The sequence below is a fragment of the Kordia sp. E genome (genome assembly GCF_056033805.1).
In genome coordinates this window covers 1,384,115-1,441,785 of the sequence record NZ_JBRASR010000003.1, presented here as the reverse complement: position 1 = coordinate 1,441,785, position 57,671 = coordinate 1,384,115, and the positions used below count along the sequence as shown (strand labels likewise).

Here is a 57,671-nt window from a genome sequence, read left to right as displayed (position 1 = left end):
TTTTTATTTACTTTTTTGTAATTGCTCAAGCTTATGTTTAGTACGATTATTTTGAGGATTTAATTCAAGTGATTTGGAGTAATTTTTAATAGCCAAATCAATTTCCCCTGCTTTCTCACAGGCTTCAGCATACCCATCATATACTTTGTAACTATCTGGATAGAGCATGATATTTACTTTAAAAACATCTTGTGATAATTTCATTCTATCCGCATGGAAAAAATCATATCCTAAGTCATTTAAATAATCCTCAGTAATTGTTGGGTAATCAGGGTTTTGTTCTTTTTTGATTTTATATGCATTCAATGCTTTTTCATAATCACCTTCAAGAAGGAATTCTATTGGTTCTTTTGTATCAGCATGCGTTTTTATAAAAGTTGAAATTAGTGTTCTGGTGTTGCTATTTATATGAACTAAATGGAGTGCTTTATTTTCAAGATTTTGTTTGAATTGAATAGTTCTCGAGGAGTTTCTTCTAACAAAGTTACTATCTGAGATTTTGATGAGTTCTTCTGCTTCTTGGTCAAGGATATTTTTATAGAATAGTTGATTGTCCTTTTGAAAAACTTCTACAATGCTACCGTTTTCCATATATCTACCAGTAATTTCATTGGTTAAAGATTGTTCAATTTCTATTTTTTTATGTACTGGAACAAAATTGTCCCAATCATACGTCAGCGCTACAGAGCGAATCACTTCGGCATTAAAAGCAGGAAACGTAGAGTTGGTCATCACAACCACACCATAACCTTTGTCTCTATGAGCCATAATCTCAGCATAAAAACCTGTATTCCAACCGTGATGCCTTAAGTAGATTTCATCTTTTATATTAATAAGTTGAAACCCTAAACCCAATGTAAATGACCAATTAGAATTACTCACTCCATATGGTGTGCCCATTAATTCTGTCAGATCTTTTGATAATCCTTTAGTACGATTACCTTTTAAGGTTTGCTGTACGTTGGTTATAAATTTAGCGTAATCCTCTGCAGTTGTCCATAATCCACTTGAAGCCATTGATGGGTTGATATTTCTTCTACCTTTTACCATTGAACCATCTTTCAAATAACCTGTTGCTGCCTTCGTTAATTGGGCTGTAGTAAGTGATTGGTTAAACGTACTGTTGTTCATTTCTAAGGGTTGCAACACGAGTTCATGCATAATCTCAGGGAATGTTTTTCCATCAACATCCAACATCATTTGTTGAATGGGCACATAGCTAGTATATGCAAAACGTACACTTTCTCCAGGCTCTTTATTTGTAGTGACTGGCTCGTTTGTAGCTGGATAAGTTCCGCTTAGTATTTCTACAAGTGTTGGAATTTTTTCACCTATACTATATGATCCTGTTCCTCGAGGATGTATTCCAGCAGAATGATTTAACAAATTTCTTATGGTTACTTTCTTTTCTTCAGTAAATTCATTTTCTGGTATTTTCCAAGATTTTAGATAACTGTTTACATTTTCGTCTAAGTCTAATTTATTTTGTTCTACTAAACGTAATGCACCATAGGCCGTTACTGGCATACTAGTTGCCGCTGCTTGGAAAAGTGTTTGTGTCGTTACTGGAGTTTTACTTTCTTTATCCATTACGCCATAACCTTTTGCCCAGGCAATTTCACCATTATGTATAACAGCAATACTAACACCTGGAATGCCATAGTGTTTCATACGTTCTTCTATAGACCATGTTGAATCACCAGTTATGTGCACACGAGTTGTAAGACCTGTTTCTACTTTTTGAATTAAATCAACTTTAGTATCAGTTTTTGGTTTTTCTGTACATGATTGAAAAAGAAGTAAGATTAATAGAACTGAAATACTGTTTTTCATGTTGTTTATTATTTATAGATGTTTGAGAATGACTTGTTAATTATTATTTTTTAAAAGCTCTTTTTTTAACTGAATGAAATCCACCCAATACATGTTTCCTGTCCAATATGTACTTCCATCTTCCCTTGTTTTTTCATGACCTCTGGAAAAAAATAAATATTTCCCATCTGGTGAGACTGTTGCTGCTCCTTCACTAATTTTAGTGTTTATTTTGGGTCCCAAACTATAAGATTTAGTCCAAACACCATTTTTATTGAAGCTGATGTATAAATCACCATTTTCATATTCTGAAGTTCTTTCTGCATCGTAGATAATGTAGCTTTCGTCTGGTGCAATAAATGGATGAGCTATCCACTTACCAGAATAATTTATTTCATCGCCCATTCTTTTAATAGTATTATAATGACCATTCTCGTTGATAGCATAATAAATACCTTCATCCTCTGAACCAGGTCCTTTTCCAGAAGTGAAATATAGATTGCCATTCTTGGAAGGCGTCGTACACATTATATATCTATTTACAAATGGATTGCCCAACGGAATAGGCTGTCCCCATCCATTTTCATTTCTTTCAATATACCACTGATGTAAACCAGATGATTCGGTAGCATCATTAAGCGGTCTTCTGCTGCCAAAATATAGTCGATCTCCATTTGGGCTAAAGCGAGGGTGAAAATCTAGGTATTCCTTGTTGGTAGAAAAAAAGGCTACTTTCGGTTTTGACCATTTGCCATCTATTAATTTCATGGTATAGATGTTATGACTCTCTTCTGGCTTTCTGCGGTTGAAAAACAGTTCGCTCATATCAGGACTGAAAGTAATTGAACCTTCATTATGAAGCTCTGTTGAAATAATTCCTGGAGCAAATACTTCAGGTGTTAAACCAGGTGGCTTTTGTCCAAAATAGCGATTTTCTAAACGTGGGAAATCTGAATGAGCTTTCTTATTTTCTTGAGCAAATGCCATACTCAGAGATATAACGCATACGAATAACAGCAATTTTGAGAACCGCATTTCCTTTCTAATATTACTATGTTCGATGTACTTGACTAATTTTTGCATAACTGAAAGACATTTAAATAAGTTTTTGCGTTTTACAAACTTGGCTCTTGATTTTCATCTATCCAAGTTATATTATGTCAACTGCTCTATGTATGAATGAACGACTCCAAGAGGATGATTATAATGAGTATATTGCGCCAGTAATCTTCATTCAAATGAACTTGAGACCTTTACTATATTTTTTTTTAGCATGTACGATGTTACTTGTGACTTCTTGTTCTCAAAAACCTGTTTTTAAGAAACATGAAACCGTATTTCAGATTGGAGATCAACAAGAATGGGCAATGAAAGGTTTGAATGATCAGCACTGGAAAAAGCGCATAGCATTCGTGCCTGATGGTCAAGTTTTTTGGTCAAGGACTAAAATTGAGATTCTAAAAACCTCTGAAACATTACATCCATACGGTTTGATGCTACAGGTTTATGGAGAATATGAGGTTTTTTGGGATGGCGTTTTAATTGGGAAAAACGGAAATCCTGGACAAGAAGCAATACTAGAACCTAAAGGTAAAATGTGGGCCACTTTTAGTATTCCTAAACACTTAACAGAGATAGGAGAACATCAGTTGGCGCTACGATCAAGTCTTTATTATTTTCCTGATCATACAGGAATAGAAGATATGAAAATCGATGATTATAATGATCTACAAACAGATCGACTCGTTGAATCTTCATATATGCATCTCTTTGCAGGAGCTTTTCTTATTGCTTTCTTCTATTTTCTTTTTCTCTTTCTAACGAATAAAAAGGAGTATGCTACATTAATTTTTAGTATTTGTTGCTTTCTTTTTTTTGCTCTGATATTGGCAGAATTCAGTAAAGTCTATATATCCATTCATTACAGTTTGCATGTGATACGCTTAAAAATCATAGGTACACTAATGCTTAGTATTTCTTTTTTGATTCCGTTTTACTTTTCTATGCAGTTTCCTTTTCCAAAACGAAAAGTACTATTGACTATTTTTGCAGCCATTCTATTGTATTTTTTCCTATCGAGACATGTTTTTGAATTGAAACCTAATAACATGACTTTAAGTATGTGGCTAATTTCATTTGGAATCGTTTTATTTGGAGTTTACAAAAATATCAAAGGCGCTCGCCTTGTACTATTGTCACTCCTACTTTCTATATCTATTGGTTTTTTCACTCCTTTTGACAAAAGCTTATTTGTAGGTTTTAGCTTGATTCTTTTGGGTATGTTTTATTTGCTTTCTCTTAGAATCAAAGAACAACGATTGGCATATGAGACTTCTTTGGTTCAATCTACACGTTTGCGTTTGGAATTACTTAAAAAGAACATTCAACCTCATTTTATAATGAACACGTTAACTTCTTTAATAGATTGGATAGAAGAAAGCCCAAAAAAAGGTGTTTTGTTTATAGAAGCTTTAGCTAAAGAATTTGATCTTTTGAATCAGATCGAAAATAAAAAATTGATTCCCATTACTCAAGAAATAGCGCTTTGCCGTACACATCTTGAAATTATGGAATATAGACAAGAAATCAATTACTCTTTGCAAGAAGAAGGTATCGATGTTGAACAAAATATACCACCTGGGATTTTCCACACATTATTAGAAAACGGTATTACACACAGCTTGCCGTTAGAAGATAATAGCATAAAATTTAGACTCGTTTTTGAAACAAATCGTGATTATAAATGCTATACATTTTTAACCTTTGCAACGCTTGTAAGTCAAGCTACAACTAGTAAAGAAGATGGTACAGGAATAAAATACATAAAGGCCCGACTCACAGAAAGTTATCATGAACAGTGGGATTTTACGTCAGAACCCACAAATAACGGTTGGAAAAACACTATAAAAATATATTTGTAAGAAGATGAACATTTTAATTGTTGAAGATGAATCTAGAATTGCCAAAAGAATTGAACGAATGACTCGTGATTTTTTTGGAGAAAGATTACAATCGTTAAAGTATATTAATACACTACATGAAGCATTAAAATTCATTGAAAATAACTCATTAGACCTTGTGCTCTTAGATTTGAATCTTAATGGCAGTAATGGTTTTGACCTGTTAACTACAGCGGTTTCTAAGTCGTTTCATACAATTGTCATTTCTGCTTACAAAGATCAAGCAATTACTGCTTTTGAATATGGCGTTTTAGATTTTGTACCTAAACCGTTTAATAGAGAACGATTGGAACAAGCTTTACATCGTGCTATCACCAACGAAAAGGTAGAAACGAGTGCTATTAAGTTTTTAGCTATAAAAAAAAGACATCGAATACAATTAATTCCTATTGAAGAAATACTTTATATTAAAGGAGCTGGCACGTATTCTGAAATCTTTCTAGCTAATGATACTAAAGAATTACATGATAAATCACTTGAAAAGCTAGCACAATTATTAGCACCTACTTTTGAACGTTTTCATAAATCATACTTAGTAAAGATGTCTGAAGTCAAGGAAATTAGTGTGCAATCTGGAAGCAAATATATCGCCGATCTAAAAAATGGAACACGTATTCCTATCGGAAGAACCAAATACAAAGACATAAAAGCAAAGTGGTTTTAAGTAGCTTGCTTATGGATGAATTCTAATATAAGAAAAAGATAGTTCAATTACCTCTTTTTCTTCTTTTTTGGAGTGTCATCTTTTGTAGTAGCTGCGCCAGTTTCTGCTAAATAATTAGCAAATATTTTATCTACTAATTCTTCTTTTGTTAAATGATGAAATATCGTTTTTATTTTCGCTTTATAATCTTCAGAAACATCACGATTAGGTTTTGTTTTGAATATTTTTTTAGCCCATAACAAACCATTATTTTCTTCAATGCTTTGTGCATCAGCTTTTTTAAATTCCTTAAAAACAATGCCTAATTCATCTTCAAATTCAGGAATTTCTACTACTTCTTCTTTTTGTATGACAGATAAGGAAAGTCCTTTTGCTCCTGCTCTAGCCGTTCGTCCACTTCTGTGTACATACGTATCATACGTGTCTGGCAAATGATAATTGACAACATAAGAAACTTCTTTTACATCAATACCACGAGCCGCCAAATCGGTAGCGACTAAGATATCTATGAATCCTTCTCTGAATTGTCCCATGATACGATCACGAATTCCTTGTGTCAAACTTCCATGAATTGCGCCAGAAGAGAATTTATTGATCGCTAGTTTTTTTGCTAGTTTATTAACAGCAGCTTTGGTTTTACAGAAAATAATACCGCGTTCACCTTGCTTAGAACTTAAAAAATGAAGTAAAACTTCTAGTTTTTCTATCGGTTCTACTACTACATATTGATGCTCAATTCCTTGATGACCAACTGTTGACATGTCCGCTTCAATATGCACTACATGTTTGGACATGTAATTTTGAACCAATTGTTTGATGGTTCCAGGCATTGTCGCCGTAAATAGTAAAGTTCTTCTCGATTTAGGAATTTCTTTTATAATGCTATCCAATCCTTCTTTTAACGCACTTACCATCTCGTCCGCTTCATCTAAGATGAAATAAGCGATGTTTTTGATGTTGATAGCTTCACGTTTTACCAAATCTGCCAAACGTCCAGGCGTTGCTACTATGATGTGTGTCGCTTCTTTTAAACGTTCTATTTGAGGTTTTATAGGAACGCCTCCACAGATAGAAGCAATAGAAATTTCAGGACTGTGTTTTGCAAAAGATTCCAAATTGTTATAAATCTGTTGTCCCAATTCTCGTGTTGGTGTGAGTATGACAGCTTGAATTGCTGTATTTTCAGTATCAATAAGTTGAACTAATGGCAAACCAAAAGCAGCAGTTTTTCCAGTTCCCGTTTTTGCTAAAGCAACCACATCTTCTTTTTGATGTAGTACAACCGGAATCGTCTTTGCTTGAATATCTGTCGGAACAGTTATTTGCAAGTCCGCTAAACTCTGTTGTAATTGCTCATTAATTCCTAAATCTGAAAACTGCTTTGACATGAAAAATAATTTTCGGCAAAGATAGTTGCAGTTTTGAAAGATGTGGTGTTGATTGGATTATTTTTTAGCGAAATTTACGCATACTCTTTATAGAATGATTAAATACATGATTTGGAACTCTTATTACATTCTTACTTCACACCTACACTTTCACCTATTATACATTTTTATAAACCTTATTCACAAAACTTTAACAGAAAAGCTTTTAAAACAATGTAAGTAGTATTCTTTTTTGACGACATATAATTCTCATGAGAATTATACCGTATACCATTTTATATTACTTTTTTTATGTGATTTTGATTTTCACTTCATATAATTTATCTGCTCAAGTAATTAATAAAACAACTTCTTATAAAGCGATAGAGGAAATAATTCTTGAAAATAAGTATTCAAATTTAAGTTTCGCGAAAAGTTATGCCACTAACCTACTAGAAAAATGTCAAAAAGATTATAATGAACATTATCTTTATATATCTCTTTATCAATTAGGAGATATTTCCAATATAGAAGGATACTACAATGATGCTATTTCCTATAGTAATCGTTTGATTCAGGTTGCTGAAAAACGTAAAAATAAAACCTATTTATTTGAAGCCTTATTAATTAAAGGAAATGCTTATTACCATCTAGGAAATAATCAAAAGGCGCTTTCTATCTATATGGAAGCATCAGAAATTGCAGAAGAATATGATAATGTTGCTTTAAAAATTAGAGTTTCTGATAATATAGCAAAGATTAAGGAACGAATTGGTCAACATGAAGAAGCTTTAAGAACATATAGAAATAATTTAAAACTCACTAGAAAGGTTAGGAATAATACCGATTTGGTTATTAGTACACTTATGGGAATAGAAAGAGTTTATCTAACCTCCAATAAACCCGATTCTACCTTGCATTATAGCAAAATGGGGCTCAGTATCAGTGAAAATAGAAATAATCTTGAAGTAGTGAGTTACTTTTACAATGATATGGGAAAGGCCTATTTGAAAAAAGGTTTTTATAATGAAGCAATTAAGTATTTTGAGAAATCTGAAGAACTAATTATACAGCTCAATAATAAAGCACGACTTACGGAAACCTGCTATTTTATAGGATATTCTTATTACAAATTGACAAATTTAGAAAACGCAATTAAATATTTTAAAAGAGTAGAACAAACTGTAACTACTGAAAGAGAAACTTTTAGCAATAACTTTAATCCGCCAGAACTTCAATTTGCTTATAAACTGATGGTTAAGGCTTATGAATTGCAAAATAAAAATTTTGAAGCATCAATTTATACTCAAAAGTATATTACGTTATATGAACATAATGATCTTAATAAAGATGAAGTTCTTAAAGAATTATTTTTAATAAAAGAGAATGAATTACAGTCGTCATTAGACTTAGCATTGAATGAAAAAAATAAAGTACGCTATTTGTTATTATTTATAGCACTAATTATTTTAGTTTCATTTTTTACAATTTTAAAGTTTAGAAGAAATAAAAAACTGAATAACATTGCGTTTCAGAAACTTTTAAAAGAAACCGAAGATGTAAAGCCTAAAAGAAAAGATGAATTAATTATAAAAGATGAAAAGGCAGCAGTTATTTTACTTGGGTTAGATAAATTGGAACAAACACATTATTTCCTAAATACCAATTGCAGCTTGCGTAGTATGGCCAAAAAACTAAAGACCAACACAACGTATTTATCTAAAACTATTCATAAGTACAAACAGCAAAAGTTTTATCAATACATTAATGGATTACGAATTAATTATGCACTAAAACGATTAAAAGAAGATCGAGCATTTAGAAACTATTCTGTTGAATGTATATCAGAAGAATTAGGTTACAAGAGCGCCAATTCATTTACAAAGCACTTTAAAACGCATACCAAATTATATCCTTCCTATTATATTAAAAACTTAAATGAGTATGAAAAAAAATCAACCTCAAATTAAGTAAAATGCGTTTAAACTAAAATAGTGCTCAATTCTTTGTAATTCACTTAAAATCAACTACTCTGCTGAGATTTTATTCATAGTAAATCTTAAAATTTACATCTCTTTTTATTGCGTTAAAAATAGATATTTTTACACAGAAAACTCAACCTCAAATCATGCTAATTACGGGAGAATAGGTTGTTTCATATTGCTATAATTCAATAATTTTAATTCCAATACAGATCTAAACAATATTCTTTCGCGAAGAATACATAGACACAAACTGTGAGTGTCTTTAAATGTTTACAGGAATTATATATCAATAATTAATTTTTATATCCATGAAATATAATCTTTCAATATTTTTAATGATTTTAGCCGTTTTTATAACTTCATGTTCTGAAGATGAAATTGCTACAGAAACGAATCCTGAACAGCAAAAAGAAGTTGCTATTATTTATAAAGGTGTTTCATACCTTACAAAAACAAATGATGACAACGGACTTGACAAGACTAAATTAAATGATGAAATCATCAACGCTCTTAATTCGGCTCATATATTTGATTTTGGAGAAGAAAACAAAGTATATTTATTTGATACAGATGAAGAATTAGAAGCATTCTCTAAAAGTTTAAAAAATAACGAAATACAGGCTAAAATCCCAGTTGGAACTACAAGTACATCATTTTTTGGTGATGCATATTTTAGAAGTAATGCTCGTGAGGATATCGTTAATAATTTTGCTCGTGCCGAACTACGTCATTATAATAATTGGCATGATATAATTTCTTCTCTTCATATTACAAACTCTCTTAATACAACTTTTTATGTACGATTGTATGAGCATAAAAATTATGGAGGAAGAACACTTACTTTTTCTGTTCCGAGACATACTGTAAGGTTTGTTACAAATTTACAGCACTACAATTTTAATGATATTACCTCTGGTATACGCGGTTGGCATTAATTAAATAGCATATTTAATATTTTTTAATAAAGGAAATAACTTAAACCTTAACAATGGTCGCATTGTTAAGGTTTTTTGTTTTGTATAAGATTCAGTTTAACTATTTAATCTTCTTACTAATGCCTATTTTTACAAATTATAGTATTTACCAGCATATATGAGACATTTAAAAGAAACAGCAGAAGATAAAGACAAATCAAAGTCAAGGGCGACTTTAAAACAAGCGTTTAAAACGATTATTTGGCCTCGACGAAATTTAGTTTTTATCGGCTTACTATTGATAATCATTAGGAGTTTGTCAGGTTTTGTTTTACCACTACAAAGTAAAGTGTTGATGGATGAAGTTGTACCTAATAAAGATTACAATCAATTGTATACATTAATTTTTATTGTTCTTGGCGCTATTTTAGTTCAAGCAGTTACCTCTTTTTTGCTCACTAAGGTATTGAGTATACAAGCACAATATTTAATTAGTGAATTGCGTGCTCAAGTGCAAAAGAAAGTATTGTCCTTACCAATTAGTTTTTTCGATAACACAAAATCAGGTGCTTTAGTATCTAGAATTATGAGCGATGTTGAAGGTGTTCGTAATCTTATAGGAACAGGATTAGTGCAATTAGTTGGTGGAACGTTTACAGCTATTCTAACTTTAGTTATTTTACTAAAAATGAACGTTTGGATGACACTTTTTACATTTATTCCCTTGTCAATTTTTGGAATCATTGCTTTAAAGTCATTTAAATATATTAGACCAATTTTTAGAACCAGAGGAAAAATTAATGCTGAAGTAAAAGGACGATTAACCGAAACTTTAGCAGGTATTCGTGTGATTAAAGCCTTTAATGCCGAAGAGCAAGAAAGTAAAATTTTTGAAAAAGGTGTGGCTAATATTTTTAAGAATGTTAAAAAAAGTATGACAGCAACCGCTTTAATGACGAGTTCTTCAACCTTTTTAATAGGTGTTGCAACGACAGGAGTTATGGGTATTGGTGGTTATTATATGATTGAAGGCACGATGACTTTTGGTGATTTTCTTCAATTTACATTTCTATTAGCATTTATGGTTGCGCCAATTGTGCAAATGAGTAATATTGGGAGCCAGTTAACGGAAGCATTAGCAGGTTTAGATAGAACTGAAGAGCTTATGAATATGACTGCCGAAGATGATAATCAAGATAGAATTATTCAGTTAAAGACTATAAATGGTGATATTGAATTTAATGATGTTTCATTTTTTTATGATGAAGGAAAAGAAGTCTTGCATAATATTAATTTTAAAGCACCAGCTGGCTCTGTGACAGCTTTAGTTGGAAGTTCAGGTTCCGGGAAATCAACTATTGCTGGACTATCGGCTACATTTTTAACACCACAATCGGGTAAAGTCACTATTGATAATCAAGATTTATCGCAAGTCAAATTGAGCAGTTATCGCCAATATTTAGGTGTAGTTTTGCAAGATGAATTTTTATTTGAAGGTACGATTCGTGAAAACATTATGTTTCCAAGACCAAATGCTAATGAAACAGAAGTAACAAATGCCGTAAATGCAGCGTATGTAAACGAATTTACCGACAGATTTGAATTAGGTTTAGATACTTTAATTGGAGAAAGAGGTGTGAAACTTTCTGGAGGTCAGCGTCAACGTTTAGCAATTGCTCGTGCTATTTTAGCAAATCCTAAAGTTCTTATTTTAGATGAAGCAACGTCAAATTTAGATACCGAAAGTGAAGCGTTAATTCAGAAAAGTTTAACGGAATTAATTAAAGACAGAACTACTATTGTTATTGCGCATCGTTTAAGCACGATAAAAAAAGCAGATCAAATTTTAGTTATCGAAGCCGGACATATTGTTGAGCGCGGAACACATGATCAATTGATTGCTAAAGAAGGTAGATATTATGAGTTATATACCTATCAAGCAAAAATATAATTGAAGAAACCTTAAAGTTATTACCTTCTGATCGTAACGGTTTCTTTATTTAATGTAATTTCCAAAAATGCACCCAATTCAGCATCATTCATAAATGTAGCAGCTCTAGTTCCTATTTGAGCCTTTACCAATATGTAACCTTGCAAAAGATTCGTAGATGCATTGTAACAAACGGAATCAAATGTAACACCTAAATACTTATCAGCTTTTGAACTTTCAATAACAAGAATTGGAACTTGTCCATTTTTCTCAAGACCGTATCGTCTTCCTGGAAATACATCTTCAGATATGCTTGCATTTTTATATGTATTTGCATAGTGGCTTCTACCAACATCTAAAGTATACTGTTCTGTTTGTGAACCTACTTCAACTGAAAATGCTATTTTAAACTGTTTTACCATTGGACCAGCTGCCCAAGGTCTAAATCTACTTGGTTTATCTTTAAAGTTTTTAGCTTCATCAAATCGATCGGAAGCATCTTTTACAATGACCATTACTTTTGATCCATTAGCGTTTTCCCACCAAAGCAGTTCTGAAGGATGTATTTCTGGTCTATTACCATGTACTTCTTCTCTAACCCAAGGACCATAAACACAAATTTGTTCATTTTGTACAAATAAGGTACTATCTCGTTCTGTCATAAAATAATGATAATCATTTAGTGCTGTTGGAGGTGTAACTTCAGCTTCCATACATGGTTGGCCACGACATGTTTTCCATTCATCATCAGGTCGCTCTCTATATGGTCTTACTTCGTCTATTAGTCTTTCAAAGCTAGCATTAGGATTTATATTTATATTCCAATCATATTCGCTAGCTCCTCTAACATTATCAAATACACCTTTAGTAACACCATAGCTTTCAAATGTACCACATAATACTTCTCTAGTTCCTAGTATTGGATACCAGTTTCTTCCCCATAACACAGGTTTAAGAGCTGCTGCAGTACTAATGTAATCACCAGTTGGATCTCCACCATCAATACCAAGCATTTCACCCATTACTTTTGCAACTTCTTCTTCTTGAATACGAGTACATTCATCACAATCATCGACGTTAAAGTATCTATTTTTGTCTTCTTGGAAGTTAAAAATCCCCAGAGAAGAATTGTTATGAATGATAAAGTCACTAGGACCATCAACGTTAAAGTCTCCAACACCTTTATAATCATTCGATCCTGGAAAACTAATTTCTGAACCATTAAATGCAGTATTCTTTGCTAATATTATGCTACTAAAAAAATTCCCTGATTCATTGACACCAATAATCGCAATATGTGTATTACTTTGTATGATAAAATCACTAAGATTATCACCGTTAAAATCACCAATTGCCAAAATTTCATCTGTCGCTTTATATCGCCAAAATGAATCTCCTAAATACTCTCCTACTTGTCCAATGGTAACTCTGGTAAAGTCTCCTGAATCGTTCACACTAAGTATAGAGATATTGGTTGCACTTTTTATGATAAAGTCACTACGATCGTCTCGATTGAATTTTCCAATACCTAAAATTTCATCTGTCGCTTTATATTTCCAAAACGAATCACCTAAATATTTGCCTCTACTTCCTATGGCAACACGCGTAAATTTTTTATTTTCATCTAAACTTAGAATCGATAGATTGGTATTACTTTTTATAATAAAATCACTATGGTTATTTCCATCAAAATCTCCAACACCTAAAATTTGATCTGTCAGTTTGAATTTCCAAAATGAATTGCCTAGATAAGAGTTACTAATTCCACTGGTAATTGCTTTAAAACGTCCATTATCATCAACACTTATGATGCCTAAATGACTGTTGCTTTTAATTATAAAATCACTTCTATTATCATTATCAAAATCACCTATTCCTAAAATTTGATCCGTTCTTTTATAAAGCCATCCACCTTCAAACCTTTGATTGTTAGCAATAATACTTGTTGTTAAAAAATTGCTGTTATTGTCTAAACTTATAATTCCCAACCTGGAATTGTTTTGTATTAAGATATCGTGCTTATAGTTTGGGTGAAAATATCCAACACCTTGTATTTTATCATTTGTACTGACTCTCCAACCTTGTCTAGACGATGCTGTTATCGTTGAGCCATTTGCTGCCTGTTCAACTGTAGCAAATTTGTTATTTGCATCTAATGCAATAATCCCTAGACCTGACCGACCTTGAATAATAAGTTCGCTTCTATTCGCAAAATTGAATTTACCAACCTGAGAGATCTTATCTTCGGGTCTCAATATCCAACCATTAGTACCCAAGTGACTCGGAAAATAATTTATGCTATTATTTTTAACAGCTATTTGTTCAAAGCTTCCTTGAGCATATACGCCATTAGTAAAAAAAAGCACTGCTAAACTTACAGTTATGTATAGTGGGAAATTTAAGCCTTTATATTTCATTTTAAATGATTTTAAATTATGAAAATACTTCTATCCGAAAATATTTACTTCATCAGAAGATATGATATGGTTTCCCCTTGTTTTTAAAGGGTTTTTTTCCTGTATAATTTTTAAGATTTTTTCTATATAATTATAGAAATGATTTAATATAAGAAAAAAGAGGTTTTGTCCATATGATAAAAGCCAAAAATTGTGATTGTCAATACTTCTATTTGAATAGTTTTTTTAGACCTTTTTTTCGTTTGAAAATTGATTTAACATCTTTTAGATCTAGTGGTTTATCAAAAATAGCTAGTTCATCTATTAAGCCAATATAACCCAAACCTAGCATTATTTTGCCTTTTTCTGTTTCCCATGTAAATGGATCATTGATATCTTTTATAACGCCTTTAAATTCCCCATTTAGATATAGTTTGAATGTTGATTTTGGAGTATTTACTTTTGAATAAGTAATGACGATGTGTGTCCATTTTCTTTTCTGAAAAGGAGGCTTATTTACGGTAACAGTACGCTTTTCCCACTTAGTTTCATCGTTTTTGTTTTCTGGATTCCACACGTCTAAATCTCCCATAGCTCCAAATCTAAATTTTCTAGGATCATGATCTGTGAAATCTACCCATAAAGCCGCATCGTTATATTTATGATCCGTAATACATATTGGATCGCAATAGCCAGGAGCTAAGTCTTTGTTAGGATCTAATTGCAACCAAAACGAAACGGAACCACTCCATGATTTACTACTGTAACCAACATTTTTATAAGCTTTATAAAAAATAACAGACTTGTTTTGCTTTTTAAAGTGAAGTGCATCACCTGTAAGACCTTTGTTTTTAGCTAACACAACATCTTTACTATGTAAGCCCGATTTGGCATTAGCTATTTTTTTATAGTTTTCTGCTGTATACATCATTGCATCGCCAATAGAAAAGTCTGCGGATAGTTTTTCGTCAAATGAACTATAGAAAAGGATATGATTTTTTAATTGTTTGTTTTGTGAAAATGAAATATTCACAATGAAAAATAAGAATACGCTAGATATAGATAAAAGCTTAGTAGTTTTCATGGTTTTTTATTAAAAGTTAAACATTATTAAGACTCCATTCAATAGCTGTATGTGCATGAATTTTTCCAGTGTCAAATAGTGGAATTTCTACATCTGATTTTGATATTAGAATAGGTAATTCTGTACAACCCAAAATGATACCTTGTGCTCCTTGATTTTCCAGTTTTGTTATAATCTCAATTATCTTTTGCTTTGAAGCATTTGTAAACTGTCCTTTTACTAATTCAGTATAAATTATATCATGGACAACTTGTCTTTCTTTGGCATCAGGAATTAAAATTTCAAGGCCAAAATCATTCATTAATGTTTTGGTGTAAAAATCTTTTTCCATGGTAAATTTTGTTCCTAATAACGCTACTATTTGTAAGCCTTGTTTTTTGATAGATTCACCAGTAGTTGTAGCAATGTGTAGAAAAGGAATCGTTACATTTTCAGAAATGTAATGACTTACTAAATGTATTGTGTTTGTACATAATAAAATAATGTCTGCTCCAGCTCTTTCTAACTGCTCTGCTGCTTGTTTCATGAGTTCTCCAATAGCATTCCAATCGCCTTTAAAAGTCAATCGTTCTATGTCAGCAAAATCGACAGAAACTAGTATACACTTTGCAGAATGTGAACCTCCTAATAGCGTTTTTGCTTTGGTATTTAAAAACTCGTAATATAGTTTTGATGATTCCCAACTCATTCCTCCTATTAATCCTATTGTTTTCATTTAATTTTAGTTTCTACAAAGCTATAATCTATAGATATACTCGAATAGTTTTGAAATTGAGATAAATAAAACCATCACTGAAATTATTTCAACTACAACTTATAAGTAAGCAACTTATCTTTGTAAGTATGGAACTCAAATATTTTAGACTCATAAAAACAATTGCCGAAGAAGGCAGTATTGCTAATGCTACAGAACATCTCTTTTTAACACAGTCAGCTTTAAGTCATCAATTACGTGAGTTAGAAGAACGATTGGGTTTTAAAGTATTTCACAGAACAAGAAATAAATGGGAATTAACTCAAGAAGGTGCTGAATTATATAAATTGGCTAATAAATTATTTAGTACTATTGATGAAGGTTTTAGCGCGATAAAACATATTAATGAAGGTTCAAAAGGAACTATTAAATTAAGTGCTGAATGTCAATCATTTTTTCATTCCATTCCATCATTTATACAAAAAATGGGGATTCTTTATCCTGAAATAGAAATAGATGTAAGTCTTGGAGCAACGCATCAAACAATATCACAAGTATTATCAAATGAAATAGATATTGCCATTGTAACTTCAAAACCTGAATCTGAAGAACTCTTAAGTATTCCTGTTTTTAAAGATGAAATTTTTGCGATTATGCATGAAGAGCATCAATTAAATGATTTAGATTATTTAGACGCAAGTCATTTTGGAAATGTACATTTAATAATCAATTCTTTTCCATTAGATGGTGTAGCTGTTTATCAGCAATTTTTAAAGCCAAATAAAATACATCCAATAAAAATTTCTGCAATTCCGTTTACTGAAATTACATTAGCAATGATACATGCCAATATGGGAATTATGTGTGCTCCAAAATGGCAATTAACTCCTTTTAAGCTATCTAAAGAATTGGTTTTTAAACGTATTGGAAAAAATGGTTTAAAACGAAAACATTACTTAGTTGTAAAAATGAAGCATCGAAATAAGAAATATATTCATGATTTTATCTCTAGTTTTGAGGAAGATTTTTTGGAGGTATAATTCACTTAGCTTACAATTGTGTTACTTGTTATAAAAGTATCTTTTTGCTAAAAAAATAGTTGTCTTAAGGAAAAAATAGATTTGTTAGTATGTGTATATCCTTTTTATAAGGTATCTTATGTACTCAAAATCAACTACCTCCATTATGAAAACTTCCTTTTATATACTCACATTACTTTGTTTGTTAACGAGTTGTAAAGATACTGTTGAATCAGAATATGCTGTTATAACTGATAAAGTTCCAACAGATTTGCGCTCAGGAGCAACGCCAAATGAAGCTGCTACGTTTGCATGGGATACTTTTTTAGCAATTAATACACCAACAACTGACGGAACAGGAACTCAATGGGAAAACTACAAAGAAGCCTATGATATCTTTTTGGATAATGCTAAAACACCTTCGGATTGGGGAAAACCTACTCCAGGAAATCAAATAATATGTGATAGTATTAACACGAACCATAAAATTTTACGAACTACATCCAAAATAAGTCCGTTGATTACAGAAACAGCGCAAGCAGTTGGTGGAGTGCTTATTGATAAAAATTCTAATCTGGTGCATTATGAGGTTTATATGAATAAACCAATGTTTCAATATGTATTAGAGAATCAATTTTATAATGCTTTAAAACAAGCAGGAAATCAAATCAAATTTCCTACGGGAAGTATGGAACTTAAAGCCTCATGGCGAATTTTAGATTCTGAAAAAGATGATATAAGTCGTTATTATACTTCTAAAGCTATTGTGTACATTCCGGATACTGATACTATTAAAAATGATTCTATTCCTGATGCAGTACAAAATAATATTAAATACTGTTCAGAACAATTAGTTGGTTTAGTAGGACTTCATATTGTGTATAAAACACCTTCTAATCCTAATTTTGTGTGGATGACTTTTGAGCAAAATGATAATGTGGAAACAGAAGCCACAATAAAAGCTGGTATTACGCCTTCTTTTTATGATCCTTCAAAAGCTATCGATTATTGTGAAGATAATAGCCGACAACGTGATTGTCCTGATCAAATAATGACACAAGTAACAAGGCAAAATCCTATTCCAGACTGGGTAAAAAAATCAAATAAAGACTATCAAGAGAAGTTACATAAAAAAAAATCTGTTTGGGAACATTATCAACTTATTGGAGTGCAATGGCCTACAGATAAAACAAAAGTAGGAAATCCAATACTGCAAAATTTAGCGAATAGTAGCATGGAGACTTTTAATCAAACTGCTAGTAGTTGTATAGGTTGTCATGCTTTCGCACGATCTTCCAATCCTACTATTTTATCAGATTTTAGTTGGGTAATGGGAAGAGCACAAGATCCTGTTGCCAAATTACCTGAACCTAATGGACCCGATTTATTAAAGTATGTAATGCGTGTGAATCCATATAAAAAATGGGGAACTTGGCCAGATGATCAATGGAATGTTTTTAGTAAAGCGACTCCTGGTGAAAATCCACATGGAAAAATGATTAAAATTTATGTAAATGATATTGCTTTAAATGCTTATACTGACAATCCTACAACAATTACTACGTTGCCAATTGGAAGTATTGTTTTGAAAGAAAATTATAGAACGATTCCGCCTGGTGAACCACATTTTAGTGACTTAGTAGAGTTAACCATTATGTATAAGGCAATAGATAAAGATGGTAAAGTACGTTGGTTTTGGGAAAAAGCACGTCCATTTGGTCCTGTAGATTCTGCTAGTTTTGATCAGCAAGGATGTATCAGTTGCCATATGAACTGGAAAGGTAATGGTGATGGAATGTTAAGTTTTAATTTTGGAAAAAGACCTGTGATTACAGAGAAACCATATAGTCCTGATGATAAAGAAACAATAATTGCACCTAAACAATCACATGATTAATCGGCTATAATTCAAAGTTTTATATATAAAAAAAACCCATCAATAATTGATGGGCTTTTGTAAAGTTTGAAGTATATATTAAATAACTTTTACGTTTACTGCGTTTAAACCTTTTCTTCCTTCTTCAAGATCGAACTCAACTTCATCACCTTCGCGAATTTCATCGATTAAACCTGAAATGTGAACGAAATGTTCTTTGTTTGAACCTTCTTCAATTACGAAACCAAATCCTTTAGTGTCGTTGAAAAATTTTACTGTTCCTTTACTCATTGTACTATATTTAATTTTTAATAATACTAACCTATATTCAATTACTGTGCCAAGAATGATAAGATTCCTAAAGAATAATTAATGTATGTTTCTTAAGCATTCTCTAGCGTACGCTGCGTTCTTCTGTACATATATTTAGGATATATCATACGTTTGGCAAAACGATTTAGATTTCCAGCATTCATCATTTTTTGAAAAACCTTTTTAGTGATTCCAAAATATTCATAGGTAGAACCATCCGTAAAAGTCAATTCTAACAACAAACCTTTGTGTTGGTAATCTGCAATTGCTGAATTGGTGATCGTTTCTGTATATTCTGGTAAGTTTTTCTCTTTCGTTTCAGGCGCCATACTTACTAAGAAGTGATATCCGTCAATAATTCTTCGGCTATTAAGTTCTGCTTCTTCCTGTAAAGCATCTCCATTTTGAAATTTATCTGGATGCCATTCTTTCACCAAATTACGGTAACTCTTTTTCAACGTTTTTAATTCGATTTCGTTTTCGACTCCAAAGAGTTTCTTGTATTCGTTTATGCGTTTCATGTCAAAATTTATTTGAAAGCGCAAAAGTACATGTTAATATTAGATGAACTACAATAGTATTCAATAAAAGAATTATTTATTTCGGTAGACTAAAAAATGAAGCAACTCACTTGTTCCTTATGAAATAGAAAAAGAAACTTCTTCCATTTATTCGTTTGCAGGTAGTATATTTGCCATAATTATTATAAATACGACATCAAACAGTTATTTCTTTAATTCCTATGCCTTTTAAAAAACTACATTCTGATATACAAGAGAAATTAGCACATTTCGAAATAATAACACCTACGCCTTTTCAAAGCAGTAGTATTCCTGTAATAAAAAGTGGTTCCAATGTCTATTGCACTGCTTCAAAAGGTAGCGGAAAAACAACGACACTGATACTTACTACGTTACAAAAATTAAAATGTGAAGCAGTCGGAACTTCGCCAAGAGCTGTAGTTATTGTTGAAAATAAAGAAAAAGCATTAGAATTATATGATACTTTTTTAACATATACAAAGCATACTTCATTGCGAGTGTATGTAGGATATGAACAGCTTCATATTGATGTGCAGAAATCAGAGATATTTGAAGGTATTGATATTCTTATTTCTACACCTGTGTCTATGAATAAGTTGTTGCTTTTGAATGGATTAAACGTTTCTCAATTGAAAATATTTAGTGTTGATGATGCTGAATTTCTAATTCAAAAATCGGCATATAAAGCACTGATGTCTATTGCAAATAGTGTTGATAAATGTCAATATGTGATATATTCAGAAAAAATGCATCCAATATTAAAGCGTTTTGAATCTTATTTTATGGAATATTCTAAAATTGTGTCTATCTAATCATGGTTATACCAAAATTACATTATATATCTCAAGGGAGTTCACCAAAAGAACAGCTAGAAAATATCCAAAAAGCTTGTTCATCTGGTATAGAATTGGTGGAATTGCATTTTAAAAATAATTCACAAAAAAAGATCTTAAAATTAGCCAAAGAAGCTAGAGAAATCACATCTCATTTTCAAACTAGATTAATTATAAAAGATCATTATAAAGTTGCAAAAGAGATAAAAGCTGATGGTGTACATTTAGATAAAACTGGCTCCTGCCCTACGATTGCTAGAAAGCATTTATATACTTGGCAAATGATTGGTGGATCAGCTAATACGTTGCAAGATTGTGAAGTATTAATTTCTAAAGAAGTTGATTATATTAGTTTAGGTCCTTTTAGAGATACAACAACGAAAGATAATTTACCTTCAGTTTTAGGCTTAAACGGGTATACTGCAATCATTGAAGAATTAAACACCGAAACACCAATAATTGGTGTTGGTGGCATTACTACAAAAGATGTTACAGACATATTAGAAACTGGAATTTCTGGAATTGCAGTATCAGAAGAAATTACACGCGATTTTAATTCCATACAAATATTTAACCAGTTACTAAAAGCATCTTCAACAGAAGAACAACGTTATACATTCAAATAAAATTAAAAAGTTTTAAAAGAACAAGTCGATCTTATAGGTATTCGTAATTCACACGTTTATTTTTCATCCTGCTATTGGCCATTGATCTTTTTGTGGGAATACTTGTTTTTTCCATGCTTGTATTTCAAGTTCTGTAAGTATACAATCTTCCAATTCAGCGATCATTTTTTCTTTATTTAGATGTTGTCCAATAAAAACAATCTCTATTTTTCTATCACCAAATCTCGCATCCCAATGTGATTCAATTTGATCTTGATTCTCTCTAAATGAAGCATAGTTAATTCGTTCCGAGAATGGCATAGATGACCACCAAACACCAGCATCATCTGCTTTACAAGAACCTCCTGCAGAGCTCCATAACAATGCTTGATTAGATCTTGAGGCTAACCAAAACAAACCCTTACTTCTAATAATATTTTGAGGAAAACGTTGATTCAAATACGTTAAAAACCGTTCTGGATGAAATGGTTTTTTACTTCTAAAAACAAAGGAACTTATTCCGTATTCTTCCGTTTCAGGTACATGCTCATTTTCTAGTTCTTTTAACCATCCTGCGGAAGCTTCGGCCTTTTCATAATCAAATAAACCAGTATTGAGAACATTTTCTAGTTTAACTTTAGATTCATTAGCTGTAATAATATGAGCTTCTGGATTTAGTTTATGAATAATGGCACGAAGTTCTTCTATCTGATCCGCAGTTACGAGGTCAATTTTATTGATGATGATTACATTGGCAAATTCAATTTGATCGGTCAATAAATTTACAATGGTTCTGTTATCATTTTCTATATTAGTAAGTGATCTTGTTGTAAGATAATCTGAACTCGAAAAATCTTTTAAGAAATTAAACGCATCAACCACAGTTACCATAGTATCTACATAACTGAAACGGCTTAAATCGATGTTGCCATCTTCACTTTCAAAGGTAAAAGTTTGTGCCACAGGAATTGGTTCACTTATTCCAGTACTTTCAATTAATAAATAATCAAACTTGTTCTGAGACGCCAATTTTTCTACCTCTATCATGAGATCTTCACGTAGTGTACAGCAAATGCAACCGTTAGACATTTCCACTAGTTTTTCTTCTGTTCTAGAAAGCGTGTTTTCATTTTCAATGAATTGAGCATCAATATTAACTTCGCTCATATCATTGACAATTACTGCCACTTTTAATCCTTCTTTATTATGAAGTATATGATTTAATAAAGTAGTTTTTCCAGCTCCTAGAAAACCACTTAAAACAGTTACAGGTAGTTTTTTCATCTTATTTTGTAGTATCTAATAGTTATACTTCTATTTGATTTTGTTTATTAATTTTTATCATTAGATTTTTCTAATATATCTATTATTAGCTTTTCTATCTTCCATGTAATTCCATATTTGGCAAGTTATTAAGGTCTTTTAGATAGTAATCGAAGAATTTTTTTGTTTGAGTAAAGAACTCGTTACGAAATTCTCTTACTCCATGGTCAGCTCCTTCAAATAAAATAAAACGTACAGGATGTTTATATTCATACAATTTATTCACTAACTCCAATGACTCAGACGCTTTAACATGCCAATCGGAACTACCATGCATTATTAAAAGAGGTGTTGTTTTACACATTTTATCTGCCCAAAATACTGCAGACCGAGCTTTGAGTTTTTCTTCTTTATTGTCATTATAATTAGGAATATACTTAGCATACACATGTTCTTCAAATTCTGGTCGACTTTCAAGTGCTTTAAAAGCGTTGGCTGCACCAGCCAGCACAACAGCTGCTTTGAATTGACAGGTTTTTTTGAGTGAAAGGTATGTCATCATTCCGCCTCTACTAGCACCTTCTATTCCTATTCTTGATGTATCTGCATTGTCTATTTCATTTAAAGTAGGAATCAGATTTAAAACGTCATTTACATCTTTCCCGCCTACTTCTTCTTTTCCTTCACTTCCACTGTTTCCACGATATTGACTTGCTACCACCACATATCCCCAACTAGCGAGTTTTCCCAAAAAGAAGCCTACTCCAGTTTCATTCCATGCTCCAAAATCAGCTGTTCCACCTCGATTTGAAATAATACAAGGAAATTTACCTTTTTGAATAGGTTTGGCGATAAATCCTTTTATTTTTAATGAATCGGATAGGTATGTTATTCGGTAGAATTCTATATTCTTAAGCGCTGTAATCATTGTTGAATCAGCTTTGTGAATTTTAGCAAGTATTGCATCACTTAAAATTAACCTTTCCTTTTCTATAATCTTCCCGTTTTGTGCATGAATAAAAGAATTGCACAATAAAGTTAAAAGTAGAATTAGTGTAAATTGATATTTCATAACTATGTTTTTATTTAATTAACCTATCATGTTTACATATAAAGGAATTGATGGTTTAAACATTCTATTGTTAGTATACTAAGCTTCGATTTGATTCAATAGATTCATTTTTTCGATTAAATCGCCAGTAATTGCAACAACTGCTGGTTTTGGAATATTATCTTCATCAAAAGGCCATTTGCTGGTTGGTGTATTCAAATCTTTAGTTTCTCCGCCTGGATGTTGCACACTTAAAAACAATGTTTTCCCATCTGGAGAAAACCAAGGACCTGTAAGTTCTGCATCTATTGGTGCTGAAGCAACTCGAATTACTTTTCCTGCATCTTTACCAAATCGTGGAATTACAAACAGACTATTGTTTTTAAAAGGCATGTATGGTTTATCTTCTTTGTTCATTGCGCTTCCAGAAATATCAGAAGTTATCCAAAGGTTTCCTGATAAATCAAATGCAAGATTATCTGGACAAGAGAACCCATTTGCCTCTCCTCCAGCTTTATAAGTAGCGGCTTTAAAGGTTAAAGCATCAAATGCTCCATTTGTTTCTTCTATTTTTAGAATAGAACCATGAAAATCATTTTTACTTTTGTTATTCGTTAACGAGACAAATATATTTCCAGTAATAGGATCAATTTCAATATCTTCTGGTCTATTTAATTCTGTAGCGCCTAGTAATTTTGCTGCTTCTCTTGCTCTAATTAGCACTTCAGTTTGATTTTTAAACTTGTTTTTTAAAACGGATTGATTTTCCCAATCTAAGGCGAGCCATTTTCCATTAATTGTATCTGCTACATATAATGTTCCTTCTTTTAAAGAGCTGGGTCTAGAAGAAATAAATTTATATAAATGTTCATTATTTTTATCATCACCAGTATACGCCACTACTCGCTTATCTTCAAGTTCATATAACGTACAACATTCGTGAGCAAACCTTCCAAGGGCAATATGTTTTTGTGCTATTCCATCTTTTGGATTTATTTCCACAACCCAACCATAATGTTCTGGTGGATATTGATAAAACATTTCCCATCCATAATAACTTGGTCTATGAGTGGCTACATTATTTTCATCATATTCAGTTTCTCCAAAACAGCTATCATAGTTTTCTTCGCAGGTGATAAACGTTTTCCAAGGTGTAATACCACCTGAGCAATTGCTATTTGTTCCAATTATTGTAGTTTCACCTTTTATAGGGTTATCCCAGTTTAGTTTCATAGGAGTTTTAGCAGTAATACGTCTATTGAGTGGATCATTTTTAACAACTTTCCACACGCCATTTTCTTCTTTAATTCGTACAATGCTTCCACCAACATTATACATTTCTTTATCTACTTGTTCTTTTGTTTTCTGTTGATTGGAATTTTCAGATTCTCTATAATTAAAATTAGAAATGAAAAGCGGATTTATATATTCATGGTTTACCCATAACAAACCGTCTTTTGGATCATCATCATTAAAAGGAATAAAGCAGGTGAAATCATTATTAAATCCAAAGGTATCTTTGTCACTAATTTTTTCTCCCCATTTTATGATTGTATGATAATCTAGTCCATTTGCTAATAACAAATCATCTTTATCAGAAGAAGCTATACCTTTTAAGACAAGTTTTTTTAGTTCGTTAAGTCTTTTTTTAGAAATTTTATTAAAATCATTTGTTGGCGTAGTTGTATTACCGCAACTTATTAAGAATTGGGGTATAATAAGAGATCCTATACCTGCTTTTCCAATAAAAGAAATAAACTTTCTACGACTATATTCCATACCTTATATCAAGTTGTTTACACTAATAATTTGTCTTTTTAATTTAAATGATACTTTTTTAAACAAACTAAATCAGAAAAAATATCTGTAAATGCATTCTGATATTTATTATACATCTTACCTCCTATTTTAATAGGTTCATTTAGCAAATTATTTAATTCTAATTGTAGCATTTTTATTTTCTTATTCAAGTAATATGAAATAATCGAGTATTGGTGATTCCCAGGTTGAGCAATTACTTTTGAACGTTTATGTTGCTTTTCGATTTCGGTATAAAAATTGTTTAATCCTGTAATTTTAGAAAAACTCTGATCACTTAGTGCATCTAAAACAATTTGATTGTTCATAGAAAGGACAAAATGAATCTCTTTAATATGATGTTTTTCAACCAATTGTTTTATATATTCTAATGTTTCAATATCAGGCACAAAAGAATTACCTAATGAAGTATAAAAATAATTTTCATACTTAAATGTCTTATTTATGATCGTTTCTAAGCAATCAGTAGGACATATAAGGTACAGACGTTTTTGCATTAGTTTGCGCTATAAGGAAATGAAGAATGATGTAAATCAATTTTAAATTCTCCGTTTATTATTTTGTAACCAAATGTATATTCTACCTTTGCTTCATTGCCATCTAAATCGGTAAAAAAGTAGTTCCCCATTGCTATGGCACGATTTTCTTCTAAAATAAGGTTTGAATTTTCAAATCTTACCTTTGTCCAAGGTTGAATAGCAAATCCTTTATCCTCTATACATACACGGTCTTCACCTGCAATGAAATAAGATATAGCCTCTGGTTTTGTTGGTCTAAACTGTTCTACTTCACATTTGGTTGGTTTAAATGAAACTGAACCTGCTTCAAACGCATAAATTTTATCAAGAAAATCGTTTGTAAACTTCTCACATTCAATTCTGTTATCTTTTAATGCGCCAATTTTTACGACACCATTACCCCAATTGTTTTGAGCTTCTAATACTTGTTCTTTCGCTATCATTTTTAATTTTTTTATTATAAATCTTATTATATAGCAGCTTTTAAAGTAGTTTTTGTACTTGTTAGAAAATGATTATTTCCTTTTATTAATTTGCTCTTTACTTTTATTAAAACAAAATTTACCCATACTATAATTAAAAGCTGCTAATGCAACTAAGTTGCGAAATTAACTAAAATATTTATTAATGCAACTAAGTTGCGTTATAATATTTTCTAAGCCTGATTATGATAACTAAGCTTTACGGATAAAATTCAATAGTATATGAAACCTAACTTACTCACATTAAAACAGGTATAAATTGCTTCTTATAAATGTGAATATCTATTCTCATTTTTGACTTTTTTAGCTGAACGAAAATCCTATATTTGTCGCCCTTAAAAAAAGATATATGAGCGCAACTTGGTATGAATGCAAAGTAAAGTACAGAAAACTTGATGAAGTTACAGGTGAACAAAAACTAAAAACAGAACCTTTTTTAGTGGATGCTATTTCCTATACAGAGGCAGAAAGTAGAATTACACAAGAAATGGCTGCCTATTTGAGAGAAGGTGAAGAAATTAAGATTACAAATATAAAAGTCGCTAATTATGCAGAAATACATCCGTTTGAGAATTCTGACAGATGGTTTAAGTGCAAAGTTTCTATGATTTCCTTTGATGAAGAAAGCGGTAAAGAGCGTAAAAGCAATCAATATTTATTGATACAAGGAAATGATGTAAAAGAAGCATACGAGAATACTGTTACTGCAATGAAAGATACAATGGCAGAATATACAATTCCTGCAATTTCTGAATCTCCTATTATGGATGTATTCCCGTATTTTTCTGGTGAAGAAAGTGAAATGAAAAAGATGGAAGAGTTCATCGCATTGAAAGATTCCGTACCTGTAAATAATACGATGGATGAAGAATTAGAATTGGCCGATGTTCTTTCAGTTGAAACTGAATAACGAATATAAATTCTATTGTAGAATTACTTTTAATTTAAACTATAATGTAAAAACATTTCCTGCTACAGGAAATGTTTTTACATATTTTTAGAAGAACGACTTACTTTTATTAAAACTACATTCATGAAACAATACAGTTTCAATCTCTTTTGATATGTAACTTTAATAAAGCTGTCCCATATGCGTAAATAGCACCTGTATCGTCAATAATTTTCCCTTCCGATATTGCTAGTTTATTGCTAATATTAATGACCTTTCCAATTGCTTTTAATGCTGTATTTATAGGAACCGGCAAACACATTTTCACATTTAAATCAATTGTACTGTATCCACTTCCAGGATCTAACATTGTATGTAAAGCGCATCCTGTCACAGAATCAATAACTGTAGCTGCAAAGCCTCCGTGAATCCCGCCTAATGGATTAATATGGTTCTTATTTGCTTTTACAATAAAAACAATTTCTCCTTTACTTACGGATTCAACTTCCATTGGCATTGTATGCGCAATACTAGGCATCGGTAAACTTCCATCTGCAAAAGCCTGCATAATCTCTAGGCCTGTCATTTTATGTATATTCATATAATTCTGATGGTTTAATAAATTTAAATTTTATAAATATAATTAATTATCATTTAAATCCTACTTTGAAAACACGTATAAATACGTAAATAAAAGTTGAAAAATATTACTAAATTTGAGTGAAACTAATTTACCTAATCATGATTACTTATTATAAAGAAGATGTTTTTTTAGTAATTAGGGCTTTAACAGCACCTTTTATTTTTATCAGCCCATTTGTTTTTGGCTTATATCCAGGCTATGAAGTGTTAACGGTATTGATTATATGGATGTTTCTAAATGACATTAATCACGTATTACACCTTCATATACATCGTCCTTTTACAAAGAGTAGTTTTCTTAACCTTATATTAGATCTTTCCATGGGAATAGTTACTGGTATGACAGCTTATAATTGGCGTATTCAACATAAGTATAGACATCATGTACCACATATAAAAGATTATGGAGAAGGTCATAATTGGGAAATTAAAAAGTTTAGCATTTTTGGCGCTATGATATATTCTGCACGAACTGTTTTTCCAATTATTTATATGCCTTTAATTGAATCTTTTAAAAAAGGAATTTTAAAGAATGAAAAAGAACCTGTGCATTATCGAATTGCATTTTTTGAACAATTTATTCCTTTTATCGTATTTGCACTATTTTTTAGATGGAATCAAGACCTAGCCTTATACTATGTTTTACCTTGGTATTTTTTAGTGCATTTTGTTTCTAGATATATTGATTACTTAAACCATTTTGACACAGCAGATGGGAAGTATTCTCATTCAAATAATTCACTTCACAAAGGATATAATAAACTAGGGAATAATTTTGGATATCATACAGCTCACCATATTGATCCGTCTGCGCATTGGACTGAACTTCCCGAAATACATAAGGAAATTGAAAGCAATATAGATTCAAAATACTTGAAATCCTATACATGGTCCGGGTTTGCAATGTTTTGGCATTTTTTATTAAGCTTTAAATCTAAAATGTAAGCAGTCATTTTTCATACATTAGTTTTAGAGTATTGATATTTTTTTAGTAAAGAATAACAGACAAGGTTTCTATAATTTCAAAAAGTCATTTATATTACTTATTTTGGGTATCCGGAATATGAAAATACTATTTAGAATTTTACTAATATATACATGGTTGTTCAACAAACAACGCATTAAATTTATCTGTTATTTTAGTATATTCTTTCTACTTTCAATACAGTCTGCATTTTGTTTTGAACAACAAGAAAGTGAGCATCTTACTATAACTCTTACTGAAGATACTACAGAAATACCTCTTGAAGTTGGTTGGGAATTTTATTGGGATGCTTTAATTGAACCTGGAAACTTTAACCCAAATATACCTTTCAAAGAAGTTTCATTGGATAATTGGACAAATTTTGCACTTTCTGATACTGAAAAACTTCCTTCTTTTGGATATGCAACATATCGATTACAATTTTCTGTATCAAAAGAAAGATCACATATATCACTGTATATACCAGCTACATACGCTTCTTCTAAAACATGGGTTAATGGAAAATTAATTACAGAAATTGGTCATGTAAGTACATCAAAATCCGAAACAATACACAGGCGGTTTTCTCAAATCATTCCATTAAGTACAGACGAAACTGATTTTGAAATTGTAATTCAAGTGGCTAATTTTTATCATAATAAAGGTGGAATTAACAAACCACTACTACTTGGTACGAGTGAACATCTTTTGAGTATAAAATCCAAGCGAGTTATTGCTGATATGATCTTTATTGGGAGTTTAAGCTTTATAGGAATCTTCTTTTTATTATTCTTTTTATTTTACTGGAATAAAGATCGTGCTGTGCTTTATTTTGCAATTCTTTGTATTTCTCTAGCTTATATGACGTTAAGTGATCGATATGCACCTTTTGCAGAAATCTCTGGATCAATCAGTTGGATATTACTAACAAAGATTGAATATGTAACATTATTTATAGCTGGCCTTTCTGCGAGTCTTTTCTTCTATACTATTTTCTCCAATTTCGTTCATAAACCGTATAAAAAGATTATAAAGTATGGTTTTTACATACTTACAGCATTAGTTATTTTTCTGCCAGCGCCACATTTTACAAGATTTGTACTGCCATTTTTGATCTTAATGGTGATTAACTTAATATATGTTTCTTTTGTAATTATCAAAGCGATTACTAGTAAACGACACGAGTCAATTTTGCTATTGACAAGTACATTATTAGCATCGGTTATTTTTTTTACACATATTTTTATTTTTTTAGGTACTGAAGGAAATACGATGATTTATGTCAATTTTGGCTATATCGTTGTGTTTTTACTACTTTCAATGCTTTTAATGACACGATTTTCGAATTCATTTCATGAACTTGAAAAGACAAAAGAATTTGCATTGGAACAGAAAGAAGAAATTTCTATAAAGTCAAAAGAACTTTCGGATGTAAACCTTGAATTAAAAGAAAATTTAAATCATTTAGAAAAAACAAATGCTGAGTTAGACAGTTTTAATCATATCGTCTCACATGATTTAAAAGCGCCATTAATAGCAATAAATACGCTGGCTTCTTTTATTGAAGAAGATATTGATGTTACACAAGATGAAGAAGTTACACATCGTTTTAAGCAATTGAAAGATAGAGTTTCAAAAATGTATGCATTAATTAACGATCTCTTGGAATATTCAAAAATCACCAAAGGGAAAAAAATAAAAGAATTGTTTTATTTGAACGATTTGTTAGATGAAGTAATAGATGTTACGAATACAGAGAATAAACATACTATTCATCTTCCTACGAATAATATTCAAATTCATGCAAATAGGATTGAATTGAAGCATGTATTTCAAAACCTGATTCAGAATGCCATTAAACATAATGATAAAGAACGCGCCATCATTACAATTACATTTTCTAAACTTCCAGATGAGTACACGTTTTTAGTACGCGATAATGGTCCTGGGATTGAAGAAAAATATCATACTAAAATCTTTGAAATGTTTAGTCAATTAGAGATAAATAGTGAAGTTGAAAGTACAGGAATTGGGCTTTCAATAGTAAAGAAAATTGTGTCTGAAAATCACGGAATTATTTCAGTAGACTCTGAAAAAGGAGTTGGAACAACGATACAATTTACTTGGAAAGTTTAAACTTATATATATCGCAAAAAAGAGAGAACTCAATGATAATTATAAGTTCTTGTGATATTTTAAATAGGTAATATTTGGTTAAACTTTCTTTCTAGAAGTAATAAAATAAACGCCAACTAATAAGATACAAGCGGCAATTATAGATTGTGTTGTAAGAGCTTCATCAAGGACATACCAACCTAAAAGCAAAGCTACTACTGGATTTACATACGAAGATGTAGCCACTTTTTCTGTAGAAACTTTCTTTAGTAAATAGTTAAATGCTGTAAATGCCACAATACTTCCAAAGATAACTAATAATGCCATCGACCATTGTACGTTATAACTCCAAGCCAATGGAGAAGTCCAAGTTTCATCTAAAAACAGACTCAGCGCAATTAACATAACACTCGAAATTGCCATTTGATAGCCTGTACTAACCAAGTGATTCTTTGGTAAATCAGCTTTAGAAACAAATACACTTGCATAACTCCAACCTAAAACACAAATAAAAATCATGAGAATTCCTATCAATGTATCATCATTAGTGATAAATTCATTTTGACTTACCAATAAATACATTCCAATAATTCCTAAAGAAATTCCAATAATAGATTTTGTTTTCATCTTCTTATTGTCGATTAATCGCATTAGTACTAAAACGAATAAAGGTTGTGTAGAAGCCAGTAATGCAGCAAACCCACTGTCTAAATATTTTAAAGCCCAAACAAAAAGACCATTTCCAGAAACCATGAACAAAAAACCAACAATTATAGAATTTACGAATTGCTTTTTAGTAATCGCAATTTTTGCACGCATCACTAGCGCAATTCCGAAGAGTAATATACTCGAAAACACAAACCGAACAGATGCCAAAAAGAAAGGCGGCAATTCAGTTACAGCAACTTTATTCAATAAATAAGTACTTCCCCAAATGAGGTAAATAGCAATAAATGCAAGAATAATAAGTACTTTAGATGATGTCGATTTCATTTACGATAAGTAAGTCGCAAATGTACGACCTTGATTTCATTTTTATAGGACATTTTACTTTTGTTATAAATCATTTCATAATAAAAATGTTATAAATCGATATTGGTTCTTATTCTACTTTTTTATAGTAAAAACCTTTTGTGACATGTTATACAGAAAAAATAAATTTTATTTTCTTATTATTTTAATATTTAAATTCATACACAAAATAGGGTGTTAATTGATTGGTTATAAGAATTTTAATTAAAAATACATTCATCAAATTATAATCAAACTCGTTTGCTTTTTACAATAAAAAAATAATTTCAACGCAACCTTTTACTAATTGTAGTATCTCTTTAATAAGTATCAAGATTATTATGAAAACTACTAATAGGCTACTATTTTTTAAATTTATACCAACGCTAGTGAATTAGAAAAATAGGTTAGTAGAATATCATTCAGTTTATATTGAAAGATATTGTGAGAAGAAGTTACTATCTTCAAAATCACCATAATTTTTTAATATTTTTCATTTAACGAAAAGCACATTATCGTATGATCTTGTGCTTTTCGGTCATCCATTATTTTAGAAGTCAAATCGTTTGTTCATTTTAAACGCAATTCCCCAATTTTTACGAGTCAAATCTTGCGTAAAATTATCTGAAATTACAAAATAGATATAAGACAATGGTTTGTATTCCCACTGCAAACGACTGTTGATATTAAAATTATCACGTTGTGTATTGTATTGTACATATGTTGTCCAATTGAGTCGATTTGAGAAAAAGATTTCACTTGTAAATCGTGCTAAATGAAATGTTTCTTCGCCCAATTCATTTAAATCGATATGATTCACGTCATACGTAAGTTCTAAATTTGCAAATGGTAATAGTTGATAATTCAAATATGCGCCTGCTGTAGTACGTTTTCCGCTATAATACGTTCCTTTCTGTACATTTACTCTATATCGAAATTTTTGATTGTTTGCAGAGTTGTATCCAACTTTTAAGATTCCAAAACGATACTGATCTGGTTGCAATGAATTTCCATTCCCTAACGGATCAAAGCCATATTTTAAATCAATATTATCATAATTAACTACATAATACAAAGCTGATAGATCTTTAAAAAATACTGCCGAATTCAAAAAGTGAGACGATTGATTCAAATTTCCTTGTCTATCAAAATAGCTGTTATTACTATAATTTAGATATCGAACAGAGTTTAATGTTTTTGAGTTTTCATAAAATTTCTGATATTCTACACCTGCTGTAGTTTGCGTATATCCTTCACGAACAACAACATTGTTTATTGCATCAAAATTGAATAATCGCGGTGTAAAACCAACATCTGTCAAATAATTTTCTTCTACTTTTTTCACTTGTGCATTCCATTCAAAACCACGTTGATTGTACCAAATTCCTGCATTATAAAAGTTGTTTTTATTGGTAATTCCGTCATTGAAACTCTTTCCAACATTAGCAACTCCAATCCATTTATTATTATTCGATTTATAATTTAAATTGATTCCTGTAACACGATTGTAATCGTCTATAAATTCAAATTGATCCGTTTCTTGACGATTGATCACATATGCAGTAGCCGCAAAATTATTTGATAATTGTTGTTCCGCAACCAATGCACTAAAGTTCTGCGAAGTAATTTCGTTTTCTTGATCAGTTTGAACATTTAATACGCCAATTCGTGTTTTTGGAGCAATATTACCTGAGAGTTTCAAACCAAATTGAATACTACTCTCCGCTCCTATTCTTCTGGAATAGAAAGGATTTACGCCATCAACACCTAAGTTTGCAAACAAGTCTGCATTTTCTAAAAAAAAGTTCCTTCTTTCTGGAAAGAAAATAGCAAAACGTGTCAAATTTGTAACTTGTTGATCCACGTCAATCTGAGAAAAATCTGGATTAATTGTTGCGTCTAATTTTAAAGATGATGTTAAATTGTATTGTAGATCTATACTTGGCGTAAATGTGGTCTCATCCGTTTTATTTGTGACATCTTCTTGATAATTTGTCGTTATAGAAGGTGTTAGTGTAAAACGTGAAGTTGCTTTATCAGGAAGGTTTTCAACTGCAAACTTTTCTGTAAAGCGTAAATCTAAATTTGCATAGTTTCGTTTTACATTTTTTAAAATTGTCCATGAATTATTTTTAATATCTCGTACATAAAACTGAATTCCAAAGACTGGATTTTCTTTATTAAAATTTAGTGATTTTAATGGAATTGCAATTTCGTACTGTTTTTTATTTCCGTTTAATACTGCTTTTGATTGCCAAATAGCATTCCAACTAAAACTAAGATTGTATCCACTATTTGCGCGTCCAACCAATCCATCTGTTTGATTCCCAAGTGAATTTACGGCAAAGAAATAACCATTTTGCTCTTGATTCTGTGTGTCTAAAATCATCACAAATGAATCACTAAACGCAATAGAAACATCTCTTTTTAAAGTGCTTACGCGTGTTTCTGATGTTGAATCATTGTAAATAGCACGTACATAAAGATATTCGCCATTATGAAAAAGCTTTACAGACGTTTGATTTTCAGCTAAACCAATATCAGTTGGTAAATAATTGTAAAAGCCTGTGTATTCTGGTAATTGTTGCCAAACTGCTTCTTTGAACTGTCCGTCAATATTAATTTTTGTATCTACAAATTTGATGCTAGCTGTTTGCGTGTAACTTTTCATGAAGCAACATAAACAGAAAAATGTCAGTATGTATTTCATGAATTACTTATTAGCGTTATCAACTCTTGTGGCAGTTTTACTAATGATTTTCCATTCGTTTTCTATCTTCTTTAATAGAAATAGATCTATGTAAACCCATTTACGTTCAGGTCCAGCTATTTCCACTTTTGCCGTTGCAATATCTTTGACAATCTCTATGGCAAGTACTTTTCCGTCACGTCCGTTAAATTTACCTTTTTCTCCATTTTTGAAGAATCCAGCATATTCCGTTGGCGTATATCTTTTGAATCCATCTCTTCCTGTGAGATATAGAGTTGCGTCTTCTGTAAATGCGCTTTTCAACATTTCTAATTTGTTATATGAACTTCCATTCATGTAATTTAGAAGCGTTTTTTCTACTTGAGCATGTTCCGTTTGAGCTGTAGAAAGTTGTATCGCGCAAAGCGTAATGAATACTAAAATATACTGTTTCATCTTATTTGATTTAATGATTTGATCAAACTTCTGAAAACAGCTAAAAAATGTAGTGATTGATTATAATTGAAGTGTCCAAGATTATAAATTTGGACAAATTAAGCTATGAGAATTGTTTTTTGAATTCTGCCGGTGTTTTTCCTATTAGTTTCTTGAACGTTGCGTAAAATGTTGATTTTGAACTAAAACCAGCTTCAAACCCAATTGATTCTAAGGTGAATTGATTGTTTTCTTGTAATAATCGTTTCGCTTCTTCTACTCTATATTCATTTATGAACAGCGCAAAGTTTTTTCCAAGATTATCGTTTAATAATTGTGATAATTTATGTGAAGATATGTGTAAAACCTTCGCAATATCATTTAATTTTATATTGGTGTTTTTGTGAAATTGATGAACTTCCATTGCATCTTTTAATGATACAATTAGTTCTTCCTCTTCTGTTTTAGAAATCTTTTTTGCTTGATACTTTTCTGGAATATCTTGAAATATGCTATCACGATTCTTTTTGAATAATAGAAATATTAGTAATGCATAGAATACAATTGAAAATGTAATTGTTCCAACAAAGTAGAGATAGAAATAACCAACTATATACGCAGTAAAAATTAGAATATTTGCTAAAAGTAATACCAATAGCCAAATTTCTGAAGTTGTACATTTTATATTCTTCTGAAATAGTTTCTTTAAAATATCTTTCAAAACATATACAGAAAGCAATAAATAGATTCCCCAAGTTATATATATAAGTAATACAACGGTATGCCAAAAATCAACATTATACATGTATGGTTTTATCGTTCCAACCGTAATAATTATAAGTGCAAGCGCCGAAATATGAAGCTTCCACGAATTAGGAATTGTTTTTTTATTTTCAACAGACGATTTTAGGTAATGAAATAGCGCAACTCCGATTAGAAAACAAGCAGATAAACCTATTTGTAAAATCCAGAGGTTTCGTTCTTCTCGCGGTGTAAAAATTGTATACACTGATTTTCCAATACGAACACATAACAATAGCAGTAACAGTCCAAAAAAGAAGTTTTGCACACGTTTTTGCTTGCTAAAAAATAAAAAATAAATACTTGCTATAAATCCATTGAATACGCCAATTGAGCATAGAAAAAATAGCAACGGATTGTTCATGAAGCTTTGTAATTAGTGAATTCAAATATATAAATATTATGAGTACTTTCAACTTACATGTTTGCAAAAATTGCTTTTGTTTTTTTAATTAAATCTGTAATTTTATTTTCGTTATACGCATCAGCATGTGCATTTCCGTAACTTCCTTTGTCATTGTCAAAGTACTTTCCCGTAACATTTTTATGAACTTCAGAAGTTGCCAATTCACATAAAATATCAGCACCTTTATCAACAGATGACCAATGTGTTCCAAACGCTTCTTTAACCATATTTGTATTTAATAAAGATCCTGGGTTTACAGCAATTACATTTATATTAGTTAACTTTTTTGCAAGATTAAAACTCCACATCGTTAATGCGAGCTTACTTTGCGCATACGCAGCTTGTTCTGTAATTGAAATTTTTCCCGCCAAGGCTTCTAAAGAAATTGGTGCTTGTGCTGCAGAACTTAGGTTAATGATTCTGGAATTTTCAGATTTCTCTAAAAACGGTATTAAAGCATTGGTTAATTCGTACGGAGCAAAATAGTTTACAGCAAAACGCATATCCAAACCATCTGTACTTTTGGATATTTTACTATTGTAAACACCTGCATTATTGATTAATACGTCAATTTTTGGAATTGTATTTGTAATTTCTGTAGCTAAGCCCTTTACAGAAGCAATCGTTGATAAATCTGCTGTAAACCCATTAATTGAGTTGTTATTGGATTCAGATTTTATTTCTGAAATAACTGTTTTTAACTTTTCTGCATTTCTTCCATGTATAAAGATTTCATGTCCATCTTTTGCTAGTTTTAATGCTGCTAGCTTACCAATTCCATCTGTACTTCCTGTAATTAATATTGTCTTTTTCATAAGTTTATGCTGTCGTCTTTATCATGTTTGATTGAAATTCGGGTAAAATTACGTTTGCTAAACGTTCTAATGTTTTTTCAATAGGATTTGAATTGAAACGTAAATTCAACGCTACGTGATTTACACCAATATCTTGTAAATGATGTAAATATTCAAGTAAATACTTCACTCCTATTCTGAATCCAAGATGAATTGGTTGCGGTTTAAAGTTACCATTTTTATGTAAATCTATGTATAATGGTTGTAGAAATGGTTTGTCATGTATTTGCGTTTCTGCTATTAGTTCACGCCATTCTGCAATTCTATATTTTTGTTGCGTAGTATCTCTTGGGTAATACATCCAACCGTCACCGTTGTTAGCATTCCATTGTAATGATTGCTGACTAAACCCTGTAATTAGCATAGGAATTTTATGCGTTTTCGCTTTTGGTAATATGTCCACTTTTCCTTGTAATATACCTACTGAGTTTGATTCATATGTTGGAAAAGTATCTTGTGCGTTTCTAATATATTCAAATGCTTCTCTGAATAATTCTCCACGATTTTCATATGGAATTCTCATTGCTGGATATTCTTCATATCGATCACCTGAAGCGATTCCAAGAATTAATCTTCCGTCAGATAGTTGATCAATTGTAGCCGCTGATTTTGCAACATGTACAGGATGATGCAATGGCAAAGCTATACTTGCAATTCCCAAAGAAATATCCGTTGTTTTAGCAGCTAAATATCCTAAATATGTAAATGGATCATACGTTTGTCCTGCATCACCGAATGATGGAACATGAAAAGGGACATCTCGTAGCCAAATAGCTTTAAAACCTAGTTTTTCTATAAGTTGAACGCGCTCAACATGATTTTCCATTGTTGGAACAGAGTTTTGCGCATAGTTTTCAATTGGAACCACCAACCCTATACTGAGTTTATGCTTCTTAAAAACGTTATTATATCCCTTATTTATTGATTCGAAACCTTTCATATTCAGATCGTAATTAAAATCCTTCTAAAACTATTTTCCCTTTCGATTTTCCAGATTCTAATAATGTATGTGCTTTACGTATATTTTCAGCATTTATGTTTCCAAAATGAGTTCCCACTGTAGTTTTGATCGTTCCTGCATCAATAAGATTTGAAACTTCATTTAAGATATCATGTTGTTTTGTAATATCTTCTGTCTGAAACATCGAACGTGTAAACATAAATTCAATATGCGTAGAAACCGCTTTTGTTTTAAATGGCATCACATTAAATCCGCCTTTGGGATCATCAATAAAGCCAAATTTTCCTTGTGGTTTAATGATTTTTACAATTTCATCTTGATGTTGTCCTGTAGCATTTAGACTCACTATATAATCTGGCTGCTGAAGTTTATATTTCTCAAATTCTTCGCTCAGTTTATTTCTATGATTGATCACATGATCCGCGCCTAATTCGTGCAACCAATTTGTCGTTTCTTCACGTGATGCAGTTCCAATAATAGTTAATTGTGTCAATTGTTTTAGCAATTGCGTCATGATTGAACCAACACCGCCAGCAGCACCAATTACTAAAATACTTTTGCTTGAATTGTTTGTTGCTACTTGCATTCTGTCAAAAAGTAATTCCCAAGCTGTTAAAGATGTCAATGGCAACGCTGCTGCATCACCAAATGATAAACTTGTTGGTTTTTTTCCAACAATACGTTCATCTACCAATTGAAATTCTGCATTGCTTCCTGAACGTGTTAAATCGCCTGCATAATATACTTCATCTCCAACCTTGAACAAACTCGTCTTATCTCCTACTTCTTTGACAATTCCTGCTGCGTCCCAGCCAATCACTTTCCAGTCACCATTTTCAGGCGCTACATTTTGCCTTATTTTATAATCTACTGGATTTACAGAGATCGCTTTTACTTCAACTAGTATATCTTTCCCAGTTGCTGTTGGAGTTTCAAGTGTAATGTCTTGTAACGAATTTTCGTTTTCTATCGATAATGATTCTTTGTATCCTATTGCTTTCATACTATTATCCAATTAGTGTCATTTCATTCAATTCAAAAGATTCCACTGCACCTTCTGTAATTTTCATGTATTCAGCTAAATGATCATTGTTCATATGAATTTGCCATGATTCACGATTTTCCCAGTTTTCAAAGAATAAAAATAGATTTTCGTTTTCATTATCTTGATGTAAATCATAATTGATACAACCTTTTTCAGCTCGTGTGATATCAATTAATTTTAATAATTCTTCTTTTATAAATTCTGATTTCCCTTGTTTTGCTATAATTCTAGCAACAATAGTTAATTGACTCATATATTCTTTTTTTTAGTTTTATAATTTCTTGATACAAAATTAGTTCACTATTCACTGCAACTTTATGTATTCTAAAAGGGTATTTATGTACTTTTAGAGGTTTATTGGTTAAAATTTATGCTTTATATGTCTTTTTTGTATAGTTTTATTCAAAATTTGATTGGATATGCAAGTATTAGATACGTATAAACCTTTTGAAATACAAGAAGTTGAATTGTCAGAATGGAAACAGCGACCTGTAAAGAATAATTTTTTCGAGCTGGTATTAATCAAAAAAGGGCAAGGAACACAATGTATCAATTATAATGAGTATGAATATACTGAAGGAAGTATGTTTTTATTACCGCCTTTAAAATGTCACTCATTTAATATTTCAACACCTTCAAAATTTGTGTTTTTGAAGTTTACAGATTCATTCTTTAAGAATACAAATCGTACTGCTATTGATCGAAATGAATGGTATAAAGAAGCTTCATACATTTTATCAAATTACAACCAATTGCCTGGCGATATTATTAAAAGTGATATTGATCGACAACATATTGACCGATTGATTGCAATGATTTTAGAAGAATCTAGAAATTATGGAGAAGCATCTATTGTTCTAATTAAGAGCTTGATGACGAGTGTTTTAGAGATTTTGATTCGTAATATTAAGAAAAGTAGTTTTTACGAAGTTTCAAAAGATACAACTGACGATAGAATCAATAAAATGTTAATTTATATCAATGAACATATAGACAAACCTGACTATTTAAAAATAGACCATTTAGCCAATGTGTTTTCAATATCATCAACGTATGTAAGTGAATATTTTAGAAAACAAATTCACATGTCTTTACGGGAATACATCATTAAAGCAAAACTGAAATTAGTTGAAATCCGGTTGTTAAACTCAGATTTTACCATTTCAGAAATTGCTGATGATTTAGGTTTTACGGACGCAAGTCATTTATCCAAAACCTTTAAACGTTATATTGGGTCTTCAATTAGAGACTTTAAAATTAAAGGTGAATATGTATTGTTGAAAAAAAGCACATGTTAGCGTTATTTTCAACGACTACGAATACAGACGAATGACTTGAGTACAATAAAAACGTATTACTTTGTTTCAAATAATACGTTGAATTCTATTTTATATGTAAAACTATTCTTTTACTAAAGTTACTTTTACAGCATTCATACCTCTTTGACCTTTTTCAAGTTCGAAAGATACTTTGTCATTTTCTGCAATTTCGTCAATAGTACCACTTACGTGAGTGAAGTATTTTTCATTATTTTCAGCATCAATAATAAATCCGAAACCTTTAGAAGAATCGAAGAAAGAAACCTTTCCTTTACGAACAGGATCTACAACTTCTTTATCACTTTCTAGTGTTTTTGGAATACTTACTTCTATAGATTCAATTTCTATTTCTACTTTCTGAGAAGGATCTGGTGGCGTATCTGTAAGGTTTCCATTGTAATCAACGTATGCAAACTCAATACCTTTTTTACCATTTTCTTTTGCATCGGCTTTTCGTGCAGCCATCTTTTTACGCTTCTCTTCTCTCTTTTTTAATCTTTTTTTTTCTTTTTCTGTTTTGTTAAATGTTTGTTGCGATTTTGCCATTAGAATTTTTAAACTGTTTTTTTAATTTATATTATATATTACAAAGATATACTTCATATGTTATAAGATAAGAAAAAAGATTGAAAAATTATTATTTTTTTATATGAATATGCATATTTAGTGCATAAAAAAAAAGTCTATCATAATTTGATAGACTTTTTATTAAATATAGAAATATATATTTTATAGAACTTTTACGTTTACCGCGTTTAATCCTTTTTTTCCTTCTTGTAGGTCAAATTCAACCTCGTCACCTTCGCGAACTTCATCAATTAATCCTGAAATGTGTACGAAATGTTCTTTACCGCTTCCTTCTTCAGTGATGAATCCAAAACCTTTAGTGTCGTTGAAAAATTTTACTGTTCCTTTACTCATTGTAATGTAATTTAATTTATTTATACTATTTAATGTGGCAAAGATGATACCATTTATTTGATTTAGAGTTATTTAATACATAAATTTTATATTAAATAATTGCAAAAAACACATAACTCACTGTTATACAGCACGTAAGATCCACTAAAAACATGTGAAATTGTTTTGAAACACCAATTTTTATACAAAAAAAGCGTTCAAGTTGAGATAAATACAGTGCTTTCATAAGGGTTTTGGGTACTAAAAAGACAATATTATATCAAGTGAGAGCTTATAATGAATTATAATTTATCAAAATATACCTTTATAATATCACTTTCGGATAGTCTGTATACCCATTTTTTCCTGTTGTATAAAAGGTTTCTGTATCCCAATCAGCTAATTCAATTCCGTGTTCAAAACGTTCTACTAAGTCTGGGTTTGAAATAAAAGGTTTTCCAAATGCTACTAAATCTGCTTCTTTAGCTTCTAGAACAGTATTTCCTTTGTCAAAAGTAAAGTCAGTATTAATCATCAACGTTCCGTTGTATAATGGTCTAAAATGCTTTGCAATTTCTGTAACAGCATGTGGAACTTCAGAAACATCCGAAAATGGTTCGGATAAGTGCACATAAGCCAAGTCGTACTCATTTAGTTTTTTGATTATATATTCAAACGTAGGAATCGTTTCTTTGTCCATAGTAATTCCTGCCATTGCAGAATCTAACGATGGATTGAAACGAACGCCAATTTTCTGTTCTGGCATTGCTTGTTTCATCGCGTCAAGCGTTTCAAAGAAAAATCGAGCATTGTTTTCAATATTCCCGCCATAATTATCTGTTCGTGTATTGGAACAATTTGTGAAAAATTGATGAAATAGATATCCGTTAGATGAATGTACTTCTACTCCATCAAAACCAGCTTCCATTGCGTTTTTTCCAGCATTTACGAAATCTTGAATCGTTCTGTCAATGTCATTCTGTGTCATAGCGCGAGGCGTTACAGTATCTTTAAAACCATCTGGCGTGAAAGATTTCCGATTCGGATTTATAGCTGATGGTGCTACTGGCAACTCACCATTATGAAAATCTGGATGCGAAATTCGTCCAACATGCCATAATTGAATAAATATTTTTCCGCCTTTTGCATGTACACGTTTCGTGATTTTTTTCCAGCCTTCAACTTGTGCTTTTGAGTAAATTCCTGGTGTATGAATATAACCGACAGCTTCTTTGGAAACTTGCGCACCTTCCGTAATGATTAATCCTGCAGAAGCTCTTTGTTCATAGTATAAGCCCTGTAAATCGTCCGTTGGAACATTTCCATCATTGTTTGCTCTACTTCGTGTCATTGGTGCTACAATAACACAATTTTTTAAGGATAAGTTTTTGGAAGTATATGGTTGTAATAAAGGTTTCTTTGTCATGTTTTTAGGTAATTTTATACTTTCTTTTACTGAAATACAGCTTTTACAGGCGTATCAATTTTTAATACAGATTCTTGATCAAATTTTACTTTATATGTATCGATTACATAAGCAATAGCAATACTATCTGAGGTTGTCCCTTTGTTTAAATAAATAATCAATTTTGAATTTTCTGAAACGGTTTCTCCTTTAGGATTTGTCCAAAAACCTTTCGAATTCATTTCTGTATAACCCGAAAACTTTTTACTAAGAATAGTAGTTTTAAATCCTTTCCACTCTTCCTCAGTAACGACTCCATTTTTCTTAGACATCCCAAAGTATAACTCAGTTTTTACATAGTTAGCCTGAAATTTTGTTGCGCTACATGAAAACAGTAAACATACAGCAAAAGAAAGTATAAAAATTCGAATATATTTTGACATGGTAGTTTTGGTTAGTTAATTTTATATGAACACTAAAACTACTAATAATTAAACATATATACTTAATTTCTTTTTAGAATAGATAAACTTTTTTATAGTATAATTTCTTACTTTTAGAATCAACTAATTTCTAACCAAACTATTATAACCCATGAAAGCATATTTTGTAGATAATGTCCCAAAAGATTTAAAAATTATTGATCTTGGTGATCCTTTGTATCATTATGCAAAAGTTATTTCAAACACACGTTTTGGTCATCTTCCAGTTTCTATAGCTTATTGTAAGAATGCGGATCATGTTTTGTATTGTATTAAGGAATGTAAAAAGTACAATATTCCCTTTAGAATTCGTTCTGGCGGACATCAACATGAAGGAATGTGTTCAGCTAACGATGTTATTATTATTGATTTGTCTGAAATAAATGAAATTACGTATGAAAGTGATACTGTGGCTTGGCTTCCAGCAGGAAAACAATTGGGACAAGTATATGCTGAATTAGCTAGAAAAGGAAAAACAATTCCTGGAGGTGGTTGTCAATCTGTAAATGTTGGCGGACTCACACAAGGTGGCGGCTGGGGAGTTTCGGTTCGTAAATTCGGATTAACCTGTGATTCTGTGACTGATATTGAAATTGTATTGGCATCTGGGAAGATAGTAATCGCAAATGCTGATAGCGAATATTCAGATTTATTTAGAGCATTAAAAGGCGGCGGTGGCGGAAATTTTGGAGTCGTAATACGTTTTAAGTTTAATTTAGTTTCTATTCTTCCTGTAACAACAAACTTTGTATTGCGATGGGAGAAACCAAAAGAAATTAAAGATGTGGTTACTAAATGGGCAGAATTACATGCAAAAGAAGACGGAATAAGTGAAGACCTTTCTGCTACTTGTACGATGCTGATTGTAAAATCATCCGATGCAAATAAACCTGAAGTTCACGGACGTATGGCTGGAAAGTTTTACGGTTCAAAAGTTGAATTATTAAAGTTACTTATAGAATATTTTGGCGTTTTAGTGGTCAATAAAATTACTGCTAAAACTTTTACAGAAACACCAAAAGGGTATTCAGATACACCAAAGCAAGAACAAGAGCAATTTCTCATGAAATCTGCAAAATCAGAATCAGTAGCTACAATAACATCATACGCAGCTAATCAACGTGCATTGATTGATTTTATAAACCCAACTGGTACTATTCAATATATTGAGCATGAATCAGAAACCTGTAAAAAACTAGATTTAACAGTATTGCCAGATAAAGGTCCAGAATCAACTTGCGACCGACCGCATCCGCATAAAGTATCTTCTAGTTTTCCAAAAGATGATGTAAATCATAGAGCTTTGGTTGAAGCTATTTACACATATTTAGAAAACTCCTGTTATTATGCTGATGTAAATATGTATATGAGTTTTCATTGTATGGGCGGCGCTGTAAAGAGAAGTACTGGTAATAGTTTTGGGTATTCTCAAAAACCGTATATGTTACAAATACAATGTTGGTGGGACGATGTTAGTAACGCCTTTACAAACGTAGGAAGAAACACTGTTTATGTACAATGGGTAAAAGATTTTAGAGAATCAATTGCTAACTATACAGAAGGTTCTTTTATCAATTTCGTTGATAAAACCTTAGTTCCTGATATTGAGAAAGATGCAAACAGACTCAAATTATTAGAAATTTATTATAATGATAAATTAGATGAGCTACGTAAAGTGAAAACGAAATATGATAAAGATCAATTGTTCAATTTTGAGATGAGTATTCTACCAGAATAAAATCATACGAATAGATATAATAAAAAAAGCTATCATTCATCTATTTGAGTGATAGCTTTTTATGTGAATTTATATATTTTTAAAATAGCTTATTCTTTCCAGCCCCAAGGTGCTGCCGGAGTTTTTACAGCTTTTGTAATATCCATAACCACTTTGAATACGCGATCAGTTCCTAAACGTCTCAGATTGTATGTAAATGTAGATTCGTCAATAGTAATCCACCATACATTTGTGGCTGCACCAGGAATCATTTTTTGTGTTTTTGCATCAGCAGAAAACACCTGAATGTCTGCCTTTCCAGTATTTGTAGTAATTCCACCGTAAAAATTAACTTTATCTTCAGATCCATCTTTATGTCTATGATCATGCTTTAGTGTAATGCGATCATTTTTATATGTTAAAATCCACGTGCGAGATTTATCTTCTCCCACAAAAAAAGGAATCTTCATTTCAGTTTCAGAACATTTTCGAACATGCATTGTCAAGGTTTTTCCACCAAAATCTTTGTCTTCTTTAGGAAGTTCTAAAGTTCCATTATATGCTTTTCCACAATGTGTTTGCAGTGTATTCCAGAATTTTTTTGCTGGAGTTATTTCTTGCGAAAGCGCATTAAAAGAGATAAAACAGGCAATTACTACTATAAATTTTAGTTTAACGATCATAAAATGTGATTAAGGTTTAAAGATAGGTATTTTGATATAACTATCCGTAAACCATTCAATTTTCAATGGTTCGCTTGCGTCTTTATTTGTTTCTGTGCTTACATCTTTTCCTGTTCCGTAATTTAGTTGGGCAAATTGATTTCTATTTACGTCTACTATTACTGCTAATCGACTTCCTTTTTGTAGTTTTTTACTAATCAATCGTGTGTTAGAAAATGGAAACGCAAATAGTTCATTTGGTGTTAAAAGATTTCGAGTCGTTTCATCTTTTGCATAACTTGCACGACCAATAAAACCTGATAAGTGAAGGAATTTTCCATTTGGCAATACTTCAAATAAAGTAACACCAACATCTACATCTTTTTTGTTTATACTAAAGATCAATTCGCCAGAAAATGAACCACTTATGAATGTATTTTCTTCAAATGGTGTTGATATAAATTTATAACCATTTGTTGAATATAGTTCGTTTTCAATGATTGGTTGAGGATATGAATTGTTATTATTACTAGTTTCTCGATCTTTAAAATCAACCGTTTGCGTTAATGATTTGAATTCTTTTTGCTGACTTGTAGCTAATTGTAAATAGTCTCCTTTTTTTGAGCCTGTTAGAAATAGTTTATAATCTTCAGTACTCATCGCATTAATAGAATTCGTCGATTTCCAAGTGTTTGTTCCCATGACTTGGTAATTAACTTTATCTTTTAAAATGCTGGGTTTGGAACCATTCTTTAAGATATAATCAAACCATTCATAGGTTATTTTTAAAGGATTTATCAAACCGTTTTCATCTAATTGATAACCACGCAATTCTTTTTGTCCACCTTTTTGTGATCCAAAATGATCATATGCACCAATGATTAGATAGTTTTCAGCGTTTTTATTGTATTGGTAATGTTGTCTATGGAAATATAAATTAGAACATTGAGAATCATTGTAATACCCGTCAAACGTTAAGATTGGAATATCAATTTTCGCAAATTCTTCTTTGTACGGAATCATATTTTGCCAATATTCATCATAATCAGGATGAGATATCCAGCGTTGAAAGTAAGGATTTGGAGTTCCATCAATACTGTCCATTTTTTTATAAGCACTTCCGCTATTCCACCAGCTAAATTGCATGTTTCTAAAGCGTTGTCTATCATTTTCAGCAACTGTATCTAATGTTTTATTGTTTCCTACATAAAAAGCCCATTCATAGTTCGGATTGATAAATACATTGTTTTCCATTGGCAAACCATTACCAGGTCTATTTGCAGCAGCAGGAACAATCGTTTTTAACGCAGGATGCAATTTTTTAGTCGCTGCCCATTGTGTAAAACCATTGTAACTTCCGCCATACATTCCAACTTTTCCATTACACCATTTTTGCTTGCTAATCCAATCAATAACAGCATACGTATCAGTTGCTTCATGTTCATATGGAATAATTTTATTTGGACTTTTATATTTTCCTCTTGTATATGTTATTATTCCAATATACCCTTTGTCAACAGCTTGTTTCAAAGTGTTTATGTCACGATCTCTCACATAGATTGTGTGTTGTAATATGACAGGTTTAGGGTTTAAATCTTCTTTGTTTTTAACAACAATTCCAGAAATAAAAACATCTTTTTCCGTTTCTATCAATATATCTTCAATTAGATAGTTTCCCTCTGTTTTTGTAGAAGTGATTACTTTTTGTTCATTTTGAGAGTTAGTATTACAAGCTACTACACAAAGCAATAAACATATAAAGAGTTTTTTCATAGTTGATCATGTTTTGATGAAAGACGTGTATTTTTTGGAAGTGTGACAGATTTGTATTTTTTAAATGGAATTCCAAATATCTAAGTATATTTTCCAATCGTCTCCTACTTTTTTCCAAACGATGACATATTTGCCTTCCCATGAACTTTTATCTCCATTTGTTTGCACAGTTGTTCCTTCATAATAACCATGATCATAGGCTGTATCTTCTACAATGGTAATTTCAGAAGGTGTAATTTTATGACCTGTAGTTTGTACGCCTTCTGGCAATACCCAATATTTTACAATACTATCTCTCCCTGAAATGATTTTTCCTCGTTGTGGAAATATTTTAGCATCTTTTGTATATGAAGCGCCGATCATCTCGTAGTTGGAACTATTTACATAGCTTGAAAAATTCTTTATATTTTGACGTATTTGTTCAATATCTTTTTGAGGGTCAATAGTTTCTTGTTTAGCACATTGAGCCAATGTAAACGTTACAAGTATTAGTGTTATTAGTTTTTTCATGATTATGATTTATTTTTTCTATGATATATTTTATTCACAACAATCCAATTTCCATCAATTTTAAGCAAACTCATATGGTCAATAAAGAAAAACGTTGGATATTCTATTTCCAGTTTTGCCATCGCAGTGTTTCCTTCAATACTAATACTTTGAATGCTTGTTTTACGATTTTGTTTTGGACCTGGCTTTATAACTCTTTTGAAAAATGCTAATGCATTTACTTCTTTATAACCGTCTTTTGTAACGAATTTCATCATTGCTTTTTCATGAAATGCTTTTTTTACGGTTTCAAAATCGTTATTTGTGCCACCATCCAAATAATAAGAGACTGTTGTTGCAATATCTTTATAATCTGAGTTTTGTGCAAAACTAATTGTGATTGTACTTACTAATAAAACGAATGTTGCGATTGCTTTTTTCATGTTTAGTTGTTTTTTAATTTATTGATTTGATATATTTTTGAGTGTTTCTATAACTTTTTTAGCAACTGTTGCCGAAGCTGACGGATCTTGTCCTGTGATTAATCGTCCATCAATAGCAACAAAATTATCCCAACCAGCTTCTGAATATTGAAAATTTCCACCATTTTCCGTTATTTTTTCTTGAATTGAAAATGGAAAGGTTTGAAAGTATGAAGCCTTTTTATTCTCAAACTTATCTGGGAAACCACTTATTTTCTTTCCTGTGTAGATATAGTTTCCTTTCGAAGTCTTTAAATTAGCTATTCCAGCAGTTCCATGACAAACGGTAGATATTACACCATTATTTTGATATATTTTTTTAGATATATTTTGAATAGAAATGTTTTCAGGAACTCCAAACATAGCGGCTCCGCCTCCACTATAATAAACAGCTTTATAGTTTGAAGCATTAATTTGCGAGGGCTTTTTGGTATTTTTAAGAAGCTTCATAAATGCTGCATCATTCAAATATTTTTGTTGCAATTTATCAGACTTCTTTAAATAACCAATTGGGATTTCTCCGCCTTTCGGACTCACAAAATCTACATTGTAACCAGCTTTTACAAACTCTTCGTATGCATACACAATTTCAGAAAAATGATTCGCAGTTTTCTTTTCCGTATTTCCATACGTTTTTTGGTTAGATGTAACAAATAAGATTTTCCCGTTACTTGTTTTTTGAGTTGCAGAACTATTTATAAAGCTAAAAAATGATAGTAATAGTAAGAATGTGATTCGCATAAGTATTTTTGTTTTACTCAAATAAACACATCTTCCTTTAGATAAAGATTCAAATTGATAATCTAGTAGTTCGGATTTATAGAATTGAACAAACTTGTAGAAAAACTCACGAATTACTCTTTTTGTAAGTTGCTGGAGTTGTACTTGTTATATTCTTAAACGCTGTGAAAAAGGTAGATTTCGAATTAAAACCACATTCATAGCCAATAGCTTCTATTGTAAATTCTTTTTTAGTGATTAAAAGTTGTTTTGCTTCTTCAATTCGGTATTCATTGATATAAGATGAAAAACTTTTCCCTAGATTATCATTTAAATATTGTGATAAATTGTGTGCAGAAATTTTTAATTGAGAAGCGACATCTTGTAATTTCAAATCAGGGTTTTTGAATTGTTTTTCATCTTCAAAAAGCACTTTTAATTGTGTTTGAATTGTAGCTGCCTTTTCGTTGGCAATCCTCTTATTTTTATATTTAATATCGTCTTCAAAGAATAATGTGTTTTTCTTTCGTTTAAAAATCCAAAACAATACTAATAGATAAAATACAAATGAAAACGAAATTGATCCTACAATATATGATGTAAACGAACCAATCATGTAACCTGTCCAAATTAATAAAACACCAATAAAAATACTGGTTACCCAAACTTCCAATTGTGTAGTTTTATGATTTTTAACAACTAATTTTTTAAACACAGGAACTAATAGAATTCCAGCAAGTACTATATATACAAACCATTGTACATAGATTATTTTGACAATAGTGCCCGACCACATTTTTTTATGAACCCAATATGGATACATAATTCCTAGAATTATGACTAATAAAGCCGCAGGAAGCACATGAAATAACCAATTAAAACCTTTGCTGTCAGAGCGAACTGCTTTCACATAGAGATATAAAAAAGGACCAATTAATACGCAAGCAGACAAACCTATTTGTATAAATATTTGTGATAAGTTCGGGTTAAAATAAAAAAATACAGATTTAATAATTCGGACACTTAATACAAACAACAATGCAGATAGAAAGTAGTTTGCTTTTGTTTTTTTAGATACAAAAGCAAAATAAAAACTCAAAAATAAACCATTGAGTCCGCCTAAAGCGCTAAAAAGAAATATAGCTTGTTGTTTGAGCTCCATTCTCAATTAAATCATATCAATTATTAATTTACCAAATCTCCAATATATAAGTTTAAATACGTCACATTAGTCGCCACATTTTTTCGAATCAAATATGGTATGCCATTTTGCATAAAAGCATCAAGAGGTTCGTTTAAACCACTCGAAACGCCTGGTTTTTCCATCTGACTCCACGTTTGAGATGCTAAGTTGAATTTCCAAATTTGATCAGTAACAAAGTGCAATTCATTATTGAATTCATACACTGTTCCGTATTTTTTCGGGTATGGATTGTTTGCTAATTGTTCCCATTGATACGTATTAAGGTTCATACGCCAAAAATCATTGTATTGACTTCCATTTGCGCCATTAGCGATATAGACATAATTTCCAGCAACAATTGGACTGATATACACATTTCTTAGTTGTGAAATATCATATGGCAACGTACTTACTATTTGCCATGTTTCGTTTGTAATGTCGTATGCCCAAACATCTGAATTGGTTGGAGTTGTATAATATATCTTGTTTTGATGCGCAAAACCTTTCCCATAATATGCATTAGAGCTATTTGGCGTTAGCAAAGTTACGTTTCCTGTAGTAACATCAATTTTAATGAAATTATCAGTAAAACCATCTACTTTTAAACCATATACCGTATTACTTCCTTCTTTTGAAACATATGATACATCGTTATAGGCAAAAACATGAGGACTTCCATTATCATTTACTAATGCTTGATTTTCCCAAGTTCTAGAAACATCGTTGTATGTATAAATATATTTTCTTGAATCTGTATGTGCAATATCACCAATAACTAATGCTTGATTGTTTACCGTTAATAAATCATACCTCGCAAATGGAAAGTTATTGTTGTAACCATCTTTTATTTTATAGAATGGATTGCTTATGGTAATCGGTTGTGGCGAAACTACTTCTATATCATTGATAAGCCATTTGATTTGTTGTTCTCTTTGTTCGAAAACCGCAGTACTATTGATATGAAAGCGTAAAGTAGTATCGTCTATTATAGTTGGATAATATTCTCTATCACCAATCATAAAATGATTTTGATTTGCATATGTAGCATCTACAGTAATATCAAAAGTTTCATCCATGAATACCATGCTTGGAACGTTGACATATTGTGGAACTTTAAGATTGAAGTTCATGTAATATGCATTTTGATTTTGAGCATTTACTGTGATTAGCGTGTTGGAATAGTTTACATCTTCAGGAATAATGACTTGAATTTCATTTCTTGAAGTACTAATTATTTGCGCGTCAAAACCACCAATAATAACACTTGTATTGTTAATGTTTGTAGCAAAATGATCCCCAGTAATACTTATTGTTTCGCCAAAAAAAGCAGTTGTTGGATTTGTTCCTGTAATGATTGGTTGATATAATGATAATAGTCCATTTTGAACAACTTGTCGATGATACGCATCGATTTCAAGTATTCTTGAATTTCCATCTGGTTTCGGAACTATAAATGTTAATTCATCTTCTGTAATTGATACAACCTGAGCATATCTGCCTCCAAATTTAAGACCTACATCGTTAATGTCTGTTGGGAAATTTTCTCCTTGCAATGTTACTGTATCACCAATATGCGCAATATTTGGAGTACATTGTAATAATATTGGCGTTGCACTTCCTGTTGAAATAAAACTTAAACGTTCACCTCTATACGTAGCTTCTTCAGTTCTAATATATGCTGTATAAAAGTATTCTAAATCAGGATATAGTTCTTGTGTAATTTCTAAAAAGAATTGCCCTTGTATAGCTGGCAATTCCATGTGATGATTTACATTGTAATGAACATTATTTCCACTTGCAAATAATTCAAAACCATATTCTAAGATTTCGGAAGTTCCAACATTGATAAGGTTTCCTTCTAGTTTCACACCACCTGTAGAATACACCTGAGAATTTACAGTTTCAATTATTGGAAGTGGATTTACATCTTCATCATCTTGACAAGAAATTAATGCGCATATAAGTAGAAAAGGAAGTATTATTTTTTTAATCATTGCAAAGTTCTATTTGTACAACAATATTACTTAAAATTATTGAATTGATATTAGCTATTAAAACTTTGCTTCAACTATTATTTTACCGATTTTATTTAGTGATTATTGAAAGATGATATTTACTCTTCAATTTGATCTTCTTCTGTTAATTCTAGCGCTTTTACCGATTGAACTGCATTTCCTGCAATTCCTTTTATAGAAGCGTGCATATCAATTGTATTGTCAATTACTTTATCGATTTGTTTTTCACGTTCTTTCCAAATACGTTGCATAGCTCTTTTTTCTTTATCTAAAGCTGACTTCATAGAACTAAAACCTTCTACAATAGCTTCAACTTGCATACGAAATGTATTCCCTGTTAAAAACGTATACAAAAGTTCCATCTTATCACCTTTATTTTCCTGTGAACTAATTGCAGTATTTAACTTAATGATTGACTCTCTTAAAACCGAACAAAGACCTTTAAATTCTTTATAACTACAAATCCAGATTCCATCTCTTAATCCCATCCTTTCCATATTAGATGGCATAACCTCTGTAACTAATACACCTATATCAGCACCTTTTTCACGAATATCTGCTTTAAATTTTTCTATCCAAGAAGGTTGAAAATCTTTTGTTCTTTTACTTTCATAGTAAATTGTTCCGCAATTTTGATTGGTACGCGTATTTACTATTTGTATACAATCTCCACCTCTAGCTCCTTTTTTGATTTCTTCAATTGTATCTAACGGAAATTTTGTGGCTAGCCATTCTTCTATAGCTAACTCTTGAACTTCTCCTTGCAATTGCGTTGAGCCTTGCTCTTGCTTTCGCTTCATTTCTTCTGTTAACTTTTTCTGATCTTCTAATTGTTTTTGCATTTCTTTGAAACGCAATTCATTTTTCTCTTCTTCCGATTTCTTAATCTTCTCTTTTTCGCCAATAAGAATTTCATTCAGTTTTTTTTGTGCTTCTGCTTCCGCAGCTTCTTTTAATTCTCCTTTCTCACGTTTTAGCTTTTCAATTTCTGCTTTCGAACGATTTAGCTCTTTAACTTGCTCAGATTTTTCATTTAATTCATTTTGCAAAGCATCAAATTGTTCTGATTGTTCTTCTTTTAGCTTTAGTTTTAATTTAGATTCTATTTCTTTTTTATCTTCTTTCAGCTGTTTTTCTAAACGTTCTTGAAAAAGTTCTTTTTCTTTCTTTTTATTGTGCTCAAAGTCAATTTTTTCTTGAGTTAACTTTGCTTGTTCAGTTTCGTATTTCTTCTTCTCTAATGCAATTTCTGATTGATATTTTTGTTTGATTTCTTCTTCTAGTTGATGCGCCAAAATATCTTGAACATCAATTGAAGTTCCACAGTTTGGACACTTAATTTGTGTTTCATTATTCATATCAATTATTTTTACAATGTTATTTCCGCTACATCTCTTGGTGGAGATGGATTCTCAAAACTTCTTATGTTATTTATAGCTCTTATAGTTTTATTAAATTCAACAATGAAGCCTTGTACATCTAAGGGTGTTCTAACTTCTAGAGAAGGCTCGTGTATAGTTGATTCACCAGAAATCTTATTATGTACATCCATTAATATATCGTAGTCATTTATATGAACTTTTCTAAACCCTCTCCATTCTTTTATTAAATCATTGTTCTTATATACTTGCCTTTTTATATCATTCATTACATATCTCTCAAAGAAATTATTAATAGAAGTTCTCAAATGTTTATCTGCTTCTCTAATATCTCCGTTTAATAAATTTCTTCTTAAAACTTCTATTCTCTGTTCCCAATCTAAAGTTAGAAACATAACATCTTCAACAACTTGTCCAGGCTTTAAAATATGTTCTATCATATAATATTTCCCACACTTGTGAGTAACATTTGTAGTTGTATTTAAACCTGTACATTGGTTACTTTCAGTATCACTTTTACATAACTCACATTTCCCTCTTTTAAGAGAAGAACCTCCTAAAGATTTTTGTATTAATCTATGATAAAACTCAAAATGATGAGTGAAAACAATAACCTGATAAGTTTTACTTAGAGTAATAATTTTATCTACCACTTTATAAATATTTACTTGATCCAAGCTATTTACTGGATCATCAAAAACTAGAATTTTGTTATCATCATACTCTAATTCAGTTAACCAATCACAAAAAGAATAAACTTTCGCTTCTCCTTCACTGAGTATTTCCGAAACTTCAAATGTATTATTATCAACTTGAATTTTTGCTTCAACTTTACTTTGTCCACTTGGGTTAGAAAATGGTCTTTTAAATCGTTCTCTTCTCGGTAGCTCAAAAAAATCTAAATTTGAGTTAAACGTTTCTAGATAATTTTGTCTAATTAACTCTGTTTCTACTCTTCCTTTATCTCGAGATATTTTAGATTTGATATTAGTAAAATTATTGCTGACTAGATTAAACTTTGAAGACTCACTAAGTAATGTCAAAAGACTCAACAATAAAGTTTTCTGACTAACGCAAAATTCTATATCCTCAAGAGAATTTAATTCTTCAAGAGCCTTCTTTTTGTTTTGCTCAATATCAAGGAGTTGTTTTTCTAATTGATTAATCTCAATCTGAATAATTTTTTCTTCGGACTGTGCTATATAGAATAAACAATCATTATTTGTCCAAGCCGAGTCAATTGATGAAATAGTATCCTTTAACTCTTTTATTTCTACTTCAATCTTTGATAAAATAGAGCAGTCAAAAGCTTGCTTGTGTAATTTACTCAATTCAATTTTTTCGTTACTTAGACATTCGTAAATATCACCTACATATTTGTATTCATAAATGGGAGTTACTTTTTCTATTACAGCATTTATCCGCTTTCTATAAGCTTCTAATATATTCTCTAATTTATCTATTTCTGAGTTTATCTCATTGTCAATTAAAGAGTGGATTTCCTTAATTAAGGATTTGTTTGTTTCAGGTAAATTCTGGTTGCAATAAAAACATTTATCTACTTCTTCTGGATAGTTTTCATATCCAAAGACTAAGGCCGTTTCTGTTATTTTTTTGAATAATTCAATAAATGCTTGATTACTTTTATTAGGCTCAAAAATCAATTGATACTGTTCTAGTTTAGAAAAATCTAGGCTGTTTTTTAGTTTTTTAATCCTCTCAACTTTATTTTTAATTTCATTTAATTCACTACATATATGAGTTTTTTCAGCAGTAATACTTTGAATATTTTTTAGTATTACTTGTTTAGCTTTTTGTGCTTGTATTTTATCAGTTAATTCTTTTACTGATATTGTTGTTCTTTTTTGAATATCAACTTTTTTATCTGCATGTCCATCTTCAAGTATATAATTTGAAAATAAAATAAAACTACTTTTTAATACTTGCGCATTTGTTAAATTATTTTGGATGATTTTTTTAACACCTTCGTCCTTATCCGATTTCAAACCATTTAATAAAGATTGTAGGTTTGCATTATAATTTCTATTGATTTCTGCGATTTTCGAAGCCACTTTTATTGAGACTTTATCAACTGCCTCTCTTAACAAATCATAATATCCTAACTTATATCGATCTATACTCCAGCCAGTGTCTTTTTTGTGAAGTGAACTATCTAAAATTTCTCTATCACAAAACTTTAAAGTAGAATTTATTTGATTACCTACATCCCAATTAAATGTTTGTAATTCTGAACCAGGAAAATTAGTTGAAATACCTTTTTTTTGGAATGCTAAATGTTTTTCTTTTTTGACAAAATCAAATTTCGCTGAAATTGGATTAGTTGAAGGAGTGTAAATATTTCCTTTTATTTTTTGCGGTTTATAGAAAGCATCCTTTAACGCTTTGAAAAAACTGGTTTTTCCACTTCCATTTTTCCCATAAATGATAGTTAATTCAGGACTAAATACGATTTCTTTCCCATCATATAAGCCTTCAAGGTTGACATTATCATAAAACCTATACAATGATTGCGTGTTCTCAACAGAAGATGTTGAAGTTATTTGATATAAAAAATCACTTAATGTGTTTGTAGAATTAACTTTTTCAAACGCAGTTTGGATATCTTCATTATTAACAATTCCATTTTGACAAAGTTTATTTTTTAATTCTGTTATCCATTCAATTTGATCAAATGATAATCTTGATAAGTGATAAATTGCATTACCCATTATATTAAATTGTTAGATTTTTTATGAAACAAATCTACCTACTGCCATATTCATTTCCTTACGGAATCCCGTAAACCAACAACAAAAAATCTCCAAATTTCCACATTCCAAAAAATCCCATAACTTTACATTTTTTATTACAATCAATGCAACAAGAATACATTTTCGTTTTAATATTTTCACTACTCCTATTTCGTGTGGTAGTAATTATATTTCATGAGTTTGGTCATGCGTTTGCATCCTTGCTGAATTCTGGTGGAGATGTGAGCGTGTATATTGGTTCGCATGGAAATCCTGAGAAATCATTTCGGTTTAAAATCAAACGTTTGGAATGTTTTATTAAATACAATATTTTTAAATGGAGTGGCGGATTGTGTATTTCACATGGAAAAGGTATTTCATGGAAAGGCCGTTTTTTAATTAGTCTTTTTGGGCCAATAACTACGCTTCTATTAGGAATAATTTCGATTGCATTTTTACAATTTATTCAAAATGATTTACTTTTTGTAATACTTTCTGCTTTTGCTTTTTCATGCATTTTTGATTTTATCTACAATATCACTCCAAAAAACACACAAATACAATTGCATGATGGAACATTCACAAATAATGACGGAAAGCAGTTAGTGCATCTTTGGAATATTAGAAAAGCATATGATATATATAATAAAGCATCTAAGCATTATACTGAGAAAGAATATGCAGAAGCGGGAGAATTATTTGAAAAATGTATTGATTCCGTTTCAAAAGATAGAGAGATTTATAGGTTAGCGATATCTTCTCATTTAATGGCAAAAGAAATTAATAAAGCTTTTGATTTAGAAAAACGTTATTCTCAAAAATATAACAAATATGATCATTTTGATTTTACGAATTCTGGTGTGATTGAAGTTTATAAAGGAAATTATGCCAAGGCATTAAATTTGTTTGAAAAAGCATTAGAACTTGATGACGAACAAATTGTTTATTTAAATAATGTTGGACATGCCTTAGGAGTTTTAAACAGACATGAAGAAGCAATTGTGTATTTGGACAAAGCAATTTTATTAGACAAAAATTTCACGTATGCATTAGATAATCGTGGGTATTCTAAAATTATGCTTGGGCAACTTGATGAAGGTTATGCAGATCTTCAAAAGTCACTTGAAATAGATGACCAAAGTAGTTATGTACTTCGTAATTTAGGCGTGTACCACTTTCAGAAGAATGAATATTATAAAGCACTCGATTTCTATAAAAAAGCTTTTGAGTTAGATTCAAAAACACTTCAAATTCAAGACTTTATTGATGAAGTAAAGCAATACATATGATTATAGTTCGCATCAATAATGATACGAACTATAAGAGAACAAAATTTCTAATTACCCACAAATACTATCCATAGTCTTTATAAGTAAATTTAGTGCTTTGCGCCATTTAGGTGGTAGAAATGGAAATTTCGCAATTAGTTTTATAATTCCTCCTATTTTACTCCAAATA

The 57,671-nt window shown here is 30.9% G+C and carries 51 protein-coding genes (1 of these 51 cut by a window edge); 15 read left to right on the top strand and 36 right to left on the bottom strand.

Features of this window, described 5'->3' with window-relative positions; genetic code table 11:
- Positions 1-3: 3 nt before the first annotated feature.
- Positions 4-1,833 (bottom strand): serine hydrolase, encoded by a 1,830-nt coding sequence (locus ACUUYC_RS19220; RefSeq protein ID WP_474268410.1) that lies wholly within the window; start codon positions 1,831-1,833, stop codon positions 4-6.
- A 36-nt stretch (positions 1,834-1,869) separates the two neighbouring features.
- A complete protein-coding gene (locus ACUUYC_RS19215) occupies positions 1,870-2,799 on the bottom strand; it encodes a TolB family protein (RefSeq protein ID WP_474268409.1) in 930 nt (309 codons plus the stop codon).
- A gap of 188 nt (positions 2,800-2,987) precedes the next feature.
- On the opposite strand from ACUUYC_RS19215, the gene ACUUYC_RS19210 reads away from it, so the two are divergent.
- Both ACUUYC_RS19210 and ACUUYC_RS19205 read left to right on the top strand, forming a co-directional pair.
- Positions 2,988-4,733, top strand: a complete 1,746-nt coding sequence (locus tag ACUUYC_RS19210; RefSeq protein WP_474268407.1) for a histidine kinase — start codon at positions 2,988-2,990, stop codon at positions 4,731-4,733.
- Between the two features lie 4 nt (positions 4,734-4,737).
- Positions 4,738-5,436, top strand: coding sequence for a LytR/AlgR family response regulator transcription factor (locus ACUUYC_RS19205; RefSeq protein WP_474268406.1), 699 nt, complete (start codon positions 4,738-4,740; stop codon positions 5,434-5,436).
- A gap of 47 nt (positions 5,437-5,483) precedes the next feature.
- Here ACUUYC_RS19205 and ACUUYC_RS19200 read toward each other — a convergent pair whose 3' ends face one another.
- Positions 5,484-6,824, bottom strand: a complete 1,341-nt coding sequence (locus ACUUYC_RS19200) for a DEAD/DEAH box helicase (protein ID WP_474268404.1) — start codon at positions 6,822-6,824, stop codon at positions 5,484-5,486.
- 251 nt (positions 6,825-7,075) lie between these two features.
- Here ACUUYC_RS19200 and ACUUYC_RS19195 point away from each other — a divergent pair, with 251 nt between their 5' ends.
- The 3 genes from ACUUYC_RS19195 (at position 7,076) to ACUUYC_RS19185 (ending at position 11,653) form a co-directional block, all read left to right on the top strand.
- Positions 7,076-8,773, top strand: coding sequence for a helix-turn-helix domain-containing protein (locus tag ACUUYC_RS19195; protein ID WP_474268403.1), 1,698 nt, complete (start codon positions 7,076-7,078; stop codon positions 8,771-8,773).
- A 323-nt stretch (positions 8,774-9,096) separates the two neighbouring features.
- Positions 9,097-9,723: a hypothetical protein gene (locus tag ACUUYC_RS19190; RefSeq protein WP_474268401.1), complete on the top strand. Its 627-nt coding sequence runs from the start codon at positions 9,097-9,099 to the stop codon at positions 9,721-9,723.
- Positions 9,724-9,880: 157 nt separating this feature from the next.
- Positions 9,881-11,653, top strand: coding sequence for an ABC transporter ATP-binding protein (locus tag ACUUYC_RS19185; protein WP_474268399.1), 1,773 nt, complete (start codon positions 9,881-9,883; stop codon positions 11,651-11,653).
- A 20-nt stretch (positions 11,654-11,673) separates the two neighbouring features.
- Here the strand turns inward: ACUUYC_RS19185 and ACUUYC_RS19180 are convergent, their stop codons facing one another.
- From ACUUYC_RS19180 to ACUUYC_RS19170, 3 genes are all read right to left on the bottom strand, one after another.
- Positions 11,674-14,049, bottom strand: a complete 2,376-nt coding sequence (locus ACUUYC_RS19180; RefSeq protein WP_474268398.1) for a hypothetical protein — start codon at positions 14,047-14,049, stop codon at positions 11,674-11,676.
- Positions 14,050-14,257: 208 nt separating this feature from the next.
- Positions 14,258-15,112: a LamG-like jellyroll fold domain-containing protein gene (locus tag ACUUYC_RS19175; RefSeq protein WP_474268396.1), complete on the bottom strand. Its 855-nt coding sequence runs from the start codon at positions 15,110-15,112 to the stop codon at positions 14,258-14,260.
- A 16-nt stretch (positions 15,113-15,128) separates the two neighbouring features.
- The gene (locus tag ACUUYC_RS19170; RefSeq protein WP_474268394.1) at positions 15,129-15,827 is read right to left on the bottom strand and encodes an aspartate/glutamate racemase family protein; all 699 of its coding nucleotides are present in this window, start codon (positions 15,825-15,827) and stop codon (positions 15,129-15,131) included.
- 128 nt (positions 15,828-15,955) lie between these two features.
- Here ACUUYC_RS19170 and ACUUYC_RS19165 point away from each other — a divergent pair, with 128 nt between their 5' ends.
- Both ACUUYC_RS19165 and ACUUYC_RS19160 read left to right on the top strand, forming a co-directional pair.
- Positions 15,956-16,846: a LysR family transcriptional regulator gene (locus ACUUYC_RS19165; protein WP_474268393.1), complete on the top strand. Its 891-nt coding sequence runs from the start codon at positions 15,956-15,958 to the stop codon at positions 16,844-16,846.
- 145 nt (positions 16,847-16,991) lie between these two features.
- A complete protein-coding gene (locus ACUUYC_RS19160; RefSeq protein ID WP_474268391.1) occupies positions 16,992-18,722 on the top strand; it encodes a hypothetical protein in 1,731 nt (576 codons plus the stop codon).
- Positions 18,723-18,800: 78 nt separating this feature from the next.
- Here ACUUYC_RS19160 and ACUUYC_RS19155 read toward each other — a convergent pair whose 3' ends face one another.
- Both ACUUYC_RS19155 and ACUUYC_RS19150 read right to left on the bottom strand, forming a co-directional pair.
- The gene (locus tag ACUUYC_RS19155; protein ID WP_474268389.1) at positions 18,801-18,992 is read right to left on the bottom strand and encodes a cold-shock protein; all 192 of its coding nucleotides are present in this window, start codon (positions 18,990-18,992) and stop codon (positions 18,801-18,803) included.
- 92 nt (positions 18,993-19,084) lie between these two features.
- Positions 19,085-19,534: a KTSC domain-containing protein gene (locus tag ACUUYC_RS19150; protein WP_474268387.1), complete on the bottom strand. Its 450-nt coding sequence runs from the start codon at positions 19,532-19,534 to the stop codon at positions 19,085-19,087.
- A gap of 221 nt (positions 19,535-19,755) precedes the next feature.
- On the opposite strand from ACUUYC_RS19150, the gene ACUUYC_RS19145 reads away from it, so the two are divergent.
- Positions 19,756-20,367, top strand: coding sequence for a DEAD/DEAH box helicase (locus ACUUYC_RS19145; protein ID WP_474268385.1), 612 nt, complete (start codon positions 19,756-19,758; stop codon positions 20,365-20,367).
- 2 nt (positions 20,368-20,369) lie between these two features.
- Positions 20,370-21,014, top strand: a complete 645-nt coding sequence (locus tag ACUUYC_RS19140; protein ID WP_474268383.1) for a thiamine phosphate synthase — start codon at positions 20,370-20,372, stop codon at positions 21,012-21,014.
- 63 nt (positions 21,015-21,077) lie between these two features.
- Here ACUUYC_RS19140 and ACUUYC_RS19135 read toward each other — a convergent pair whose 3' ends face one another.
- From ACUUYC_RS19135 to ACUUYC_RS19115, 5 genes are all read right to left on the bottom strand, one after another.
- The gene (locus tag ACUUYC_RS19135; protein ID WP_474268381.1) at positions 21,078-22,277 is read right to left on the bottom strand and encodes a GTP-binding protein; all 1,200 of its coding nucleotides are present in this window, start codon (positions 22,275-22,277) and stop codon (positions 21,078-21,080) included.
- 94 nt (positions 22,278-22,371) lie between these two features.
- The gene (locus ACUUYC_RS19130) at positions 22,372-23,328 is read right to left on the bottom strand and encodes an alpha/beta hydrolase family protein (RefSeq protein WP_474268379.1); all 957 of its coding nucleotides are present in this window, start codon (positions 23,326-23,328) and stop codon (positions 22,372-22,374) included.
- 78 nt (positions 23,329-23,406) lie between these two features.
- Positions 23,407-25,086 (bottom strand): PhoX family protein, encoded by a 1,680-nt coding sequence (locus ACUUYC_RS19125; protein WP_474268378.1) that lies wholly within the window; start codon positions 25,084-25,086, stop codon positions 23,407-23,409.
- A gap of 38 nt (positions 25,087-25,124) precedes the next feature.
- A complete protein-coding gene (locus ACUUYC_RS19120) occupies positions 25,125-25,622 on the bottom strand; it encodes a hypothetical protein (protein ID WP_474268377.1) in 498 nt (165 codons plus the stop codon).
- Positions 25,622-26,086, bottom strand: coding sequence for a hypothetical protein (locus tag ACUUYC_RS19115; RefSeq protein ID WP_474268376.1), 465 nt, complete (start codon positions 26,084-26,086; stop codon positions 25,622-25,624). The genes ACUUYC_RS19120 and ACUUYC_RS19115 overlap by 1 nt, the downstream gene beginning before the upstream one ends.
- A gap of 388 nt (positions 26,087-26,474) precedes the next feature.
- Between ACUUYC_RS19115 and ACUUYC_RS19110 the strand changes: the two genes are divergently transcribed.
- Positions 26,475-27,035 (top strand): DUF4494 domain-containing protein, encoded by a 561-nt coding sequence (locus tag ACUUYC_RS19110; protein ID WP_474268375.1) that lies wholly within the window; start codon positions 26,475-26,477, stop codon positions 27,033-27,035.
- 139 nt (positions 27,036-27,174) lie between these two features.
- Here ACUUYC_RS19110 and ACUUYC_RS19105 read toward each other — a convergent pair whose 3' ends face one another.
- Positions 27,175-27,615 (bottom strand): PaaI family thioesterase, encoded by a 441-nt coding sequence (locus ACUUYC_RS19105; RefSeq protein WP_474268374.1) that lies wholly within the window; start codon positions 27,613-27,615, stop codon positions 27,175-27,177.
- Between the two features lie 119 nt (positions 27,616-27,734).
- Between ACUUYC_RS19105 and ACUUYC_RS19100 the strand changes: the two genes are divergently transcribed.
- A complete protein-coding gene (locus tag ACUUYC_RS19100) occupies positions 27,735-28,601 on the top strand; it encodes a fatty acid desaturase (RefSeq protein ID WP_474268373.1) in 867 nt (288 codons plus the stop codon).
- A gap of 118 nt (positions 28,602-28,719) precedes the next feature.
- The gene (locus tag ACUUYC_RS19095) at positions 28,720-30,756 is read left to right on the top strand and encodes an ATP-binding protein (protein ID WP_474268371.1); all 2,037 of its coding nucleotides are present in this window, start codon (positions 28,720-28,722) and stop codon (positions 30,754-30,756) included.
- A gap of 78 nt (positions 30,757-30,834) precedes the next feature.
- On the opposite strand, the gene ACUUYC_RS19090 is transcribed toward ACUUYC_RS19095, so the two are convergent.
- From ACUUYC_RS19090 to ACUUYC_RS19055, 8 genes are all read right to left on the bottom strand, one after another.
- On the bottom strand, positions 30,835-31,728 hold the full coding sequence (locus ACUUYC_RS19090) for a DMT family transporter (RefSeq protein WP_474268370.1): 894 nt from the start codon (positions 31,726-31,728) through the stop codon (positions 30,835-30,837).
- 568 nt (positions 31,729-32,296) lie between these two features.
- Positions 32,297-34,456 carry a DUF5916 domain-containing protein gene (locus tag ACUUYC_RS19085; RefSeq protein ID WP_474268368.1) on the bottom strand — a complete coding sequence of 720 codons (2,160 nt, stop codon included), beginning with the start codon at positions 34,454-34,456 and terminating at the stop codon, positions 32,297-32,299.
- Positions 34,457-34,459: 3 nt separating this feature from the next.
- Complete coding sequence (locus ACUUYC_RS19080) at positions 34,460-34,891, bottom strand: nuclear transport factor 2 family protein (RefSeq protein WP_474268366.1); 432 nt, start codon at positions 34,889-34,891, stop codon at positions 34,460-34,462.
- 103 nt (positions 34,892-34,994) lie between these two features.
- Positions 34,995-36,035, bottom strand: a complete 1,041-nt coding sequence (locus tag ACUUYC_RS19075) for a helix-turn-helix domain-containing protein (RefSeq protein ID WP_474268365.1) — start codon at positions 36,033-36,035, stop codon at positions 34,995-34,997.
- Between the two features lie 53 nt (positions 36,036-36,088).
- On the bottom strand, positions 36,089-36,892 hold the full coding sequence (locus tag ACUUYC_RS19070; RefSeq protein WP_474268364.1) for an SDR family NAD(P)-dependent oxidoreductase: 804 nt from the start codon (positions 36,890-36,892) through the stop codon (positions 36,089-36,091).
- 4 nt (positions 36,893-36,896) lie between these two features.
- Positions 36,897-37,871 (bottom strand): LLM class oxidoreductase, encoded by a 975-nt coding sequence (locus tag ACUUYC_RS19065; RefSeq protein ID WP_474268362.1) that lies wholly within the window; start codon positions 37,869-37,871, stop codon positions 36,897-36,899.
- 13 nt (positions 37,872-37,884) lie between these two features.
- Positions 37,885-38,895 carry a zinc-binding alcohol dehydrogenase family protein gene (locus ACUUYC_RS19060; protein WP_474268360.1) on the bottom strand — a complete coding sequence of 337 codons (1,011 nt, stop codon included), beginning with the start codon at positions 38,893-38,895 and terminating at the stop codon, positions 37,885-37,887.
- Positions 38,896-38,899: 4 nt separating this feature from the next.
- A complete protein-coding gene (locus tag ACUUYC_RS19055) occupies positions 38,900-39,190 on the bottom strand; it encodes a putative quinol monooxygenase (RefSeq protein WP_474268359.1) in 291 nt (96 codons plus the stop codon).
- Between the two features lie 166 nt (positions 39,191-39,356).
- Between ACUUYC_RS19055 and ACUUYC_RS19050 the strand changes: the two genes are divergently transcribed.
- Positions 39,357-40,235 (top strand): AraC family transcriptional regulator, encoded by an 879-nt coding sequence (locus ACUUYC_RS19050; protein ID WP_474268356.1) that lies wholly within the window; start codon positions 39,357-39,359, stop codon positions 40,233-40,235.
- Between the two features lie 102 nt (positions 40,236-40,337).
- Here ACUUYC_RS19050 and ACUUYC_RS19045 read toward each other — a convergent pair whose 3' ends face one another.
- From ACUUYC_RS19045 to ACUUYC_RS19030, 4 genes are all read right to left on the bottom strand, one after another.
- Complete coding sequence (locus tag ACUUYC_RS19045) at positions 40,338-40,802, bottom strand: cold-shock protein (protein WP_474268354.1); 465 nt, start codon at positions 40,800-40,802, stop codon at positions 40,338-40,340.
- A gap of 183 nt (positions 40,803-40,985) precedes the next feature.
- On the bottom strand, positions 40,986-41,177 hold the full coding sequence (locus ACUUYC_RS19040) for a cold-shock protein (protein ID WP_474268352.1): 192 nt from the start codon (positions 41,175-41,177) through the stop codon (positions 40,986-40,988).
- Between the two features lie 304 nt (positions 41,178-41,481).
- Positions 41,482-42,582 (bottom strand): alkene reductase, encoded by a 1,101-nt coding sequence (locus ACUUYC_RS19035; protein ID WP_474268351.1) that lies wholly within the window; start codon positions 42,580-42,582, stop codon positions 41,482-41,484.
- Between the two features lie 26 nt (positions 42,583-42,608).
- Positions 42,609-43,004 carry a DUF3574 domain-containing protein gene (locus tag ACUUYC_RS19030; RefSeq protein ID WP_474268350.1) on the bottom strand — a complete coding sequence of 132 codons (396 nt, stop codon included), beginning with the start codon at positions 43,002-43,004 and terminating at the stop codon, positions 42,609-42,611.
- A 151-nt stretch (positions 43,005-43,155) separates the two neighbouring features.
- On the opposite strand from ACUUYC_RS19030, the gene ACUUYC_RS19025 reads away from it, so the two are divergent.
- Positions 43,156-44,781: an FAD-binding oxidoreductase gene (locus ACUUYC_RS19025; protein ID WP_474268348.1), complete on the top strand. Its 1,626-nt coding sequence runs from the start codon at positions 43,156-43,158 to the stop codon at positions 44,779-44,781.
- Positions 44,782-44,870: 89 nt separating this feature from the next.
- Here the strand turns inward: ACUUYC_RS19025 and ACUUYC_RS19020 are convergent, their stop codons facing one another.
- The 9 genes from ACUUYC_RS19020 to ACUUYC_RS18980 form a co-directional block, all read right to left on the bottom strand.
- Positions 44,871-45,443 carry a hypothetical protein gene (locus ACUUYC_RS19020; RefSeq protein ID WP_474268346.1) on the bottom strand — a complete coding sequence of 191 codons (573 nt, stop codon included), beginning with the start codon at positions 45,441-45,443 and terminating at the stop codon, positions 44,871-44,873.
- 9 nt (positions 45,444-45,452) lie between these two features.
- Positions 45,453-47,195 carry a CocE/NonD family hydrolase gene (locus tag ACUUYC_RS19015; protein WP_474268343.1) on the bottom strand — a complete coding sequence of 581 codons (1,743 nt, stop codon included), beginning with the start codon at positions 47,193-47,195 and terminating at the stop codon, positions 45,453-45,455.
- A 60-nt stretch (positions 47,196-47,255) separates the two neighbouring features.
- Positions 47,256-47,705 (bottom strand): YybH family protein, encoded by a 450-nt coding sequence (locus ACUUYC_RS19010; protein ID WP_474268341.1) that lies wholly within the window; start codon positions 47,703-47,705, stop codon positions 47,256-47,258.
- Positions 47,706-47,707: 2 nt separating this feature from the next.
- The gene (locus ACUUYC_RS19005) at positions 47,708-48,127 is read right to left on the bottom strand and encodes a nuclear transport factor 2 family protein (RefSeq protein WP_474268339.1); all 420 of its coding nucleotides are present in this window, start codon (positions 48,125-48,127) and stop codon (positions 47,708-47,710) included.
- 18 nt (positions 48,128-48,145) lie between these two features.
- Positions 48,146-48,907, bottom strand: coding sequence for a type 1 glutamine amidotransferase domain-containing protein (locus ACUUYC_RS19000; protein WP_474268338.1), 762 nt, complete (start codon positions 48,905-48,907; stop codon positions 48,146-48,148).
- A gap of 106 nt (positions 48,908-49,013) precedes the next feature.
- Positions 49,014-50,048: a helix-turn-helix domain-containing protein gene (locus tag ACUUYC_RS18995; RefSeq protein ID WP_474268337.1), complete on the bottom strand. Its 1,035-nt coding sequence runs from the start codon at positions 50,046-50,048 to the stop codon at positions 49,014-49,016.
- 23 nt (positions 50,049-50,071) lie between these two features.
- Entirely contained in the window at positions 50,072-52,063 is a 1,992-nt protein-coding gene (locus ACUUYC_RS18990) for an IPT/TIG domain-containing protein (RefSeq protein WP_474268335.1), read from the bottom strand.
- 119 nt (positions 52,064-52,182) lie between these two features.
- Complete coding sequence (locus ACUUYC_RS18985; RefSeq protein ID WP_474268333.1) at positions 52,183-53,442, bottom strand: DUF2130 domain-containing protein; 1,260 nt, start codon at positions 53,440-53,442, stop codon at positions 52,183-52,185.
- An 11-nt stretch (positions 53,443-53,453) separates the two neighbouring features.
- A complete protein-coding gene (locus ACUUYC_RS18980) occupies positions 53,454-56,192 on the bottom strand; it encodes an AAA family ATPase (RefSeq protein ID WP_474268332.1) in 2,739 nt (912 codons plus the stop codon).
- A 146-nt stretch (positions 56,193-56,338) separates the two neighbouring features.
- Between ACUUYC_RS18980 and ACUUYC_RS18975 the strand changes: the two genes are divergently transcribed.
- Complete coding sequence (locus ACUUYC_RS18975; RefSeq protein ID WP_474268331.1) at positions 56,339-57,502, top strand: M50 family metallopeptidase; 1,164 nt, start codon at positions 56,339-56,341, stop codon at positions 57,500-57,502.
- A 51-nt stretch (positions 57,503-57,553) separates the two neighbouring features.
- Here the strand turns inward: ACUUYC_RS18975 and ACUUYC_RS18970 are convergent, their stop codons facing one another.
- Positions 57,554-57,671 carry the end of a hypothetical protein gene (locus ACUUYC_RS18970; RefSeq protein ID WP_474268329.1) on the bottom strand. It continues 125 nt past the right edge of the window, so the window shows 118 of its 243 coding nt (coding positions 126-243); the start codon falls outside the window, past its right edge; it ends in the stop codon at positions 57,554-57,556.

Bases quoted from the DNA above. Each gene is read 5' to 3' on its own strand.
- ACUUYC_RS19220 (WP_474268410.1), bottom strand. From the start codon at position 1,833: ATGAAAAACAGTATTTCAGTTCTATTAATCTTACTTCTTTTTCAATCA.
- ACUUYC_RS19215 (WP_474268409.1), bottom strand. From the start codon at position 2,799: ATGGCATTTGCTCAAGAAAATAAGAAAGCTCATTCAGATTTCCCACGT.
- ACUUYC_RS19210 (WP_474268407.1), top strand. From the start codon at position 2,988: ATGAATGAACGACTCCAAGAGGATGATTATAATGAGTATATTGCGCCA.
- ACUUYC_RS19205 (WP_474268406.1), top strand. From the start codon at position 4,738: ATGAACATTTTAATTGTTGAAGATGAATCTAGAATTGCCAAAAGAATT.
- ACUUYC_RS19200 (WP_474268404.1), bottom strand. From the start codon at position 6,824: ATGTCAAAGCAGTTTTCAGATTTAGGAATTAATGAGCAATTACAACAG.
- ACUUYC_RS19195 (WP_474268403.1), top strand. From the start codon at position 7,076: ATGAGAATTATACCGTATACCATTTTATATTACTTTTTTTATGTGATT.
- ACUUYC_RS19190 (WP_474268401.1), top strand. From the start codon at position 9,097: ATGAAATATAATCTTTCAATATTTTTAATGATTTTAGCCGTTTTTATA.
- ACUUYC_RS19185 (WP_474268399.1), top strand. From the start codon at position 9,881: ATGAGACATTTAAAAGAAACAGCAGAAGATAAAGACAAATCAAAGTCA.
- ACUUYC_RS19180 (WP_474268398.1), bottom strand. From the start codon at position 14,049: ATGAAATATAAAGGCTTAAATTTCCCACTATACATAACTGTAAGTTTA.
- ACUUYC_RS19175 (WP_474268396.1), bottom strand. From the start codon at position 15,112: ATGAAAACTACTAAGCTTTTATCTATATCTAGCGTATTCTTATTTTTC.
- ACUUYC_RS19170 (WP_474268394.1), bottom strand. From the start codon at position 15,827: ATGAAAACAATAGGATTAATAGGAGGAATGAGTTGGGAATCATCAAAA.
- ACUUYC_RS19165 (WP_474268393.1), top strand. From the start codon at position 15,956: ATGGAACTCAAATATTTTAGACTCATAAAAACAATTGCCGAAGAAGGC.
- ACUUYC_RS19160 (WP_474268391.1), top strand. From the start codon at position 16,992: ATGAAAACTTCCTTTTATATACTCACATTACTTTGTTTGTTAACGAGT.
- ACUUYC_RS19155 (WP_474268389.1), bottom strand. From the start codon at position 18,992: ATGAGTAAAGGAACAGTAAAATTTTTCAACGACACTAAAGGATTTGGT.
- ACUUYC_RS19150 (WP_474268387.1), bottom strand. From the start codon at position 19,534: ATGAAACGCATAAACGAATACAAGAAACTCTTTGGAGTCGAAAACGAA.
- ACUUYC_RS19145 (WP_474268385.1), top strand. From the start codon at position 19,756: ATGCCTTTTAAAAAACTACATTCTGATATACAAGAGAAATTAGCACAT.
- ACUUYC_RS19140 (WP_474268383.1), top strand. From the start codon at position 20,370: ATGGTTATACCAAAATTACATTATATATCTCAAGGGAGTTCACCAAAA.
- ACUUYC_RS19135 (WP_474268381.1), bottom strand. From the start codon at position 22,277: ATGAAAAAACTACCTGTAACTGTTTTAAGTGGTTTTCTAGGAGCTGGA.
- ACUUYC_RS19130 (WP_474268379.1), bottom strand. From the start codon at position 23,328: ATGAAATATCAATTTACACTAATTCTACTTTTAACTTTATTGTGCAAT.
- ACUUYC_RS19125 (WP_474268378.1), bottom strand. From the start codon at position 25,086: ATGGAATATAGTCGTAGAAAGTTTATTTCTTTTATTGGAAAAGCAGGT.
- ACUUYC_RS19120 (WP_474268377.1), bottom strand. From the start codon at position 25,622: ATGCAAAAACGTCTGTACCTTATATGTCCTACTGATTGCTTAGAAACG.
- ACUUYC_RS19115 (WP_474268376.1), bottom strand. From the start codon at position 26,086: ATGATAGCGAAAGAACAAGTATTAGAAGCTCAAAACAATTGGGGTAAT.
- ACUUYC_RS19110 (WP_474268375.1), top strand. From the start codon at position 26,475: ATGAGCGCAACTTGGTATGAATGCAAAGTAAAGTACAGAAAACTTGAT.
- ACUUYC_RS19105 (WP_474268374.1), bottom strand. From the start codon at position 27,615: ATGAATATACATAAAATGACAGGCCTAGAGATTATGCAGGCTTTTGCA.
- ACUUYC_RS19095 (WP_474268371.1), top strand. From the start codon at position 28,720: ATGAAAATACTATTTAGAATTTTACTAATATATACATGGTTGTTCAAC.
- ACUUYC_RS19090 (WP_474268370.1), bottom strand. From the start codon at position 31,728: ATGAAATCGACATCATCTAAAGTACTTATTATTCTTGCATTTATTGCT.
- ACUUYC_RS19085 (WP_474268368.1), bottom strand. From the start codon at position 34,456: ATGAAATACATACTGACATTTTTCTGTTTATGTTGCTTCATGAAAAGT.
- ACUUYC_RS19080 (WP_474268366.1), bottom strand. From the start codon at position 34,891: ATGAAACAGTATATTTTAGTATTCATTACGCTTTGCGCGATACAACTT.
- ACUUYC_RS19075 (WP_474268365.1), bottom strand. From the start codon at position 36,035: ATGAACAATCCGTTGCTATTTTTTCTATGCTCAATTGGCGTATTCAAT.
- ACUUYC_RS19070 (WP_474268364.1), bottom strand. From the start codon at position 36,892: ATGAAAAAGACAATATTAATTACAGGAAGTACAGATGGAATTGGTAAG.
- ACUUYC_RS19065 (WP_474268362.1), bottom strand. From the start codon at position 37,871: ATGAAAGGTTTCGAATCAATAAATAAGGGATATAATAACGTTTTTAAG.
- ACUUYC_RS19060 (WP_474268360.1), bottom strand. From the start codon at position 38,895: ATGAAAGCAATAGGATACAAAGAATCATTATCGATAGAAAACGAAAAT.
- ACUUYC_RS19055 (WP_474268359.1), bottom strand. From the start codon at position 39,190: ATGAGTCAATTAACTATTGTTGCTAGAATTATAGCAAAACAAGGGAAA.
- ACUUYC_RS19050 (WP_474268356.1), top strand. From the start codon at position 39,357: ATGCAAGTATTAGATACGTATAAACCTTTTGAAATACAAGAAGTTGAA.
- ACUUYC_RS19045 (WP_474268354.1), bottom strand. From the start codon at position 40,802: ATGGCAAAATCGCAACAAACATTTAACAAAACAGAAAAAGAAAAAAAA.
- ACUUYC_RS19040 (WP_474268352.1), bottom strand. From the start codon at position 41,177: ATGAGTAAAGGAACAGTAAAATTTTTCAACGACACTAAAGGTTTTGGA.
- ACUUYC_RS19035 (WP_474268351.1), bottom strand. From the start codon at position 42,582: ATGACAAAGAAACCTTTATTACAACCATATACTTCCAAAAACTTATCC.
- ACUUYC_RS19030 (WP_474268350.1), bottom strand. From the start codon at position 43,004: ATGTCAAAATATATTCGAATTTTTATACTTTCTTTTGCTGTATGTTTA.
- ACUUYC_RS19025 (WP_474268348.1), top strand. From the start codon at position 43,156: ATGAAAGCATATTTTGTAGATAATGTCCCAAAAGATTTAAAAATTATT.
- ACUUYC_RS19020 (WP_474268346.1), bottom strand. From the start codon at position 45,443: ATGATCGTTAAACTAAAATTTATAGTAGTAATTGCCTGTTTTATCTCT.
- ACUUYC_RS19015 (WP_474268343.1), bottom strand. From the start codon at position 47,195: ATGAAAAAACTCTTTATATGTTTATTGCTTTGTGTAGTAGCTTGTAAT.
- ACUUYC_RS19010 (WP_474268341.1), bottom strand. From the start codon at position 47,705: ATGAAAAAACTAATAACACTAATACTTGTAACGTTTACATTGGCTCAA.
- ACUUYC_RS19005 (WP_474268339.1), bottom strand. From the start codon at position 48,127: ATGAAAAAAGCAATCGCAACATTCGTTTTATTAGTAAGTACAATCACA.
- ACUUYC_RS19000 (WP_474268338.1), bottom strand. From the start codon at position 48,907: ATGCGAATCACATTCTTACTATTACTATCATTTTTTAGCTTTATAAAT.
- ACUUYC_RS18995 (WP_474268337.1), bottom strand. From the start codon at position 50,048: ATGGAGCTCAAACAACAAGCTATATTTCTTTTTAGCGCTTTAGGCGGA.
- ACUUYC_RS18990 (WP_474268335.1), bottom strand. From the start codon at position 52,063: ATGATTAAAAAAATAATACTTCCTTTTCTACTTATATGCGCATTAATT.
- ACUUYC_RS18985 (WP_474268333.1), bottom strand. From the start codon at position 53,442: ATGAATAATGAAACACAAATTAAGTGTCCAAACTGTGGAACTTCAATT.
- ACUUYC_RS18980 (WP_474268332.1), bottom strand. From the start codon at position 56,192: ATGGGTAATGCAATTTATCACTTATCAAGATTATCATTTGATCAAATT.
- ACUUYC_RS18975 (WP_474268331.1), top strand. From the start codon at position 56,339: ATGCAACAAGAATACATTTTCGTTTTAATATTTTCACTACTCCTATTT.